At 44.3% G+C, this 57671-nt stretch carries 46 protein-coding genes, 2 pseudogenes and 1 riboswitch (1 of these 49 running past the window's edge); of the genes and pseudogenes, 37 read left to right on the top strand and 11 right to left on the bottom strand.

Annotated elements, in window-relative coordinates; all coding sequences use genetic code 11:
* The 15 genes from JGK36_RS13800 to JGK36_RS13730 form a co-directional block, all read left to right on the top strand.
* Window positions 1-413, top strand: the end of a protein-coding gene (locus tag JGK36_RS13800; protein ID WP_293197124.1) for a DEAD/DEAH box helicase. The gene continues 2329 nt to the left of window position 1, outside the view; only the last 413 of its 2742 coding nucleotides appear in the window; its start codon lies beyond the left edge, outside the window; the stop codon is at window positions 411-413.
* Between the two features lie 480 nt (window positions 414-893).
* Window positions 894-3659: a family 10 glycosylhydrolase gene (locus JGK36_RS13795; protein ID WP_293197125.1), complete on the top strand. Its 2766-nt coding sequence runs from the start codon at window positions 894-896 to the stop codon at window positions 3657-3659.
* Window positions 3660-4402: 743 nt separating this feature from the next.
* Window positions 4403-8344 carry a PAS domain S-box protein gene (locus JGK36_RS13790; protein ID WP_293197149.1) on the top strand — a complete coding sequence of 1314 codons (3942 nt, stop codon included), beginning with the start codon at window positions 4403-4405 and terminating at the stop codon, window positions 8342-8344.
* Window positions 8345-8353: 9 nt separating this feature from the next.
* On the top strand, window positions 8354-9778 hold the full coding sequence (locus JGK36_RS13785; protein ID WP_293181200.1) for a response regulator: 1425 nt from the start codon (window positions 8354-8356) through the stop codon (window positions 9776-9778).
* A 314-nt stretch (window positions 9779-10092) separates the two neighbouring features.
* On the top strand, window positions 10093-10488 hold the full coding sequence (locus JGK36_RS13780) for a response regulator (protein WP_293181203.1): 396 nt from the start codon (window positions 10093-10095) through the stop codon (window positions 10486-10488).
* Entirely contained in the window at window positions 10485-12971 is a 2487-nt protein-coding gene (locus JGK36_RS13775) for a response regulator (protein WP_293181206.1), read from the top strand. The genes JGK36_RS13780 and JGK36_RS13775 overlap by 4 nt, the downstream gene beginning before the upstream one ends.
* Before the next feature lie 209 nt (window positions 12972-13180).
* Window positions 13181-15820, top strand: coding sequence for a response regulator (locus JGK36_RS13770; RefSeq protein ID WP_293181209.1), 2640 nt, complete (start codon window positions 13181-13183; stop codon window positions 15818-15820).
* Window positions 15821-16375: 555 nt separating this feature from the next.
* Window positions 16376-19063 (top strand): response regulator, encoded by a 2688-nt coding sequence (locus JGK36_RS13765; protein WP_293181212.1) that lies wholly within the window; start codon window positions 16376-16378, stop codon window positions 19061-19063.
* Entirely contained in the window at window positions 19038-20696 is a 1659-nt protein-coding gene (locus JGK36_RS13760) for an adenylate/guanylate cyclase domain-containing protein (RefSeq protein WP_293181216.1), read from the top strand. Before JGK36_RS13765 ends, JGK36_RS13760 begins: the two co-directional genes overlap by 26 nt.
* A gap of 68 nt (window positions 20697-20764) precedes the next feature.
* Complete coding sequence (locus JGK36_RS13755) at window positions 20765-21280, top strand: DUF1499 domain-containing protein (protein ID WP_293197126.1); 516 nt, start codon at window positions 20765-20767, stop codon at window positions 21278-21280.
* A gap of 338 nt (window positions 21281-21618) precedes the next feature.
* Window positions 21619-22473, top strand: a complete 855-nt coding sequence (locus tag JGK36_RS13750; RefSeq protein ID WP_293181222.1) for a DUF2382 domain-containing protein — start codon at window positions 21619-21621, stop codon at window positions 22471-22473.
* A 493-nt stretch (window positions 22474-22966) separates the two neighbouring features.
* Window positions 22967-23860 (top strand): DUF2382 domain-containing protein, encoded by an 894-nt coding sequence (locus JGK36_RS13745; RefSeq protein ID WP_293181225.1) that lies wholly within the window; start codon window positions 22967-22969, stop codon window positions 23858-23860.
* A gap of 476 nt (window positions 23861-24336) precedes the next feature.
* Entirely contained in the window at window positions 24337-24822 is a 486-nt protein-coding gene (locus tag JGK36_RS13740) for a glutathione peroxidase (protein ID WP_293197127.1), read from the top strand.
* A gap of 336 nt (window positions 24823-25158) precedes the next feature.
* The gene (locus JGK36_RS13735) at window positions 25159-25302 is read left to right on the top strand and encodes a hypothetical protein (protein ID WP_293181231.1); all 144 of its coding nucleotides are present in this window, start codon (window positions 25159-25161) and stop codon (window positions 25300-25302) included.
* A gap of 338 nt (window positions 25303-25640) precedes the next feature.
* Complete coding sequence (locus JGK36_RS13730) at window positions 25641-26102, top strand: VOC family protein (protein ID WP_293181234.1); 462 nt, start codon at window positions 25641-25643, stop codon at window positions 26100-26102.
* Between the two features lie 74 nt (window positions 26103-26176).
* Here JGK36_RS13730 and JGK36_RS13725 read toward each other — a convergent pair whose 3' ends face one another.
* Window positions 26177-26599, bottom strand: coding sequence for a CHASE3 domain-containing protein (locus JGK36_RS13725; RefSeq protein ID WP_293192293.1), 423 nt, complete (start codon window positions 26597-26599; stop codon window positions 26177-26179).
* An 85-nt stretch (window positions 26600-26684) separates the two neighbouring features.
* Window positions 26685-27059, bottom strand: a complete 375-nt coding sequence (locus tag JGK36_RS13720; protein WP_293200970.1) for a hypothetical protein — start codon at window positions 27057-27059, stop codon at window positions 26685-26687.
* Between the two features lie 27 nt (window positions 27060-27086).
* On the opposite strand from JGK36_RS13720, the gene JGK36_RS13715 reads away from it, so the two are divergent.
* Window positions 27087-27692 carry a hypothetical protein gene (locus tag JGK36_RS13715; RefSeq protein WP_293181243.1) on the top strand — a complete coding sequence of 202 codons (606 nt, stop codon included), beginning with the start codon at window positions 27087-27089 and terminating at the stop codon, window positions 27690-27692.
* 229 nt (window positions 27693-27921) lie between these two features.
* Here the strand turns inward: JGK36_RS13715 and JGK36_RS13710 are convergent, their stop codons facing one another.
* Window positions 27922-30057, bottom strand: coding sequence for an ATP-binding protein (locus JGK36_RS13710; protein ID WP_293192290.1), 2136 nt, complete (start codon window positions 30055-30057; stop codon window positions 27922-27924).
* Between the two features lie 338 nt (window positions 30058-30395).
* Here JGK36_RS13710 and JGK36_RS13705 point away from each other — a divergent pair.
* Window positions 30396-31609, top strand: a pseudogene (locus JGK36_RS13705) (RNA-guided endonuclease InsQ/TnpB family protein).
* 32 nt (window positions 31610-31641) lie between these two features.
* Here the strand turns inward: JGK36_RS13705 and JGK36_RS13700 are convergent.
* Window positions 31642-31989, bottom strand: a complete 348-nt coding sequence (locus tag JGK36_RS13700) for a hypothetical protein (RefSeq protein ID WP_293181249.1) — start codon at window positions 31987-31989, stop codon at window positions 31642-31644.
* Window positions 31990-32212: 223 nt separating this feature from the next.
* Here JGK36_RS13700 and JGK36_RS13695 point away from each other — a divergent pair.
* Window positions 32213-33407 (top strand): annotated as a pseudogene (locus JGK36_RS13695) (RNA-guided endonuclease InsQ/TnpB family protein).
* Between the two features lie 339 nt (window positions 33408-33746).
* Here the strand turns inward: JGK36_RS13695 and JGK36_RS13690 are convergent.
* The gene (locus JGK36_RS13690; RefSeq protein WP_293200968.1) at window positions 33747-33986 is read right to left on the bottom strand and encodes a hypothetical protein; all 240 of its coding nucleotides are present in this window, start codon (window positions 33984-33986) and stop codon (window positions 33747-33749) included.
* Window positions 33987-34018: 32 nt separating this feature from the next.
* Between JGK36_RS13690 and cynS the strand changes: the two genes are divergently transcribed.
* From cynS to JGK36_RS13655, 7 genes are all read left to right on the top strand, one after another.
* Window positions 34019-34462 (top strand): cyanase, encoded by a 444-nt coding sequence (gene cynS, locus JGK36_RS13685; RefSeq protein ID WP_293181252.1) that lies wholly within the window; start codon window positions 34019-34021, stop codon window positions 34460-34462.
* Between the two features lie 120 nt (window positions 34463-34582).
* Window positions 34583-34705, top strand: coding sequence for a hypothetical protein (locus JGK36_RS13680; RefSeq protein ID WP_293192285.1), 123 nt, complete (start codon window positions 34583-34585; stop codon window positions 34703-34705).
* A gap of 15 nt (window positions 34706-34720) precedes the next feature.
* Window positions 34721-35953 carry a transposase gene (locus JGK36_RS13675; RefSeq protein ID WP_293181255.1) on the top strand — a complete coding sequence of 411 codons (1233 nt, stop codon included), beginning with the start codon at window positions 34721-34723 and terminating at the stop codon, window positions 35951-35953.
* 173 nt (window positions 35954-36126) lie between these two features.
* A complete protein-coding gene (clpX, locus tag JGK36_RS13670) occupies window positions 36127-37509 on the top strand; it encodes an ATP-dependent protease ATP-binding subunit ClpX (RefSeq protein WP_293181258.1) in 1383 nt (460 codons plus the stop codon).
* 94 nt (window positions 37510-37603) lie between these two features.
* Complete coding sequence (locus JGK36_RS13665; protein ID WP_293181261.1) at window positions 37604-38392, top strand: hypothetical protein; 789 nt, start codon at window positions 37604-37606, stop codon at window positions 38390-38392.
* A complete protein-coding gene (locus JGK36_RS13660) occupies window positions 38392-39894 on the top strand; it encodes a hypothetical protein (RefSeq protein ID WP_293181264.1) in 1503 nt (500 codons plus the stop codon). The genes JGK36_RS13665 and JGK36_RS13660 overlap by 1 nt, the downstream gene beginning before the upstream one ends.
* 259 nt (window positions 39895-40153) lie before the next feature.
* A riboswitch (cobalamin riboswitch) is annotated at window positions 40154-40318 on the top strand.
* A gap of 21 nt (window positions 40319-40339) precedes the next feature.
* Window positions 40340-40756, top strand: a complete 417-nt coding sequence (locus JGK36_RS13655) for a DUF1636 domain-containing protein (RefSeq protein WP_366516573.1) — start codon at window positions 40340-40342, stop codon at window positions 40754-40756.
* A gap of 188 nt (window positions 40757-40944) precedes the next feature.
* Here the strand turns inward: JGK36_RS13655 and JGK36_RS13650 are convergent, their stop codons facing one another.
* Window positions 40945-41520, bottom strand: a complete 576-nt coding sequence (locus tag JGK36_RS13650) for a Uma2 family endonuclease (protein ID WP_293181267.1) — start codon at window positions 41518-41520, stop codon at window positions 40945-40947.
* A gap of 78 nt (window positions 41521-41598) precedes the next feature.
* Window positions 41599-42579 (bottom strand): metallophosphoesterase, encoded by a 981-nt coding sequence (locus JGK36_RS13645; protein WP_293197128.1) that lies wholly within the window; start codon window positions 42577-42579, stop codon window positions 41599-41601.
* Between the two features lie 97 nt (window positions 42580-42676).
* Here JGK36_RS13645 and JGK36_RS13640 point away from each other — a divergent pair, with 97 nt between their 5' ends.
* On the top strand, window positions 42677-44020 hold the full coding sequence (locus tag JGK36_RS13640) for a CapA family protein (RefSeq protein WP_293200966.1): 1344 nt from the start codon (window positions 42677-42679) through the stop codon (window positions 44018-44020).
* Window positions 44021-44185: 165 nt separating this feature from the next.
* Here the strand turns inward: JGK36_RS13640 and JGK36_RS13635 are convergent, their stop codons facing one another.
* A complete protein-coding gene (locus tag JGK36_RS13635) occupies window positions 44186-44935 on the bottom strand; it encodes a cobalt-precorrin-6A reductase (RefSeq protein WP_293197130.1) in 750 nt (249 codons plus the stop codon).
* Between the two features lie 190 nt (window positions 44936-45125).
* Between JGK36_RS13635 and JGK36_RS13630 the strand changes: the two genes are divergently transcribed.
* A complete protein-coding gene (locus tag JGK36_RS13630; protein ID WP_293192275.1) occupies window positions 45126-45944 on the top strand; it encodes a tetratricopeptide repeat protein in 819 nt (272 codons plus the stop codon).
* Window positions 45945-46428: 484 nt separating this feature from the next.
* Here the strand turns inward: JGK36_RS13630 and JGK36_RS13625 are convergent, their stop codons facing one another.
* Window positions 46429-47217: a TIGR01548 family HAD-type hydrolase gene (locus JGK36_RS13625; RefSeq protein WP_293197131.1), complete on the bottom strand. Its 789-nt coding sequence runs from the start codon at window positions 47215-47217 to the stop codon at window positions 46429-46431.
* A 177-nt stretch (window positions 47218-47394) separates the two neighbouring features.
* Here JGK36_RS13625 and JGK36_RS13620 point away from each other — a divergent pair, with 177 nt between their 5' ends.
* The gene (locus JGK36_RS13620) at window positions 47395-47706 is read left to right on the top strand and encodes a 30S ribosomal protein PSRP-3 (RefSeq protein ID WP_293181450.1); all 312 of its coding nucleotides are present in this window, start codon (window positions 47395-47397) and stop codon (window positions 47704-47706) included.
* 2 nt (window positions 47707-47708) lie between these two features.
* Here JGK36_RS13620 and JGK36_RS13615 read toward each other — a convergent pair whose 3' ends face one another.
* The gene (locus tag JGK36_RS13615) at window positions 47709-47936 is read right to left on the bottom strand and encodes a hypothetical protein (protein WP_293200965.1); all 228 of its coding nucleotides are present in this window, start codon (window positions 47934-47936) and stop codon (window positions 47709-47711) included.
* Window positions 47937-48190: 254 nt separating this feature from the next.
* On the opposite strand from JGK36_RS13615, the gene JGK36_RS13610 reads away from it, so the two are divergent.
* The 3 genes from JGK36_RS13610 (at window position 48191) to obgE (ending at window position 52209) form a co-directional block, all read left to right on the top strand.
* On the top strand, window positions 48191-49264 hold the full coding sequence (locus JGK36_RS13610; RefSeq protein WP_293181286.1) for a bifunctional 2-polyprenyl-6-hydroxyphenol methylase/3-demethylubiquinol 3-O-methyltransferase UbiG: 1074 nt from the start codon (window positions 48191-48193) through the stop codon (window positions 49262-49264).
* 651 nt (window positions 49265-49915) lie between these two features.
* A complete protein-coding gene (locus JGK36_RS13605) occupies window positions 49916-50791 on the top strand; it encodes a Mo-dependent nitrogenase C-terminal domain-containing protein (RefSeq protein ID WP_293197132.1) in 876 nt (291 codons plus the stop codon).
* 377 nt (window positions 50792-51168) lie between these two features.
* Entirely contained in the window at window positions 51169-52209 is a 1041-nt protein-coding gene (gene obgE, locus JGK36_RS13600; RefSeq protein WP_293181292.1) for a GTPase ObgE, read from the top strand.
* Between the two features lie 268 nt (window positions 52210-52477).
* On the opposite strand, the gene JGK36_RS13595 is transcribed toward obgE, so the two are convergent.
* Window positions 52478-52855: a hypothetical protein gene (locus JGK36_RS13595; RefSeq protein ID WP_293181295.1), complete on the bottom strand. Its 378-nt coding sequence runs from the start codon at window positions 52853-52855 to the stop codon at window positions 52478-52480.
* Window positions 52856-53091: 236 nt separating this feature from the next.
* On the opposite strand from JGK36_RS13595, the gene JGK36_RS13590 reads away from it, so the two are divergent.
* From JGK36_RS13590 to JGK36_RS13565, 6 genes are all read left to right on the top strand, one after another.
* Entirely contained in the window at window positions 53092-53997 is a 906-nt protein-coding gene (locus tag JGK36_RS13590; protein ID WP_293197133.1) for a D-hexose-6-phosphate mutarotase, read from the top strand.
* A 219-nt stretch (window positions 53998-54216) separates the two neighbouring features.
* On the top strand, window positions 54217-54390 hold the full coding sequence (locus JGK36_RS13585) for a hypothetical protein (RefSeq protein ID WP_293181301.1): 174 nt from the start codon (window positions 54217-54219) through the stop codon (window positions 54388-54390).
* Between the two features lie 208 nt (window positions 54391-54598).
* The gene (locus JGK36_RS13580) at window positions 54599-55015 is read left to right on the top strand and encodes a XisH family protein (RefSeq protein ID WP_293181304.1); all 417 of its coding nucleotides are present in this window, start codon (window positions 54599-54601) and stop codon (window positions 55013-55015) included.
* Complete coding sequence (locus JGK36_RS13575; protein WP_293192269.1) at window positions 55003-55344, top strand: XisI protein; 342 nt, start codon at window positions 55003-55005, stop codon at window positions 55342-55344. The genes JGK36_RS13580 and JGK36_RS13575 overlap by 13 nt, the downstream gene beginning before the upstream one ends.
* Window positions 55345-55508: 164 nt before the next feature.
* Window positions 55509-57038 (top strand): phosphomannomutase/phosphoglucomutase, encoded by a 1530-nt coding sequence (locus tag JGK36_RS13570; RefSeq protein WP_293197134.1) that lies wholly within the window; start codon window positions 55509-55511, stop codon window positions 57036-57038.
* Between the two features lie 258 nt (window positions 57039-57296).
* Complete coding sequence (locus JGK36_RS13565; protein WP_293181313.1) at window positions 57297-57524, top strand: hypothetical protein; 228 nt, start codon at window positions 57297-57299, stop codon at window positions 57522-57524.
* Window positions 57525-57671 lie beyond the last annotated feature (147 nt).

The raw sequence follows: 57671 nt of genomic DNA, 5'->3' as shown, positions 1-57671 counted from the left end.
CCCACCACCTCGCTGCTGCTTGCGCGGCCTTGGTTACAGAAGTTTCTCGGCCTGACAGTTGGACTCATTACTCGCTGTCGCCGGAAGTTTTGGCACCTTTGGACAATCTGCAAAAAGGGCTGCGCCGCCGATTGTTTCAAGTACAGTACCGCCACGAAGCTGCGATCCCGATTTGGCTGGAACGGGATATCGTGACTTTGGTGGAACAGTGGGCTCTGGGCGTGGAATGGCTGGAACTGATTAGTCACACGAGTTTGGATGAAGGGGATGTGGTGCGGATTTTGCGCCGGACTTTGGATTTCTTGTCTCAGATTCCTCATGTTCCTCACGTGTCGGATTCTTTGCGGAAGAATGCTTGTCGGGCGATGCAGTTGATCGATCGATTCCCGGTAAATGAAGCGGCAACTCAGTAAGGATCGCGAATTAAATAATTTACACATATTTGTGGGATGGGCGTCCCGCCCGTCCCACAAGAACAATAAAAATTGTAAGTTATTTAATTCTCATTCCTAAGGTTCGATCGTTCGGGAGCATCTCAGTTTTGCATTTATTATAGTGCGAGCGTCCCCGCTCGCGTATTGTACAATACGCGAGCGGGGACGCTCGCACTCAAAGAAAAAATGCTTTTTACAAAAATGAGATGCTCCCGATCGTTCGGAATGCGAGTCCTTCATAAATGCGGACTAACGTCCTCACTACCAACCTTTTTTATGGCGATCGTTCGATCGCACCCGAGATCGGTTCGCTCGAATTCGATCCCATTGCAGGCGGGCGATCGCATATTTTCCTGATTTAGGTTGCAGAACGAGATAAAAAATTGTATGGTGCGGATTAATTGCTCGAAATTTTTATTTAAATTTTCCTAAGTGGTGTGGTGGGTAATTCTCGTGTCAATGCAACAAATCAAAAAGCCCAATCGAAATCAAAAAATTCGCTTTTTCACCTTCTTGCAAAGAGTCTTAATTGGAACTCTAGCGAGTACATTACTCAATCTCTCCATCCTATTTCCCTCTCCCAGTTTTGCGGAAGTAGTTCTGGGAGTTGTTCGCAGTTCCGAGAATTCCCCCGACTGGGTGAAGATTACCACGCGCCTCTGGGAAAGCGGCATTGCTTACAAACCAATCAATCTCGAAGATATTAAAAATTTGGCAGATTTAGCAGGCGTTAATGTGCTGTTTTTGCCCAATATTGAAACTTTGAGTCCGGCACAAATTAAAGTTTTAGAAGCTTGGACAAAACAGGGCGGCCGCTTGATTGCTTCGGGCCCAGTCGGCCGCAGTTCCCCAGCCTTGGTACGTCAATCTTTACGATCGCTCCTCGGGGCCTATTGGGCTTTTCCGTTGACTCAGCGGGGGGCGGTGCAACCGCGCACCCGCTGCCGCGATCTCGCTTGTACCAGTTCAAGCAACTGGGTTCCCCCAGAACAAAAAAATGCCTCTGTTCAAGGCGGCGTCTTGATTCCCGCCGACGCGAACAGTCAAACCATCGCTACCTGGAAAGATAGTTCCGGTTCCTCCGCTGCGATCGCCACCGATCGCGCTACCTATCTCGGCTGGCGCTGGGGTAGCGACGGTTCCCCAAATATAGACACGGCTTGGCTGCGGGCCTCGATCGCCCGCTGGGGAGGAACTGTGGGTAGGCCTGTCGAGCCGCCAACAGCAGCCGCACCACCGCTGCCAAATCCCCCCTCCAGGGTCACGAGAAATACCCCCAGTTCGCCGCGCAATACTCCGCTGAGCCGACTTTCTCCTTCTCCCCCCCTTCCAGATCCCGTACCTGCAACTTTTACAGACCCTTCGGATCAGTCGGCGCCGGCGGGTTTGGACGTGCAGATAAATTCCAATAAGCCGATCGTCAGCATTGAAGCCTACTTGATGCGCCAAGAACTCACCAACCTCCTCGGCAGGTTTGAAAGCGCCCTGACAGCAGCTAATTCAGGCAATACCGCCGTCAATCTCGATGCTGCTATCCCCCCTCAATTGGTGGCGTCAAGCAACAGTGTCGGTGGGCCGCAGGCGAGTCGCCCGTTGGTTTTACCAGCAGCAACCACAGGGGCGATCGCCAAGGCCCGTCAGGTTTTGCAAAATTTTGACCAACTCCTGCAAGAGCAAAAATACGCTGAGATCAGGCAGCAGTGGGTGCAAGCGCGCCAGTTGCTCTGGCAAAATTACCCCCAGGAAGGGCAGCGCATTGGGGCGGAAATTCGCGCCGTTTGGCTCGATCGCGGTACGATCGTCGCAGCGCGATCGGAACAGGGTTTGGCCGCTGTGTTCGATCGACTTGCCGCCGCCGGGATCAATACCGTTTTCTTTGAAACTTTAAATGCCGGATATCCGATTTATCCCAGTCAAGTTGCACCGCAACAAAACCCCCTCACAGTTGGCTGGGATCCTCTGGAATCTGCGGTTAAATTAGCCCACGAGCGAGGCATAGAACTGCACGCTTGGATTTGGACTTTTGCCACGGGCAATAAACGCCACAATACTTTAATTGGCAAACCTGGTTCTTATCCAGGTCCGGTACTTTCGGCCTATCCAAATTGGGCAAATATTGACAATAAAGGACGCACGCAAAACCCTAACGATGGTAAATTTTATCTCGATCCTGCAAACCCGGAAGCGCGGAATTATTTACTAAAAATTATCAGCGAAATTACCAGCAAATACAAAGTAGATGGTGTGCAATTAGACTACATTCGCTATCCTTTTCAAGATGACAATGCAGGTTTTGTCTACGGCTACGGTGCAGCAGCAAGGCAGCAATTTAAACAGTTAACTGGTACCGATCCGGTGAATATTTCGCCGAGTTCTGGCAATTTGTGGCGGCAGTGGGTTGAGTTTAAAACCAATCAAATTAATAGTTTTGTAGCTGAAGTATCTCAGCTTTTGCGGTCGAATTATCCTCGCACTATTCTGTCAGTTGCGGTGTTTCCCCACCCCGAAAGTCAGCGGATTTACAAAATTCAGCAAAATTGGGAAGTTTGGGCCCGTCAGGGGATTGTAGACTTGATTGTGCCGATGACTTATGCTTTGGATACGAACCGACTTCAACGCATTACCGAACCGCTAGCAAAGGAACAAATGCTCGGTTCAGCTTTAATTTCTCCCTCGGTTAAGTTGTTGACACTCCCGGAAGTTGTGGCGATCGACCAAATTCAAGCTTTGCGCGATTTGCCGACTGGGGGCTATGCTATTTTTGCGGTGGAAAGTATCAGCAGCGGGATGCAGAGCTTTTTTAACCGGACTCAAGGTGTCAGAGTGCGATCGTCTACGAGGGCTTCGCTAACGACTTCTGCTTCCGAACCAATTCCTTACCGCCAGCCCTTTGCAGCAGCAGCTTCGCGCTATACTGCTCTCAAGCAGGAATGGAGTTTTTTGTTGGCTAACAATCAGTTGCGGGTGTCGGAATCTGAATTGAAAGTTCTCAAAAGTCGATCGGAGGAATTGGGTGTTGCCTTGAGCAGATTGGCTGCAAGTCCTTCTGCCGAAAGCTTAACAACTGCTAAAAGATTGTTGGCGAGTTTTGAAGCTCAATTTCAATCTACGATGCGCTTGCATTCTGGGGAAAATAGCTATCAGGTGCAAACTTGGCAAAATCGTTTGGAAAGCTTGGATATGTTGTTGCGTTACGGCGAAAGGGTGGAGTTGAATCGCAGGTAAATACAGGTGTTTCGGGTGCCGGTGGCTGCGGATAGTGCGATCGTACTCAATCACCTGAATCAGTAGTTGCCCAAAAACTGTCTGCTGAAATACGCTATGGTAATTAAAATTAATACCTTAGACAGTTGTCAGTAAGGACAATCTCTGCACTGCACTTATAGCAATCTGCATTGCCTGCAATCAGTAAGTAAGTCATCGAAAAAAAAACCAGATTATCTTGTAAGGGCGGGTGCCGGTTAAAATTTTATGATAGAAGCGAGTAGAGTCGCCCTCTCACTCGCCCAACTCTTGTAATGTTTATTAGTAACCACCTACTGAGGCGGTGGAAATCCCTATTGCCTGTCCGAAGACAGGAAGGCCAGCAATCGCGATCGCCAACAGCCGGCATTGCTTCGCGCTCTCAAATCCGGTTAAAAAACTCTAATTAATACCAATCATGAAAAACATTGCTACTACGGAAATTAGAGGCTATCATCTGTTGTAGGGAAACGGCATTGCCGTATCCGGCATAGAGTTATGCAAATGAAAGATAATTTTTATATAATTAATCATTGTAGCAAGACTTTTTCAAATTGGTATAAGTTTGTAGTCACGAGGGAAGTCCTCAAAACTCTCAAAAGGCGATCGCCAACACTTTTATGATGAGTCAGGAACCGGATTTGAGACAACTCCCTCCTGTATCGCTCCAAGACTTTAAGATCTACTAATTTCCACGACCAATTTCAATTATTTTTAGGATGAATATGTTTCCTAAACCGCTGAATCGCTTTGCTACCAAAATTATCGGCAAAGCTCCATTACAAACTGTGCTCGTGCTTCCTTTTTTAGTGCAAATTGTTGGCACAGTAGGAGTTGTAGGTTGGCTGTCGTTCCAAAACGGTCAGCGGGCGGTTAACGATGTGGCCGCTCAGTTGCGGGGAGAAATTAGCGCTCGCATCAAAGACCGCATTGAAAATTATATGTCAATTCCCCACATTGTCAATCACCTGAACGTTCAAGGCGTAAAATTGGGGCAGTTGAACCTAGAAGACAAACAAAAACTCGAACTTCATTTCCTCGAACAAATTCAATATTTTGATTCAATCAGCATCATTTATACAGGCAAAGAAAATGGAGACCACTCAGGAGCAATCCGCACTAAAGATCGGATTCTGATATCTGCTGCTGACAGATCGACTGGCAATAAATTAGCTCGATATACTGCTGACCCTCAAGGAAAACGCGTTAAATTAATCGAAATTTCTCCCGAAAAATACGACCCGCGAGTTCGTCCTTGGTACATAGCAGCGGCGCTAGCCAAAAAGCCTGTTTGGACTCCAATTTATACAGACTTCTTGACCAGAGAACTGGCAATTACTGCTTCTTTGCCTATCTACGACAATGATGGTAAGCTGTTAGGAGTAGCTGGCAGCGATTTGCTGTTTTCCAAAATCAAAGAATTTCTCGTCAGCCTCAAAATTGGCAAGTCGGGACAAACTTTTGTGATGGAGCGATCGGGGATGTTAATTGCCACTTCAAAGCCGGGTAAAGAATTTGCAGTACAAGGTAAAGAAGCAAAACGCATCAAAGCTTCAGCCAGCGAAAATCCGGTAATTCGCCAAACTGCACAGCATTTAGATAAATTCTACCAAAGCTTAGCTAAAATCAATAATTCTCAACAGCTTACCTTTGATGTTGACGGTCAGCGAAATTTTATTCAGGTAACTCCTTTTCAAGACGATCGAGGGTTGGATTGGCTGATTGTGGTAGTTGTACCCGAGTCAGACTTTATGCAGCAAATTAATGCCAATACCCGCACCACTTTTTTGCTGTCCGTTGCAGCTTTGATTGGGGCGACCATTCTTGGGATTCTGACTGCTAAATGGGTGGTGCGGCCGATTTTAAAATTGAATGCGGCGGCGAAAGCTTTGGCACGCAATGAATGGGATACAAAGCTCGCTTTGAATCGCGAAGATGAACTCGGAGAACTTGCCGCTGCTTTCAACAGCATGGCAGAGCAATTGCAGCATTCATTTACTTCGCTCTCGGAAAGCGAAAACCGAGTCAAACAATTTCTCGATGCAGTACCGCTAGGCATTTTTATTGTCGAAAAAAATGGTAAACCTCACTACATTAATCCTATAGGAGAGCAACTTTTTGGTCAAGGAATCATAGCAGCAGATGCCGAAAATTTGCGCCAAGCTTACAAAGTTTATTTAGCTGGAACCCAGGAAATTTACCCGGCGGAACACGACCCTATTTTAAATGCTTTGCAGGGCAAAAGTGTCACTGTCGATGACATGGAAATCTGCTCCAGTGACAAAACTGTTCCCCTACAAGTTTGGGGAACTCCTATTTACGACGCCCAAGGACATATTATCTATGGGATGTGCGCCTTTCAAGATATTACGGAACGCAAACAAGCGGAGCAACTGTTAAAAGAATACAACCAAAACTTAGCAGTGCAAGTTGCAGAACGTACCGCCGCTCTTGCCAAGGCAAAAGAAAAGTTTTCTAAAGCTTTTCGTTCTAGTCCAAATGCAATTACGATCACGAGAATCAGTGACGGTCGCCACATAGAAGTTAATGACAGCTTTTGCCAGATGATTGGCTACACGCACGACCAGATTATTGGTAAAACAGCCGTAGATCTAAATTTTTGGGCGAGTCTAGGAGAGCGCGATCGCATGATTCAAATGTTAAGAAACCAGACAGCCCTTCACAATTACGAGCTGAGATTTCGCAAAAAAAACGGTACAGAAAGAACGGCCCTGCTGTCTATTGAAACCATCGATATTGAGGGAGAAGCTTGTTTTCTCTCGATTTCGAGCGATATTACCGATCGCCAAAAAGCAGAAACCGCCCTCCGCGAAGCAGAAGAAAAATATCGCAACATTTATGAAAATGCTTTGAATGGCATTTTTCAAACTGCTGCTGACGGGACATACCTCAGCGCCAACCCCGCTTTAGCTGAACTCTACGGTTACGAATCGCCCGCAGAATTAATCGCAGCACAGCCGAATTTCAAGAACCAGCTTTACGTGAAACCCAACCGCCGCAGCGAATTTGTAGCGCTGATCGACGAGTACGGGATACTGTCTAACTTTGAATCGGAAATTTACCGCAAAGATGGTAGCATCATCTGGATTTCCGAAAATTGTCGGGCCGTGTGCGATCCCGCAGGAAATCTACTTTATCACGAAGGTTTTATTAAAGATATTACGGATAGCAAAGAAGCACAAATCAAAATGGAGCAGGCGAAAGAAGCCGCCGAAGCAGCCAACAAAGCTAAAAGTACGTTTCTCGCCAATATGAGCCACGAATTGCGATCGCCCCTGAACGCAGTCATCGGCTTTGCTCAAGTCATGATCCGCAGTAAAAATTTGTCTCCCGAAAATCAAGAAGATGTCGGGATTATCCTGCGGAGCGGCGAGCATTTGCTGACGTTAATTAACCAAGTTTTAGACTTGTCAAAAATTGAAGCTGGACGCACTACCATTAATGAAAAAAGCTTCGATTTATATCGAATCCTCGATGATTTAGAAGATATGTTTGCTCTCAAAGCTGAGGAAAAAGGCTTGCAATTAATCTTCGATCGAGATGCAGAAGTTCCCCATTACATTTCCACCGATGAAGTGAAATTGCGCCAAGTATTAATTAATTTGCTCAACAATGCAATTAAATTTACTTCACAAGGTGGAGTGTCGGTGCAAGTGAAAGGAGGAAAGCGGAATTTACACAAAAACAGCGCTGATGAAATGCCCGGCCGCTACTCGCTCCATTTTGAAGTTCAAGATACTGGTGCAGGCATTGCCACCGAAGAAATCCATCAGTTGTTTGAAGCATTTGTGCAGACAACAACGGGTAAAGATTCTCAAGAAGGGACGGGTTTAGGTTTAGCGATCAGCCGCCAGTTCGTGCAATTGATGGGAGGTGAAATTACTGTTAGCAGCGAGGTGGGCAAGGGTGCGCTATTTCAATTTGATATCCAAGTTCATCTGGTGGAAGCTAGTGATATTGAAAGTAAAAAAGCTCTACGTCGAGTTGTTGCCCTCGAACCGAATCAGCCACCTTACCGCTTGCTAATTGTGGACGACAAACCTTTGAACCGCCAACTGTTAGTAAAACTTCTCAGTCCGTTGGGATTTCTGTTGAGAGAAGCGAATAACGGTCAAGAAGCGGTGGATATTTTTAGGGATTGGGAACCGCATCTAATTTGGATGGACATGAGAATGCCTGTAATGGACGGGTACGAGGCAACGAAACAGATTAAAACTACAACTGGCGGGCAAGCAACGGCGATTGTTGCCCTGACTGCTAGTGTTTTGGAGGAAGAACGGGCGGTGATTCTTTCGACGGGTTGCGATGATTTTATGCGGAAACCGTTCCGAGAGGAAGATATCTTTGCGGCCATGGGGAAACATTTAGGAGTACGCTATATTTATGAAGAGCCAACAGAGGTCAGTATGGGGGGTGCGGGGGAGTCTAGTCAGGATGTGCTGACACCAGAGGCGATCGCCTCTCTTTCTCCAGACTGGAGGGTTCAATTCAAGCAAAATATTTTGAGTGTAGACATGGAGGCGATCGCCAGTTCGATCGCACAAATCGGCACTATCAACCCCTCTCTGGCAGCCGCGCTTCAAGATTGCATTAATAATTTTGAATATGACAGAATTTTGACCACAATCGATCGCAGCGAACAATAGTAAATACCGATGACTTCAACTTTGCAGAACACCAATCGAGCTAATATTTTAGTAGTGGACGACACGCCACAAAACCTGCGGCTATTGGCAGAAATTTTGAGCAATCAAGGCTATCAAGTTCGCCCAGTTCCTAACGGCAAACTAGCACTATCTGCCGCTCAAAAAATGCCCCCAGATATAGTTCTGCTGGATATTATGATGCCGGATATGGATGGCTATGAAGTTTGTCAGCGACTCAAAGATTCTGAAGTAACAAAAGACATTCCGGTGATTTTCATCAGTGCGATTAACGATGTGATGGATAAAGTTAAAGCTTTTGCAGTTGGGGGAGTGGACTTTATTACCAAACCTTTTCAGGTTGAAGAAGTTTTAGCCCGGATTGAAACTCATTTAAAAATTTGTTCTTTGCAACAAAGTTTGCAAGAAAAAAATCAAGATTTAGCAACTGCTATCTATCAACTGCAAGCGACCCAAGAGCATTTAATTCAATCGGAAAAAATGGCGGCACTGGGACAACTGATTGCCGGCATTGCCCACGAAATCAATACTCCGCTAGGCATCATAGGTTCATCTATTGATAATATTTCTAATTTTTGGGACGAAAATTTAGAAAAAATGCCTCAATTTTTTCAACAACTTTCTGAAGAAAGCCAAGCTTGTTTTTTAGCTTTGCTGCACAGATCTACAAATCACGAAACGCTATTTACTAGCAGAGAAAAGCGCAAAATTAAGCAGCAGTTGCGTAACGAGTTGATGGCAGGAGGCATTGAAAATGCTGAAGAAATAGCGGATAGTTTAGTTGACATGGAGATTTACGATCGCATAGAAGAATTGTTGCCATTTTTTAAATTGCCGGATTGGGAAGTGGTTTTCAATACTGCTTACCAGTTTGCGAGCTTTAAGAAAAGTATTAGCCTGATCCAAAGAGCGACAGCCAAGTCGGGAAAAGTAGTATTTGCCTTAAAAAGCTACGCTCATTTCGATAGCAAGCAAGAAAAAGTGCAGGCGAACTTGCATGATGGCATTGAAATGGTGTTAACTCTTTATCAAAATCAACTGAAACACGGCATAGAAGTAGTCAAAAACTATGGAGATTTACCGAAAATCATGTGTTATCCGGATGACTTAAATCAAGTTTGGACAAATCTAATTCACAATGCCCTGCAAGCAATGGATTATAAAGGTATTTTGACGATTGAAACTAAGCAGCAAGAGACAAATCTTGTCCTCAAATTTACTGATGACGGCAAAGGTATTCCCCCAGAAGTTATTCCCAAAATTTTTCACCCATTTTTTACGACTAAATCTGCGGGGGAAGGTAGCGGTTTGGGATTGGACATCGTGAGAAAAATTGTTGACAAACATGAAGGTACAATTGCTGTAGAGTCGGTACCTGGACAGACAAGCTTTACAGTCTCCCTCCCAATCTATTAAACTAAACTTACACCTGTTAAAAAAAGAATGCCACTGTCAGCAAGCACCAAACCCCGATTGTCATCAGTGATACCCAATCGAACATCCCCAATCCTCCAATGCCAAAATGGTATTATCCGCAGGGGCTGATTCCCGATAGCGACAGGGGCTGTCTCGCTGACAAACATAAGATTTATTGCGATTGACCGGGTTTCTTTTGTGAAGTTCTATTAAAATAAAATAGGGGACATAGATAGTGCATCCTCGCCCGAAATCAATAACATAGAAGCAAGTCATGTCGGTAAACCCATTAAAATAATAGCAGAGAGCAAAAGATGAATAAGCCTGTAATTCTTTGCGTTGACGATGAACCCGATATCTTGAAGACTCTCAAGATGCAGCTCAAGAATGAATTTAAAGATGATTATTTTTACGAATTAGCTGAAAGTGGTGATGAAGCTTTAGATTTACTGGAGGAGTTTCCAGCAGAAGCTGAGGTGATTGTGGTTGTTTCTGATTGGCTGATGCCGGGAATCAAAGGTGATGAACTGTTAATTAGAGTTCACCAAAAATATCCTAAAATCGTTAAGGTGATGTTGACGGGGCAAGCGGATAAAGAGGCTCTTCAGCGGGCAGTAAAAGAAGCCGATTTATACTGCTGTTTGTACAAACCGTGGAAAAGTAAAGAGTTAATAGATACGATCAAATCTGGGCTGGCAAAGTTATTATGAAAAAACCTGTGATTGTTTGTATTGATGACGAACCGGATGTTTTGAACAGTTTAAAGATTGAACTGAAAAAGGCGATCGGGGATCGGTGTATTATTGAAACGGCTGAGGGCGGGGAAGATGCTTTAGAGTTACTGGAAGATTTGCAGGCGGATGAATACGAGATTGCGTTGGTGCTTTCCGATTATATTATGCCGGATATTAAAGGGGATGAACTGCTTAAAAAAATTCACGAACGATCGCCCGATACGCTGACTATTATGCTGACTGGGCAAGCTGATCTGGAAGCTCTGAGCAATGCTATAAAGTATGCTAAATTGTACCGTTACATCCCTAAACCTTGGCATAATGAAGATTTAAAATTAACGGTAGTAGAAGCAATTCACAGTTACTTGCAAGACCAAAAGTTAACAGATGAAATCCTGAAGCGGCAAGAAGTAAATGCGGCGCTGTCGGCGAGCGAAAGCCGCCTGAACCAATTTTTAGCAGCTCTGCCCGTGGGGGTATCTGTTTACAATCCCGACGGCTCGATCGCCTATTTCAACCAAGCAGCGCGGGATTTGCTGGGTGCAGACACTATCCCGGAAAGCACTGCGGAACAATTAGCTGCAACTTATCAACTTTATGTTGCCAATACTGATGAGCTTTACCCGCCGGACAATCTGCCAATTTTGCGCGCACTCAAAGGAGAATTTGTCAAGGTTGACGATGTAGAAATCCGTCAAGATGGCAAAATAATTGCGATCGAGATCAATACTACGCCAATTTTTGACGCTAGGGGAAATATTGTTTATGCGATCGCAGCTTTTCAAGATATTACCGATCGCAAACGAGCCGAAAGAATACTAGCAGATTACCAGCACACCTTAGAAACCAAAATAGACGAACGCACAGAACAACTGCAACAAGCCGCCTTAGCTGCTGAAGCTGCAAACAAAGCTAAAAGCACGTTTTTGGCCAATATGAGCCATGAATTGCGGACTCCTCTCAATTCCATACTGGGGTTTGCACAAATCATGGAAGGCAGCTCCAATTTTACTGTCGAAAACCACGAAAATCTGAGTATTATTCGTCGCAGTGGCGAACACTTGCTGGCCCTGATCAATGAAGTTTTAGACTTGTCAAAAATTGAAGCGGGGCGGATGATACTTGACCCTAAAGACTTCGACTTATACCGCTTGCTTGACGATTTACAAGATATGTTTCAAATGCGGGCAAAGAATCAAGAGGTTCAGTTGCTTTTTCAGCGAGAAAATGACGTTGCCCAGTATGTGCGAACCGATGATGTCAAACTGCGGCAAGTGCTGATAAATATTCTCAGCAATGCAATTAAGTTTACGGAACAAGGTTCAATCGTTTTAAGGGTTTCACAATTAGAAAAATCGAGAATAGTTGACTTATTGAACAGTCCAACAGCTTGCATTGATACTACAAAAAGTATTAGAGAGTTTGCCACCGATAGAAGTGATGTGGCAACTGTTGTGCCCAGAGATGAGCCTGATGATTTAACTGACGATCGGGTAATTTTCCTTCAGTTTGAAATAGAAGATACAGGCGTTGGCATTGCTTCGGAAGAATTGGGGAATATTTTCAAGGCATTTGTGCAAACATCTTCGGGTCAAAGAACTCAGAAAGGTACGGGTTTGGGATTGACGATTACCCGTCAATTTGTCCGGCTGATGGGAGGAGAAATCGTCGTAGAAAGTGAATTAGAACGCGGCACAAGTTTTAAATTTGAGATTCCAGTAGGTGTGGTTGATGTTGCTAATATTCCCGCCCCAGAAATTAACCGCGAAGTTACTGGGTTGGAACCAAATCAACCCTGGTATCGAATTTTAATTGTAGACGATCGCGAAGACAACCGCCAACTTTTAGTCAAAATTCTTTCTCCCTTGGGTTTTGGAGTGCGAGAGGCTAGCGATGGCTGCGAAGCAATAGAAATGTGGGAAAATTGGCAGCCGCATTTAATTTTGATGGATCTGCGAATGCCAGTGATGGACGGCTATGAAGCTACTAAAGAAATTAGGAACAGAATACAGCAGCAAGAGCGACAAGAAAAGGGCTCTGTGATTCCGAAGATTGTTGCTTTGACAGCTAGCACTATTGAAGAAAAACGATCGTCTGCTTTATCTATAGGCTGCGACGATTTTATTAGCAAACCTTTCCGCAAAACTGATATATTTGATACGCTCCACAAACATTTGGGAGTGAGGTACCTCTACTCTTACTCAACTGATTTTATCCCAACGGGCGATCGCCACAATCAATCTGACGCTCCATCTAATGCTGCGCTTGCTTATTTGCCTGCACTTCCCGCAGAATGGATAGAAAACATGAGGCAGGTAATACGTAGCGCTGATTTTGACTTAATTGCGAGGACGATCGAGGAATTAAGGTACGATCATCCTGAATTTACCGAAATCCTCCAGGATCATCTCAATAATTTTGACTACCAAAAAATTCTCACTTTAATTGCCGAGGCATAAAAATAGCATAGTAGAGGTGACAGTTGACAGTTGACAGTTGACAGTTGACAGTTGACAGCTACCCATAGCTGTCGATAGAAGAGGATTGAAGCAATGAATCATTCTACCGTTACCCAAAAAAGTTGGTAAAAAAATCGGTTGAAATCTGATTTTTTACCAAAATTGTAGCAGCAAAGAGAGAAGCAAAAAAAACTCCGGGAAGCAAAATCATGAAAAAACCTGTGATTGTTTGTATTGATGACGAAGCTGATGTTTTGAACAGTTTAAAGATTGAACTAAAAAAGGCGATCGGCGATCGGTGTATTATTGAAACAGCGCAAGGAGGAGAAGATGCTTTAGAGTTATTAACAGATTTACAGGCTGACGAACACGAAATAGCTTTAGTTGTTTCTGATTATATCATGCCGGATATCAAAGGAGACGAACTGCTCCAAATAATTCATGAACGATCGCCCAATACGCTGAAAATTATGCTGACCGGTCAAGCAGATTTGGAGGCAATCAGTCACGCTATCAAGTATGCCAAGCTGTACCGCTACATCCCCAAACCTTGGCAAAAGGAAGATTTGAAGTTAACAGTAGTCGAAGCAGTTCACAGCTATTTGCAAGACCAAAAGTTGGCTGATGAAGTTATTAAGGGGCGAGAAGCAAACAAGCAGTTGCAGATAGCCAACCAGGAATTGTCGGCAAGCGAAAGCCGATTGAATCAATTTTTAGCAGCTTTGCCTGTGGGGGTATCTGTTTACAATCCCGACGGCTCGATCGCCTATATCAATCATACCACCGAGCAGTTGCTGGATGCAGATACTGGGTTGGCAGACAGTATGCTAGGCAACAGTGTTGAACAATTAGTTGCAAGTTCTCAATTTTATGACGCCGAAAACGATCGGCTGTATTTCCCTGAAAATTTTCCGATCTTGCGGGCGCTGAGAGGGGAATATGTCAAGGTGAATGAAGTTGAAATCCTTCAATACGGGCTGACAATCACTCTAGAAATAAGTGCCAAACCTATTTTTGACAGCAACGGAAATATTGTTTTTGCGATCGCAGTTATTCAAGACATCAGCCAGCGCAAAGAATTAGAAAATTTCCTATCAAATTACCAGCGTACCTTAGAAGCTGAAATTGTAGAACGCACAGAACAATTGCAAAAAGCTGCCTTCGCCGCCGAAGCAGCAAACAGAGCGAAAAGTACCTTCCTTGCCAACATGAGTCACGAGTTGCGTACACCTCTCAATGCCATACTCGGCTTTACTCAAATCGTCGAACCCAGCCCGAATTTGACAGTAGACGACAGAGAAAATCTCAGAATTATTTATCGCAGCGGCGAACACTTGCTGACTTTAATTAATCAAGCTTTAGATTTGGCAAAAATCGAAGCGGGGCGGATGACACTTTTTCCGACTAACTTTGACCTTTACTGCTTGCTTGACGAATTGCAAGAAATGTTTGACCTGCGAGCAAAAAATCAAGATTTGCAGTTGATTTTCCAGCGCGATGCTGACATTCCGCAGTACGTGCGAACCGATGAAGTGAAGCTACGCCAGGTGCTAATCAATCTTCTGAGTAATGCGATGAAATTCACTCAAATCGGCGGGGTGTCAGTAAGAGTGCGCCGGAAGTTAGAAGGTATTTCAGCAGCGAATTCGATCGCAAATATAGCCAAAATAAGCGAGGAAGGGGAAATTGTCAGTCCCTTGAAAAATTCGACAGATTCAGATTTAGAAGCAAGCAATTATCCAGAAATTTCTATAATTTCCCGTCAGTCTGAAAGTAAAGTATTGGCAAAAACGGATAATTTAAATATTTCTAATTCTCTGTTTTTGGAGTTTGAAATAGAAGATACGGGAGTTGGTATTGCCCCAGAAGAAATGGGCAATCTTTTTCAAGCATTTGTGCAGACAGCATCTGGTCAAAAAGCTCAACAAGGTACTGGTTTGGGATTGACAATTAGCAACGAATTTGTACGGTTAATGGGTGGCGATCTAACTGTAGAAAGCCAGCTAGAACGGGGTACTATTTTTAGATTTGAGATTGAAGTTAGTGCAGTTGATTCCGCTGCAATTACTGTTCCAAAAAACATCCGTGAGGTGATTGGACTGGAACCAGATCAGCAATACTATCGAATTTTAGTTGTGGACGATCGCACAGACAACCGCAAACTGTTAGTCAAAATGCTTTCTGGCTTGGGTTTCGGAGTCGAAGAGGCTAGCAACGGCCGTGAAGCGGTAGAAATGTGGGAAAATTGGCAGCCGCACTTGATTTTGATGGATTTGCGAATGCCGGTGATGGACGGCTACGAAGCGACGATCGAAATTAGATCGAGGATACAGCGGAGAAAGGAAGAGGAACAAGGCGAGGGGAAGATGGATATTCCCAATCCTCAATTCCTGAACCCGAAGATTGTTGCTTTAACAGCTAGTACCCATGAAGATAAACGCTCTTTTTCTTTGTTGATGGGTTGTGATGACTTTATCAGAAAACCTTTCCGCAAAATGGATATATTTGATATGCTGAGCAAACATTTGGGGGTGAGTTATATTTATTCTGACTTGACAGGCTCTGATTCAATGGGCGATCGCAATAACCTATCAAATTCTTCTAATACTTTGTGTGCTTCTTTGCCCAACCTTCCCGCAGAATGGATAGATAATATGAGGCAGGTAATTCGCAGTGCTGATTTTGACTTAATTGGGATCACAATCGAGGAAATAAGGGCTGCTCATCCTGAATTTGCCGACATCCTTCAAGGTCATCTAGAGAATTTTGATTACCAAAAAATTCTCAACTTAATTCTCGAAGCAGAGAAATTCAATAGTACGGTTCATCAGTTGACAGTTGACAGTTGACAGTTGACAGCTACCTCTTCCGTCGATAGAAGAGGATTGGAACAATGAATCATTTTGTTTAATTTCCCCCTAAAAGGAAAGGCTTCAAACCCAATCTTTAGGCGTGAAGTTTGAAAAAAAAATATCTGGATGACTTATGGCTAAAAATAATAGATATAAGTGCTCGACTTTAGTGGTGGCAATATCAAAATTTTAGACTAGACTTGAATTGCAGTCATTCACAAACAATCTTGAAATCATCTGCATCGCTTACCAGTTTCTCTGTAAATCAAACCATGCAAAAGCTCTCAAATTTATCTGTGGTGTAAATCTCAAATCAACTTGCTGACCAAGAATTTCTTGATGGTACAAGCCCACGGATTTATCCGTGGAATTAATCCCAAATCGAAAATCTAAAATCCTCTCTTCCCCGGAATTTATCCGTGGGGTCAATCTAAAATCTAAAATCTAAAATCTAAAATCGATTGACTGGGGTGGTAAGGTAGTGAAACTGGCAAAAAAGCGAAACCAAACAACTATTTTTTGCCTTGGATAAGTAAATATTCAACAAAAAAAATGGCAAATAAATTTATGAAGAAACCTGTGATTGTTTGTATAGATGACGAGCCTGATGTTTTGGAAAGCTTAAAGATTGAGCTCAAAAAGGCGATCGGCGATCAGTGCATTATTGAAACGGCAGAAGGTGGAGAAGATGCTTTGGAATTGCTAGCAGATTTGCGGGCTGAGGAGCATGAAATAGCTTTGGTGCTTTCCGATTACATCATGCCGGATATTAAAGGGGACGAGCTGCTCAAACAAATTCACGAACAATCGCCCGATACCCTGACAATTATGCTGACGGGACAAGCCGATTTACAAGCTCTGAGCAACAGCATCAAGTATGCTAAGTTGTACAGATACATCCAGAAACCTTGGCAGGATGAAGATTTACAAATAACAGTGGTAGAAGCAGTACACAGTTATTTGCAAGACCAAAAATTAACAATTGAAACTATCAAGCGACAACAAGCCAACGAGGAGTTAAAGAGAGTCAATGCGGAGTTAGAGGTGGTAAACGCAGACTTGAAGCTAGCCAACGAGGAATTATCTGCGAGTGAAAGTCGGCTGAATCAATTTTTAGGAGCTTTGCCGGTGGGGGTATCTGTTTACAATCCCGATGGCTCGATCGCGTATTTGAATCATGCAGCGCAGGAATTGCTTGATTCACAAACTGTCCTCGCGAGGGCTGCCCAAACATGGCGTGGAATGGATCAATTTTATAACGGCGAGAGCGATCGCCTATATTTTCCTGAAAATTTTCCGATTTTACGGGCGCTGAGAGGGGAATCTGTCAAAGTTGATGATGTTGAAATCACTCAATACGGTTTGATAATTACTTTAGAGGTAACTGCTACGCCAATTTTTGACAGCAGCGGAAATGTTGTTTTTGCGATCGCAGCTATTCAAGACATCAGCGAGCGCAAAGAAGCAGAAAGAGTCCTAGCAAATTACCAGCGTACCTTAGAAGCTGAAATTGTGGAACGCACAGAACAACTGCAACAGGCTGCATTAGCTGCCCAAGCAGCAAACAGAGCGAAAAGTACGTTTCTCGCCAACATGAGCCACGAGTTGCGTACCCCCCTCAATGCCATACTCGGTTTTACTCAAATCGTCGAATCTAGCCCAAATCTAACAGCAGAAGACCGAGACAATATCAAAGTTATTCACCGCAGCGGCGAACACTTGCTGACTTTAATCAATCAAGCTTTAGACTTGGCAAAAATCGAAGCGGGCCGGATGATTGTTTTTCCGACAAACTTCAATCTCTACGACTTGCTTGACGAAATGGAAGATATGTTTCAACTACGAGCGAAAACTCAAGGTTTGCAGTTAGTTTTTCAGCGAAATACAGATGTTCCGCAGTACGTGCGAACTGATGAGGTAAAACTGCGCCAAGTGCTAATCAATCTCCTCAGTAATGCCATGAAATTTACCAGAGTTGGCGGGGTATCTGTAAGAGTGAGGCCTCTTAGGCAAGGCAGTTCGGCAGGGACAGATGTAGGGGATGTCATGGATGTAACAGATAGAAGTAATAGAGAAGAAGCAAGAGGACATGATTCAGAAGGCGAAATTGTCATTGCCGGTGAAAATCCTACAAATTTAGATGGTTCGACAAGTTACAGTCTGCCTGAGAGTGAAAAATTGACGGAGAATAATTTAGATTTGTCTGGTTCGTTGTTTCTGCAATTTGAAGTAGAAGATACAGGAAGTGGCATTTCTCCCGAAGAATTGGGCAAGGTTTTTCAAGCCTTCGTGCAAACAGAATCCGGTCAAAAAGCTCAAAAAGGGACGGGTTTAGGCTTGACGATCAGCAGCCAATTTGTACGGCTAATGGGCGGCAATATTACTGTGGAAAGCGAGCAAAATCGAGGTACGATTTTTAGATTTGAGATTGAAGTTGATGCAGTTGATGCCGCTTCGATTCCTACCCCGGAAATCAGCAGCCTGGTGATGGGAGTGGAACCAGATGGGCCATCCTACCGGATTTTAGTTGTGGACGATCGCAAAGACAACCGCCAACTTTTAGTTAAAATGCTTTCTCCCTTGGGTTTTGCAGTGAAACAGGCTAGCAACGGCCGTGAAGCGGTAGAAATCTGGGAAAACTGGCAGCCGCACTTAATCTTGATGGATTTGCAAATGCCGGTGATGGATGGCTGCGAAGCGACGATGGAAATTAGACTCAGGATACAGCAGAGACAGTCCAAGCAAGCAATGGGGGAGGAAATCAACGTCTCTGGTGTCGAACCTCTGATTCCGAAGATTATTGCTTTGACAGCTAGTACCATTGAAGGGAGGCGATCGTTTGCTTTATTCGTCGGCTGCGACGATTTTATTAACAAACCCTTCCGCAAAAATGATATCTTTGATACCCTTCACAAACATTTAGGGGTGAAGTATCTATACTCTAACTCAACGGATTTGATGTCAGCGGGCGATCGCCACAATCTATCTGACTCCCAGTCTAATGATGCGCTTGCTTATTTACCCATACTTCCCGCACAATGGATAGATCACATGAGGCAGGTAATCCGCAGTGCTGATTTTGACTTAATTGGGATAACAATCGAGGAAATAAGGGATGCTCATCCTGAATTTGCCGAAATCCTCCAGGGTCATCTCGGTAATTTTGATTACCAGAAAATTCTCAATTTAGTTGCCGAGGCGGAGGAATCTGATCGTGGAGATGAAGGCGGAACAAACTGAAAACTATCAAGCAGATATTTTAGTAGTTGACGATACGCCAGACAATCTGCGTTTGTTGATTAGAATCTTGCAAAAAAATGGCTATAAAGTTAGACCTGTTACTAATGGTTTTTCGGCTATAGATGCAATTCAGTCTAGCGTCCCAGATTTGATTTTGCTGGATATTATGATGCCGGATATTAACGGTTATGAATTATGTCAAAAACTAAAAGTACAACCGCAATTTAGCGAAATTCCCATCATTTTTATCAGCGCGTTAGAAGAAGGAATAGATAAGGCAAAAGCTTTTGAAGTAGGCGGAGCAGATTATATCACAAAACCTTTTCAGGTTAAAGAAGTATTGGCGCGAGTGAGCAATCAACTGACCGTGCGTTCTTTGCAAATGCAACTGCAAGAAAAAAATCAAAAATTGACCGATCAAAATGTCCAGTTGCACCAGGAAATTGCCGATCGCCGTCAGGTTGAAATGGAAACAAGATTGCTGCTGGAGGCAACTCAAGCTATTAGCAAATCTGACGATTTTGAGTCGGCTATAGATGTGATTTTAGGTTTAATTTGTCAAACTATTGAATGGAATCTGGGCGAAGCTTGGATTCCTAACAGTGACGGCGTTTTAAGATGTGCTAGAGGCAGGTACGTCAGCGATTTGAGTTTTGCCCAATTCAGACAGACAAGTTGGCAGCTAACTTTTGCTCCTGGTGCGGGACTCCCAGGGAGGATTTGGCAGTCGCAGCAGTCCGAATGGATCGAGGATGTTTCTACTGCACCGGAACAAGTGTTTCTGCGATCGGAAATTGCGGTAAATGTGGGATTGAGAGCGGCTTTTGGTTTGCCAATTTTGGCGGACAACCAAGTGTTAGCTATTTTGATTTTTTATCGCGAAAAAGTTCTGGAATCTCAGCCGCGTTTGCTGGAATTGGTGAGTGCGGTTGCTACGCAGCTCGGTTCGCTGATTCAGCGGAAACAAGCTGAAGCAGCGCTGAAATTGCAGCAAAAGCAAACAGAGAAATTGCTGCTGAATATTTTGCCTAAACCTATTGCTGAGCGCTTGCAAAAAGAGCAAAAGCTGATCGCGGATCATTTTGATGAGGTGACGGTATTGTTTGCTGATTTGGTTGGTTTTACAGAGTTTTCGGCTCACAAAAGTCCGACGCAGTTGGTAGAAATTTTGAACGGGATTTTCTCGGAGTTCGATCGGTTGTCTGAGTTGCACGGGTTGGAAAAGATTAAGACGATTGGGGATGCTTACATGGTGGTTGGGGGTTTGCCGACGGCGCGCCCGGATCACTCTGAGGCGATCGCACTTTTAGCTTTGGATATGCAGGTAGCTTTGAGAAAGTTTAATCTCAAAATTGGAGAAGGTTTTCAATTGCGGATCGGAATTCACAGCGGTTCGGTGGTGGCGGGCATTATTGGGATTAGCAAATTTAGCTATGATTTGTGGGGAGATACTGTGAATGTTGCTTCGCGGATGGAGTCGAACGGATTGCCGGGTAAAATTCAAGTGACGGCGAAGACTTACGAGCGTTTGAAAGAGCAGTTTATTTTTGAAGAACGGGGGCCTATCACGGTTAAAGGTAAAGGAACAATGCTGACTTACTGGTTGCTCGAAGAACAAACTCAATCTATTTAGGTTTGAGATGTCAATTTCAATTAATATTAAAATTAGATCTAAATCGCACTTTCTGGAGGACTCATCCTTTGCAAACAGTTGAAACAAAATCGCCGACAGCATTGAAAAGAGTCCTAGTTGTTTTAATATCGCTGGTAGCTGTAGCGGTACTGGCGATCGCAACTTTTACCCTAATTCCCGGAGAAAAAACCATGTTTGCTGGAAAAAGACCTACTAATATCGGCATTGTATCAGGAAAACTGGCAGCGTGTCCTGCTTCCCCCAACTGCGTCAGCAGCTTCAGTCAAGATGCCGAGCACCAAATTGAGCCTTTGGCTTACACTTCGTCGCCTGCTGAGGCTATGGCTAAGCTCAAAGGGGCGATCGAGTCCTCGGGCAAAACTAAAATTATCACCGCAACCGATAATTACCTGTATGCGGAGTTCACCAGTGCTTTGATGGGCTTTGTGGATGATGTGGAATTTTTGGTAGATGATGGGGCAAAGGTGATTCACGTGCGATCGGCTTCGCGTCTGGGACAGTCGGATTTAGGAGTCAACCGCAAACGCATAGAAACCATCAGAGATCAACTAAATCCACTCTAAACCTAAAATTTATAGCTTTCCTGAAGCCTCTCTCCTGCAACATTCTGAAACTACAGGTACGTTGTTGGGCTTTAGCCCTCTTTAGACTGATAGAGAAAGAGGGCTCAAGCCCAACTACGTACCTAATTTTTATTTCGTTCCTCGCAATCACACTAGCCCTAACTGAACCGTATTGTGACTCAATCAGGTATTGAATAGCTGAGCGCGCTAGCACCGACACCGCGCTGTATTCCTATAGTATTAAACGCCCTAAATTGAGCAGTTCAGACTTTAGGGAGAGGGAAGTTAAGCCATTAATTTCTACTATTAATTTAAGTAGAGCGACGAGGAAAAAACACATGGCACTTCAAAGAATTGCAGATTTTGAGCCTAATTATAAGGAAGAAATATTTGCTGGAGACGACATCAAGGGATTTGATGTTTATGCCGGCGACTCTGACGAAAAAGTAGGCACCGTTTATGACGCATTGGTTGATGAAACTGGCCGTTTTCGCTATCTGGTAGTTGATACCGGTATTTGGATTTTTGGTAAAAAAGTATTGCTGCCGATCGGTTCGGCCCGCTTCGACTACGGAGCCCATCGCGTCTACGCCACAGGCCTTCGCAGCAAAGCTCAAGCAGAACAATTGCCGGCTTACAATGAAATGGAACCCCTAGATTACGATCGCGAAGAACAAGTAAGAGGCGTCTACCGCAATCCAGGCACAGCAGCGACAAGCACTGCAACTCCTGCTAGCTACGATCGCAGCAGCTACAGCTACGATATCGATCGCCCCCTCTACGAAACCAACGAACAGAACCACCAAAATCTCAAGCTTTATGAAGAACGCTTGATTGCCAACAAAAACCGCGCCAAAACAGGTGAAGTAGCAGTTGGTAAGCGGGTGGAAACTGAAACAGCAAGAGCTTCAGTACCCATTGAAAAAGAACGAGTCGTAATCGAGCGAGTCACACCAGTCGAAGCTGGTAGAGTAGTTTCAGTCGGCGAGGCTGACTTCCAATCAGGGGAAGTTGCACGCATCGAAGTCTACGAAGAAACGGCCGACATTCACAAGGAAGCCTACGTGCGCGAAGAAGTCAACGTCAGAAAAGAAGTTGTTCGCAGCACGGTTGACGGGGAAGAAACCTTGCGCCGTGAAGAATTAGACATTCAGACTGACGGAACTCCGGTTGTAGATAATAAAACTATCTAAACCAACCGCAGGAAGTCTTGAATAGGAATTACGCATTAATCACATAATTCTCTCACCGCACAGGTTTGAATTTGGCGATCGCGCAATTCCTAGATGACGCAATACGCTTCAGTTAAGCCCGATTCCCCCTTAAGAAGGGGGGGAAAAGAGTATTCTTCAAGTCCCCCTTTTTAAGGGGGATTTAGGGGGATCTCCGAGGACTCAACAGTTTTAACCCAAGCGTATTCCTATATAACGGCGGGTGGAGTGCGAAACTTGCCGGTTTTGGCCAAAGTTTATGCACTTTCCCCGCCTTTACCAGAAAGAATTGGTTGAAAGCCCCAAGCTTTTTCGGGAGAAATTAAAATCAGACTATTCATTACTCCAATCCTCTGACTTCTAGGTAGAGGTCGGTTTCCTTCGGTCAACTGTCAACTGTCAACTGTCAACTGTCAACTGTTGAACAATTCGCCCCAATTCATAATAAAAATCCCTAAGCAGGAAAGTTTTAAAAATGAACGGTCAAGCATCAGCCGAAAAAGTAGCCACAGCCAAATCAAATACCCGTCTCAACCGGGTGCCGGAAAAAGTCAGGACTAAGCTAAAAAGTTTTACAGTAAAAGACAACCAAGGTCACTTGGTAGGCAAAATCAAAGATGTCTATTTCGATCCTAACGGTCAGCTAAACTTTGTGGTATCAGGGCTAGGTCGCGAAAACCCCCGCATTTTTTTAGTAAGTATCAAGCTGCTCAAAAAAGTAGATTATCATCAAAAGACTCTGTTTGTAAGTATTAAGTCCGATGCAGTCGATCTGCTGCCCGGAATTGGGGGAACGGCAGAGTATGAGTATTTAGGAAAATCCTCAGAACAGCTTGATGAAGTGAGCAATAGCGAGTCAACTAATCCCTCAACAGTTATGTCAAATCTAACAGATGCCGATCGCCAAAATGAACATTTAGAGACCGATGAGGATGACGAAAACTTGGATATTGTCGATCGAGAAGTAATTCGCCTGCTAGAAGAACGATTGGTAATCAATCGCAGCAAGCGCAAAGTCGGCGAAGTCATAGTCCGCAAAGAAATTGAGACTCGGATGGTACAAGTGCCGATCCAGTGGGAAAAGTTGATTGTCGAACAAGTCGGCGACGATCCGAAGGTTTTGGCAGAGATAGATTTGGGCGAGGGAAACATCACCGGTATAGATTTGGCAGAGATTAAGAGCGATCGCCAGGAACCGACAGTTAAGGCAGAATTTACGTCTGTGCAGAAAGCTAGCAAGATCTTAAATGCGATCGCCTCTCAACCCCGCCACGGTTGTGTCAAAGTCCGCCTAGAAATAGTTTTGGAAGACAAGCAACTTGAGGATACCTACCAAAAATGGATGACGGAAAGCCACTCAGATAAGTGAGGTACGTTGTTGGGCTTAAGCCCTCTTATACTTATCGTGTAGTAAACGGGGTCGCATCAAAAACTCCATTTACAGTCATACCTCATCTTTCGTTATAAATGTTATATATAAAGAGCGCTCAAGCGCAACTACGTACCTATTGTCTTAAGCAAACGGTATTGTCTTATATATAGCCTTTCTCAAAAAGATGAGGTATGACTGACAGCTTACATAACCCTTAAACGTATAGGGCTTTCTTCCCAACAACGTCCGCGAATCTTTCGCTTGATCCGCTATATATATGCAAGAGCGCTGAAGCGCAACTACGTACCTATTGAAAAATTTCATCGGGTTCACAAATATCTCTACTCTAATATCCGCCGGAACTCTGCAAACCCCCCTGGTCTGGATTTTTTAATTTTGAGCGATCGGCAAATCGACAAAATCTTACCAAATTGCGGTAAAATTGTGCTAGTCAAATTTAGAAATATTTGAAAATGCCCAGCACCATCTCCGACATTAATGTAAAAACGATCGCAGGCGCAGACAAGCAGCTAGGAGAGTACACTGGCCAGGTACTCTTGATAGTTAACGTAGCTTCCAAATGCGGCTATACACCTCAATACAAAGGACTCGAAGAATTGAGCCAGAAGTACGGCGCCGCCGGACTCCGCGTTTTAGGATTTCCCTGCAACGACTTCGGAGCTCAAGAACCCGGAAGCAACGCAGAAATCGTCAATTTCTGCACTACAAAATACGGTGTCAGCTTTGAATTATTTGACAAAGTAAGCGCTAAAGGCAGCCAGCAGCACCCCCTGTACGCTAAGCTTACGAATGCAGTCGATCCAAAAGGTGAGGTTTCCTGGAATTTTGAAAAATTCTTAGTTAGCAAACAGGGTGAAGTGGTTGCCAGATTCCGCAGCAGCGTGGGCCCAGATTCGCCGGAATTGATCGCTGCGATCGATCGAGAATTGGCAAAATAAGCAGTTCGCCAACGGATTTTTTAACCGATGTAACGGATGGATGTTTAGTTATTGTAGGGTGCGTCAGGGCTAAATGTTTTGCATACAGACTAACAATTTTCTCCCTGATACCAATTTTTTATGAGGCTGCTCCCGAATCTGATCCCCCCTAACCCCCCTTAATAAGGGGGGGACTGGAATCTTCTCAAAGTCCCCCTTCTTAAGGGGGATTTAGGGGGATCGGAATATGTGCAACTTCACATTAAATTGGTATGACGCACCCTACGGTTAGTTAGCTTGTTTTTTCTTCTCTTCCTCATTGTTGAGAAGCAATCAACAATTAACAAATACCGGTGATTGGATTTAATTGGAGAACGTTTTAATTTAATGGAAAATACATCGGGATTAGATTTAGCCGTAGGTTTACTGGCGTTCGCGATTCTGGGAGGCGGGCTGGCCATGCTATTTGTAGGTATGGCATCGTTCCCTAAAGAAAAGTAACAATAATTGAGATTAAGTCCTCACGATCAAACTTTAAATGGGTTCGTAGTGAGGACTTCAGTCCTTATAGAACCCATTTGACATCTTTGAGTTTTTGGGTTTGGTGACTAGAAATATAGACAGAAACCAGTTTCTGAGATTTACGCTAATGTCGAGAAACCGGGTTTCTACGAGTTTTTGGGTTGGGTGACGAGAAATATAGAGAGAAACCCGGTTTCTCAGATTTACGCAAAATAGATCTCAAATGGGTTCTATAGAAATCTGAGGACTGAAGTCCGAACGATCGAACTCTGAGGAAATTTAACATCATCCAATTTTAACAGTAGCAATTGACAACCATGCAAACTACCGAAAGCACCGTCAAAATTGCCTTGGCGCCGGGGAACTTGCGCCGGGTTCACCATATCGCTTTAAACGTGCGCGATATGAAAGCTTCCTGCCACTTCTACGGTACAATTCTCGGCTTACACGAACTCACAGGTGCAGAAATTCCCGCAAGTTTAACCGAAATGGTGGCTGCTGGTAAAGTCGCTAATTTCATCACTCCAGACGGGACTGTGATTGACTTATTTTGGCAGCCAGATTTGGAACCGCCAAACCCAGATCCCCAAAAGGCTTTTACTCGCGCTAACCACTTGGCCTTTGACATCGATCGCGATTTGTTCGATCGCGCTCTGGAAGTGCTAAAGTCTAATGAAATTGCGATCGACAGTGGCCCGGTCACGCGCGCTACAGGACGCGGCATTTACTTTTACGATCCCGACGGATTTATCATCGAAATCCGCTGCGATCCTGCTTAAATATTTGCCAGCAGGACGATCGGTGCGGATTGCTCAGAGCGCGAGCGAGAAGATCGATCGCACTCGGTACTTTTTTAAATTTGTGCAAATCCCTGATCTGGCAGTTGATTTTCTCCCACCGCAATTTCGAGTTGAGCCAGCAGCGGAGGCAAACTCTTCTTTGCTTCTAAATATGGTGCTAGAAAATCGCGGCGCTTCGTCAACCCGTAACCCCGAATGCCCGTTTCCGCATCCACCACAGTGGTTAACAAGCGGTTGGTTCCGTGAAGTATTTCCTTATGAGTATCTGCTCGCTTTCTTATCTGTATTGCACTATCCCGGAGTCCTGCAATTGCGATCAGCGAAGCAAACAGACAAATCACGGGGATAGCAACGATGACTGTTCCCCGCTGGCGAATTGGTCGGTCTGTCCATACAAAGTGGACGAAGCGATCGAGCAAATACTTCACGGATATTGTGAGGAGAAAGTTTGCTGCCAGTATATCGCTTTTTGGCAATTTATGCTATGGAACAGCTTGTTTTTTTTATGTTTGGCGATCGCCCGGGCGTAACCGTAGAAACTAGATTATGCCCCGGCGATGGCTAGCTACTGACAGTGACAGAAGATTTTTTAGCAAGGTTTTTAAGCCCAAGCAAGGAGAAGGAAAAGCGTTTTTTCGGCAGCGAGATAGCAGGCACAGCAGAAACACTTGTTTCTACTTTACTTTCCTGTTCGCTTTCGGCTTTGGGTTTCAAACTAGAGTCTGTTTCGCAAACATTCTGAACTGCTGGAACTACAGTCCATTTGCCTGTAGTGGGATCGCGATAAGAAGTGAAAGGATTTATTTTTAGCGGTTGACTGCAAGGTTTAATCATCTCGATGCACTCCTTTAATTTTGAGAACTTGTGCACTGCTGTCGGTGGCATTGCTATCTCGGCAGTAGAGGCCGCAGTTTGAAGGTTCAAGGGAGAAGGCAAAAAGCCGAATTGTGTTTCTGGGTTCTTATGCCTTTGATAATTCCTGATTTCCTGTTAACTTTTGCCTTCTACTGGTTAGCGACGATAGCATTACTTTTACCAAATTGCCTTTGTATAAGCAATACCCCCACCCCCCCCCTGTGGCAGGTTGAGGTGCGGATTTTAAATGCAGGAAGGCGCTATATTCTGGTTGTGGCACAAGTTTGGGATAATAAAAGTATTCTAGGCTGGGAAAAAATGCGACTGTGTGATCGGCAACAGAGGTCGATCGCGATCGGTATCACAATTAACAGGGAATTGGTTATTGGTTATTGGTTATTGGTTATTGGTTGTTGGTTATTGGTTGTTGGTTATTGGTTGTTGGTTATTGGTTATTGGTTATTGGTTGTTGGTTATTGGTTATTGGTTGTTGGTTATTGGTTGTTGGTTATTGGTTGTTGGTTATTGGTTGTTGGTTATTGGTTGTTAGTAATGGCGAATTATTGCATCTTTTACCCATCCGTTAAATCTGTTAAATCCCCATCGCATGGGGAGCATCTCAGTTTTGCAAGAAACATTTTTTATCTTTCGTGCTGTCCCCGCACAGCAAAGCTTATACACGCACGCGAGCGGGGACGCTCGCACTATAAATAATGCAAAACTGAGATGCTCTCCATCGCGTGCTCGTTGCCTTCTTCCTTCTCCCTTCTCCCTTCTCCCTTCTCCCTTCCTTCTTTCTTCTTTCTTCTTTCTTCTTCCTTATGACCAATGACAACTGTCAACTGTCAACTGTCAACTGTCAACTGTCAACTGTCAACTGTCAACTGTCAACTGTCAACTGTCAACTGTCAACTGACAACTGTCAACTGTCAACTGTCAACTGTCAACTGTCAACTTTGACCTTTAATTGAACAATAAAAGTAGAGCCAACACCTAACTGACTCTCAAGAGTGATATCGCCGCCCATCATCTGGCAAAACAAGCGGCTAATCGCCAATCCCAAACCAGTGCCTCCGTACTTGCGAGTAGTCGAAGCATCCCCTTGCATAAAAGGTTGAAACAAACCCTGCTGCTGTTGTTCAGACATTCCAATCCCCGTATCAGATACCTGCAAATAAACCCAATCGCTATCGCCTGCTGGCTCGCGAGTGGCGCCCAGCAGCACCGTTCCACCTTCGGTAAACTTGAGGGCATTTGAGAGCAAATTAAACAAAATTTGCCTGACTTTAGTTAAATCTGCATACATTACTCCCAAATTTGGAGAGCAAGAAACTTCTAATTGATTGTGATTTTTTTCAACTAAAGGGTGCAAAGTTGCAACAACTTCTTCTATTAAATTGCCGAGGTCAAATTCTTCTAAGTAAACCTCCATCCGACCGGCTTCTATCTTAGAAAGGTCGAGAATATCGTTAATTAAAGTCAGCAAGTGTTTGCCGGCGTTACGAATTTTTTGGGTATCGGGGATGAAGTCATCGAGTCCGGAGTCCAGTGCTTCTTCTTCTAGCATTTCGCTGTAACCGATAATGGCGTTGAGCGGCGTTCGCAGTTCGTGGCTCATATTGGCTAAAAAAGTGCTTTTAGCTCTGGAAGCTGCTTCTGCTTTGTGTAAGGCTTCTTGCAAGGCGATTTCGGCTCTTTTACGATCGGCAATTTCGCTGCGGAGCAGTTGATTGGTGGCGGTGATTTGAGCGGTGCGCTGATCGACGGTCATTTCTAGCTGCGCTTTGGCTTTGGAGAGTGCTTCCTGAGCTCGCTGGCGTTCAAATCCTTCGATCGCCAGCGCGACTAAATTTGCTAAAGAATCGGCGAAGGTGCGCTCCTCCAGAGCCCACTGGCGGGGCGCGCCGATATGTTCTAGAGAGAGGATGCCCACGATCTGGCCGCCGAGCCTAATTGCTACATTTAAGATCGATGAATTTGGCTTGCTCTTATTCGGCAGCACACCGGAATGTTCGGCGATCGATGATAAGTGGCACAAGTTTGTTTCGATCGAGTTTTGAGTGTGCGGCGCCGGTTCTAAACCATTGTCTTCAGCTAGATTTTCGCCCGGCGCGTCGTTTTCTATATCTAAAATTGAAAATTTTAAATCGCTTGCTGATATGCACTGGCGGCTCAAATGATGCTCGTGAGTGCGATCGTACAAGTCGAGACAAACTAATTTGAGGTTGGGGATTTTAAATTGAGAATGATTGACTGACTCGTTATCGTTTCGGGGGGCCGCCTCTGTATCGAGAGATTCTTTTTGGTTGCGGGCGATCGCTCTGTGGGTAAAATTTAGCTGAGGATCGATCGGGTAGCCAGTTCCCAATCTGTCGTGGTTGTAAAGCCAGACGCTGACTTTTTCCACCTCCAAAGTGCGCGCAGCAGCCTCAGTAATTTCGCGAATTCCCACAGTCAGCGCACCGCTGTTGAGAGTCCTCTGCCGCCCTAGCTGCAACAGGGCCAGACTCTGCCGCCGGAGCCGCTTTTCGCTCTCTTGGAGAATGTTTTCTGCTTGCTTGCGCTGAGTGAGATCGTACAAGGCGCACAATGCCGTCGGCTGACTCTTAAACTGGAGGGACTGAACCGAGAGAATTGCCCAGAAAGGGGTTCCGTCTGATTTTTTGCAGTGGAGTTCGTAGTTTTGCAGGTATCCGTCTTGGGCGAGGGCTTCGAGTACCTTTGGGCGATCGGCGGGGTTGAGGTAAAAGTCTGGGGTACAGCAGCCGATCAATTCTTCTAGGGGTATGTTTAGCAGAGAAGCCAATTGAGCGTTTGCATACAAAATTAAGCCGTCCGAGAGACGAGAAACCAATACCGGAACGGGAGTTGCCGAGGCGATCGCCCGAAACTGCTGTTCGCTTTCGCGCACGGCCAACTGAGCTTGAGAGAGCAAGTGAGCTTCCATCGTATCCGAATGTTGGGTGGTAGTCTCCAGCAAGATTTCTAGATCGGACTTTTCGCGTTTCAAGTTTTCTAGTTCCGCACTCAGTCGCTGAACGTCCAAAAGTAGCTGTTCTCTCGATGGTTCTTCCTGCATAGCAATTGAAAATTGGTAATTTTTAGTCTGAGAGGGAAGTTTTTTACAGTTTGGTGCTAACTTAACTATGACTTATTCGCATTAACTTCAGGTGCTCTCATCCTGGTTCCCCAAGGCGGGATAGGTGAACACCTTTACCTTGTGCGATTTACCGAAAATCTGGGTTTAAAGCCCCGTCATAAGCTTGACGGCTTTACAAAGTACCAACGGTAGAATGCGGGTTCTGGGTTCCAGTATCTGTGAAATATTAACGGTAGAATGAGGCTTTGGGTCGCTGCTCAAAAAACAGTCCGGGGTATTGATATAGGCAAGTGTAATATAAGATAGGAGGTAAGACAATGCTAGTTTTTGAGTTCAAAACATATGGGAAATCCAGTCAGTTCGCGGCAGTAGATGAAGCAATTCGTACTGCCAAATTCATTCGCAATAGTTGTATACGCTATTGGATGGATAATCAAAAGGTTGGTCAGAACGATCTACAAAAATACTGCGCTGTACTGGCTAAAGAATTCCCATTTGCTTCAGAACTCAACTCAATGGCTAGACAAGCTAGCGCAGAGAGAGCATGGTCTTCTATCTCCCGATTCTACGATAACTGTAAACGGAAAGTTACGGGTAAAAAAGGGTTTCCACAATTTCAGAAAGATTGTCGTTCTGTTGAATACAAGACATCTGGTTGGCAACTTGCTTCGGACAGAAAATCCATAACTTTTAGTGACAAAAAAGGAATTGGAAGGTTAAAACTGAAAGGGACGCGGGATCTAAACTTCTATCAAATTAGCCAGATTAAACGGGTGAGATTGGTAAAAAGGGCGGATGGTATATACGTTCAGTTCTGTATTGATTTTAACCGAACGGAGAATACAAAACCAACCGGAAATACCATAGGTCTAGACGTTGGTTTAAAGGAATACTACACCGACTCTAACGGATTGATGGTTGGAAATCCTAAGTTCCTCCTCCGGAGTGAAAAAGTTCTTAAACGTTCAGGGCGACGTGTCTCTAGAAAGGCAAAAAATTCAAAAAATAGAGGCAAGGCTAGACAGATTCTAGGTAAGCGACACCTCAAAATAAGTAGGCAACGTAAAGACCACGCTGTAAAGTTAGCGCGGTGCGTAGTTCAGTCCAACGACTTGATAGCTTACGTAGGCGCTTCGCCGTGCCGAAGGCAGATTTGAGAATCAAAAACATGGTGAAGAATCACTGTCTGGCTAAGTCTATTAACGACGCATCTTGGTATCAATTTCGTGTCTGGCTTGAATACTTTGGCAAAGTATTTGAGAGGGTAACGGTGGCGGTAAGTCCGCAATATACCAGCCAAGAATGCTCCCTTTGCGGTGTAATTGTGAAGAAAACGCTATCTACTAGGACGCACGTCTGTAAGTGCGGTTGTGTAATGGATAGAGACGAAAACGCAGCTAGAATCATCCTGAGTCGAGGATTAGGTACGGTAGGGCATACCGGAACCTTTGCACTTGATGCAAGCAACGCTTTAGGAGATGAAGCCTCTACTCTTGTTGGAGAAATCCTGCTCGAGCAAGCTACATCGTAGATTAAAGAATCCCGCGGTACGGCCGGGGAGTGTCAATAATCCAATTCTAAGTGTAAGGAAGGCATCAGCCGCTGCAAGTTCTTGAGCGATTTTCCCTGCCATGGTATCTGTTTTGAGCCTTGTATGCTGATTTGAATATTTTTTAGCTGGCGCACTTTGATCACAAATTTTGATATAATGTTAATTCCTGAACTATTTAAAAATTCTAGTTTTCGCAAGTCTAGAGTAATCATATTAGGCGAGGAGTCCGTCACTTCGTTGAGCAGATCGACGATCGGCGCGTATTCTTCCATCTGGCTGATGCGAAACGAGCCGCAGCAGGTAACTGTTTGGGTAGCGCGATCGTACTCAATGCTGTAATCTTTGGTCTCAATATCCATACTTTTGTCACTTGTCGGTTATGAACGGTAAAGGGGCTTTGGCTGCGGGAGCGAGGATGGAGAGTCAGTCTATGTTAGATTTAAAAATTGAAGAATGAGAGATTTACCAAAAGATTGGGTCTAAAGCCCCGTCCTTATAGGACGGCTTTAATTGCGGGTGTAAAGATTCATAAATCAGTTTATTTATACTCACAATAGTTTATAAACATGATAAAATAGTTCCATGATTGTACTAGAGTTTAGGTTGAAAGGCAACCCACAGCAATACCGAGTCATCGACGAGATGATCCGCACAGCTCAGTTTGTCCGAAACAAAGCTCTTAGATATTGGATCGACAATCAGGGAGTCAAACTACTTGACCTCTACAAACAATGCGCCATCATGGCGAAAGAGTTTGAATGGGCAGGAAAACTTAACTCAATGGCGCGTCAAGCGATGGCCCAACGTGCCATTTTTGCTATTCAACGTTTCTTCTCTAATTGTAAAGCTAAGAAGCCAGGAAAAAAGGGATATCCGCAATTCAAAAAGCACACTCGTTCCGTAGAGTATAAGACATCAGGTTGGAAGCTTTCTACCGATAAAAGATGTCTGACTTTTACGGACGGTTTTGCTGCGGGAACATTCAGGTTGCTCGGTAGTCGAGACTTGCATTTCTACTCACCCAAGGAAATCAAACGAGTTAGGGTAATTCGTCGTGCCGATGGTTACTACACTCAGTTTTGTATAAATGTAGAGCGGACAGAATCAGTGATTCCGACTGGTAAAGCTATTGGGATAGATGTGGGATTAAACCATTTCTATACCGATAGTAGTGGGGAGACCATGACAAATCCTCGGCATCTTCGTAAAAGTGAAAAAGCTTTAAAGCGGTTGCAGAAACGAGTTTCACGGAAAAAGAAAGGTTCTGGTAATCGAAAGAAAGCAATCAATAAGCTAGGTAGAAAACACTTGAAAGTTAGTAGGCAGCGCAAAGACTTCGCCATTAAGACGGCGTTGTACGTGGTGAAATCTAGCGATTTCGTAGCTTACGAAGACCTTCAGGTGAGAAATATGGTGAAAAACCATAAACTTGCGTTGGGAATTAGCGATGCAGCGTGGTCACAGACTTGATCATTATTTGCAATACTTTGGAAAAGTGTATGGTAAAACAGTAGTTGCTGTAGCACCTGGGTACACTTCCCAAGATTGCTCAAGTTGTGGAAATCGTGTCCAGAAGTCGCTATCCGTCAGAACTCATATTTGCCTGTGTGGCACGGTGTTAGACCGCGACCATAATGCAGCTTTGAATATCCTAGCGAAGGGATTAAAGCAATCAGGAATTATTTTAAATACGGTGGGGCACACCGGAATTAACGCTTGGGGACAGACCGACCTCTACTCGTTGGTGGTGGCATCAACGAGCAAGTTGACTGATTGATCCAAGAATCCCCGTGCGTTCACGCCGGGGAGTGTCAATACTCCACAGATGAATCTGGGAGCAGAGGAACCTGATTCTAAAATTTGGGGCGACTGGCGACTCCTGTCGGGGAATTCTATCCGTGTTTGGGCGGGGGGCACGCTGGCACGATCCAAACTGGGCCGTTTGCCTTTGTTTGTGTAACTTGCACTGGATATACTGCCAACTGTATCATTGTCAGAGGGCAGTTAGGAGTGTTTTTGGGGATTGATCTGTTGCGAGGCAATTTGAAATAAATCATCCAACTGTAGACCAGCTCTAAACCCTGGTAGTCATCAATTATTCCCAATCTCAAATCTTCTATACTACTATGCAAAACTTGTATAAGTTGTCAATCGATAAATTCGGGGGAAGAGAGGATTTTCGATTTTCGATTTGGGATTGATTCCACGGATAAATCACGTGGCGGGTACCACAGGTCGAAATTCGCTTGTCAAGGTTGATGAGACCTGGTTTTGCTGAAGCTCTGCGATCGATCGCTTCTGTTTTTTCGATCGAGTTGCCATTGACAAAATCACCAAAATGTGAGAGATATTTCATATCTGGTACAGCAGTGAGTTGGAGAATATTTAATGGCAACTTCAGAAATTACAGAAAAGCTTTTGGCTGCTAAAAAAGCTAAGGGAATTAGTTTTGCCGAGTTGGAAAAAGTTTTGGGTCGCGACGAAGTTTGGATTGCGGCGGTTTTTTACCGTCAAGCTACCGCATCGTTGGATGAAGCCGAAAAAATTGTCTCGGCTTTGGGATTGGATGGCGAGACGGCTGCGGTGCTCTGCGAACCTCCGTTAAAAGGTTCTTTGGATGCAGCAGTTCCGGTTGACCCGTTGATTTATCGCTTCTATGAAATTATGCAGGTGTACGGGATGCCGCTCAAAGCAGTGATCCACGAAAAATTTGGTGACGGGATTATGAGCGCGATCGACTTTAGTTTGGATGTCGAGAAAGAAATAGACCCAAAAGGCGATCGAGTGAAAATAATTATGTCGGGAAAATTTTTGGAATACAAAAAATGGTAAGCCAGTTTGGTTTCGGCAGAAGGCTTGCTTTCGGGACTTATGTAGAAGGCCTTGCCTTCGTCAGAATTTTTTATTATTCCCAAGGACTAAGGTAATATAGGGGTATGAAGCGGTCGGACTATGCCAAGAAAGCAGGAGTTTCCTATAATACTGCTCGCAGATGGTGGAAATCTGGTCAGAGCGAGGGCGATCGGCAAGGAAAACCGAGAAGTGAATTTTAGAGTTGCAGTCGAGTTCAGCTAGCAAAGGAGAAGAAGAATGAGATTGGTAGAGCGTCACATTATTGATAAAAGTCACAGTTTCTCTAAGGAGTGCGACGATTTAGCATGGCGTTCCAAAAATCTCTACAACTATTGTAATTACTTAGTGAGGCAGTCTTTTGTTTTAGAGAATACTTATCTTGATAATTGCCAAATCTATCATGAAGTTAAATCTCATGAATCCTACAAGGCGCTTCCTGCCAAAGTCAGCAATCAAGTCCTGATTAGTCTGCATCGAAACTGGAAGTCATTTTTTGAGGCTATGAAGGAATGGAAACAAAATCCAGGCAAGTTTTTGGGCAAACCTAAATTGCCGAAGTACAAAGATAAGCTCAAAGGACGTTTCTGCGTTGTCTATGAGAAAGGAGCGATTAGCAAGCCTGCATTAGTCAAGGGATTAGTAAAGCTTTCCAAGACAAGCATTGAATTTCCCACTAAATGTCAAAATGTTCAACAGATTAGAATCATCCCGCAATCAGGTCAGTATGTCATCGAGGTAGTCTATGAAATAGCATCAAAGCTTAACCAGTTAAACTTCCAGCATATTGCAGCAATTGATATTGGAGTCAGTAACTTAGCGGCAGTAACTTCAAATCAGAAAGGGTTTAATCCTTTATTGATTAACGGCAAGCCACTCAAAGCACTCAACCAGCACTACAACAAGCAGAAAGCTAAGCTGCAATCTCTGCTCAAAGGTAAAGCTCAAACATCAAAGCGAATTCAGCAATTATCCGCTAAGAGAAACAATCAAGTTGATGGTTACTTGCATAAGGCTTCTCGCTTAATCATTAATTATCTGCTCCCGAATGAAATAGGAACGCTGGTTATCGGTAAGAATGATTTATGGAAGCAGGAGTCGAGTCTGGGAAGAAGAAACAATCAACAATTTGTTTCTATTCCTCATGCAAAGTTTGTGGAGATGCTGACTTACAAAGCTGAGTTAGTTGGAATTAAAGTAATTCTCACCGAAGAAAGCTACACTAGCAAATCAAGTTTCTTAGATAATGACCCAATCCCAACTTATGGAAAGAAGGACTCAGCACTCAAGTTCAGTGGACGTAGGATAAAGAGAGGACTCTACAAGTCAGCAGACGGAACAATAATCAATGCTGACGTAAATGGTTCTTATAACATACTCAGGAAAGTATTCCCAACAGCACTTGTGTATAGGGATAGTGGGTGTGCAGTTCGCCCGATTCGGATAACACCGAATGAATTTAAAAAAGCATGACAGGATATTTGTCCATGTTTTTGCTAACTGTTAACTTAGAAATAGAGTCCGCGAAGCTTGACTGGTTTTGGTGTCAGATCGGGAAACCTTTCTAGGGCTGAGTACTCGATCGAGCCCGCTGCAACTTCCCCAGTCAAAACAAACAACCGCAACCGTAAAGTAAGAGGCTAAATATGTCAAAATATGACTCCCATCTCAGATGCTCCTTTTGCGGTAAGTCGCAGGAGTACGTCCGCAAGTTAATAGCTGGGCCCGGCGTCTACATTTGCGATGAATGCGTGGAATTGTGCAATGAAATTTTAGAGGAGGAGTTCTTTGACTCTAGCAAAACAATTGGTCAACAGATTCCCCAGTCAGAGGTGCGAGAGTCTCAGGGACAAGGATCGAAACGCCAGAGTCGATCGAGCAAATCGAAAATTGTTCTAGCTCAAATTCCCAAACCCACAGAAATTAAACAGCATTTAGACAACCACGTCATCGGCCAGCACTCAGCCAAAAAAGTCCTTTCTGTAGCAGTTTACAATCATTACAAGCGCTTGAGCGTAGACCAAGCCAAAGACAGCGGCAAGTCTTCCCCCGACAGCGATGTCGAACTGCAAAAATCCAACATCATGCTAGTCGGGCCGACAGGTTGCGGCAAAACCTTGTTAGCGCAAAGTTTGGCACAAATGCTCGAAGTTCCCTTTGCGGTAGCTGACGCGACGACGCTGACAGAAGCTGGATATGTCGGCGACGATGTAGAAAATATTTTGCTGCGGCTGTTGCAAATGTCAGATTTTGATGTGGAATCTGCACAGCGCGGGATTATTTATATTGATGAAATTGACAAGATTGCTCGCAAAAGCGAAAACACTTCGATCACGCGGGATGTATCGGGAGAAGGAGTGCAGCAAGCGCTACTAAAAATGTTGGAAGGAACGGTGGTTAATGTGCCTCCGCAAGGCGGTCGCAAACATCCTTACCAAGATTTTATTCAAGTTGACACGAGCAAGATTCTATTTATTTGTGGCGGTGCTTTTGTCGGTTTAGAAAAAATAGTAGAACAGCGTTTGGGTAAAAAATCTTTGGGCTTTATTCAGCCAACAGAAAGCGACAGCAACTCGACTTTGCCGGCAAAGGATAAGCGGGCGGCTGATATTTTGCAGCAGGTACAGCCGGATGATTTGGTTAAGTTTGGTTTGATTCCTGAGTTTGTCGGGCGGATTCCGGTGGTGACGGTGATTTCGCCGCTGGATGAGGCGGCTTTGATGCAGATTTTGACTGAGCCCCGGAATGCGCTGGTGAAGCAGTATCAGAAGCTGTTGAAGATGGATAGCGTGGAGTTGGAATTTGAGCCGGATGCGCTGCGGGCGATCGCCCAGGAAGCCTACCGACGCAAAACCGGCGCGAGAGCTCTCCGCAGCATTTTGGAGGAGTTAATGCTCGATGTGATGTACGAATTGCCTTCCCGCAAGGATGTGGCTCAGTGTACGATTACGAAGGAAATGGTCGAGAAGCGATCGACTGCCGAGTTGCTGTGGCATCCCGCATGGCGGCAACAGCACGAAACAGCTTAATTTGTAGTATGTAAGGTGCGCACCCTACAAGCCGTAAGGTGCGCATTGCGTGTGAAAATTTTGGGAGCTGTCGATCGGGTTACAGTAAAATAAAATGAGTTCTAATGAATCAGGTGTCGATGAGTCAGTAACTAATCAGTCAGCATTAGCCAAACTACTCTGTGGAAATGTCGTTCCTGATGGAGGTGAAATTGATGAGGTGCTAAGTCATTTATCCGCGTCAATTGATAATGTTGTTAAAGAGCTAGTAAGACTAGAATCCCTCAGTGATAACCAAATTTCATTATTTGCCCCATTTTTAGGTAGAAGTATACTGGAATTGGGATGTACCGCACTGATTGCGAGGCTCGATCCTTTTAGAGTCCTCCTACTTAGGGAATATCAAAGGCACTCCCATTATCAAATAGATAAGCCTAATAAGTCGTCTATACATTGGCAAGGTGATGTTTTAGCCAAAAAGGTCAATAATCTTTGGGAGGATAAGTCACTGGAAAACCCTACTAGAGCTTTGCTTGGAGATTATTATAAGACACTAATATGGTCTGCTAACTTTGATAAGCTGTTGGATGCAATCAGAGATGTCAGCGGGGATGAATGGATAGTCAATCTTAGAACAAAATCTTTTGAAAGATTCTATAATGAAACTTTAAATGATTTTTCAAGTCTCTACTCTGAACTTTCAAAAGGAATACATCACGAACTGGTGATTCCTTTAAGTTCAGCCTTGGATCGAGACACAACTCAACAACTGATAGAGAAAACAGTTCGTAATATCGCTACCCTTGGGTTATTTGTTTCTGTAGTCAGTCATGCAGTGAATAAACTCGATATTCAAGTAGCGATCACCGCTTATAAAGAAATTCAAGAAATGGGAGTTTTCTAATGGTTAATGCTATTTCTGAAAATTCATCACTGATCTTAGCCGCAGAAGATTGTTCGCCTGAAGAGTTTGAGAAACTGCATTATTTCTCAAAACAAGAGCAGCGCTTTATTTCAAATTTGATTGCTCATGGCCCAGTGTTATTAAAAGGGGCGCGTGGTAGTGGAAAAAGTGCGCTTATGATAGAAGCATCAAGAAGAATGTATCCTGAAAATAATTTAAGCTCTACATTTGGCATATACATCAGTCTTCGTCATCTTGAATTACTCAGAAGTGACGGTAAGAAGTATGAAATAATGTTATGTCAGCTAATAATTGATGCCGTAAATAAGACAGTTATTAAAGCAGGTAATCTCTTTGACTTTGAAGCTTTGCCAAACATCACATCACTTCAGAGAGAATTATCTAGTTTATCGAGTGCATCTGGGAAAAGGATAGTTATTTTATTTGATGACGCGGCTCACATTGGTCGGGAAGCTCCGCTGCATGAATTTTTCGATATATTTCGGACTTTATCGAGCAGTACAATATCATGTAAAGCTGCTATTTACCCGGGAGTTACTAATTTTGGAACAAGGTTTGATGTATATAATGATGCTACGGTGATCGATGTTTCAAGGAATGATGAACTAAAAGACTATAATACTAACTTTGCCGAGATAATTAGAAAAAGGTTTTATCAGCAGCTTCCTGAAGAGTCTTTCTCTGGTCAATTTGGTTTAGAAAATGTTGCGGGGTTTATGGGACGGGCTGTACTTGGAAACATGAGGGGATTTATATTTGCATGGAATAGTCTGTCGGAAAACTGTGGAGAACACAAGATTAGTTTAGCCCATATAACCAAGACACTGATAGACCTTGCAAGTAATTACTATTGGCCCTTGATTGAAGAGCTTAAGCCCAAACTTGGCATATATGCACCAATGCTCGATCCTGCAAGGGAGATTGCAGAATCAATATTTCAGCAGGCTGGTGAGCAAAATAAGCAGAATGTACTTATTTTAAGAGAAATTGCACAACGTCTATCAAAGCCGTTAGAACTACTTGAATATACTGGATTTATTTCAATTCGAGATGTTTCACGGGCAATGAAATCCAGGGGACGAGGAACAAGATATAGCTTGAATCTATGCACATTGTTGGAAAAAACTACGGGAGCTCGGGTCACTAATGAAATTTATACTAGGTGGTTAAATGAGCAAAATGAGAGAAATGAACCCTTAGAATTACACAAAACAAGTAAATTGTTTAAAATTCAATTGCCTGAATTACCTGAGCATGGTGAAATGCTAATATTAAATGAAGATATTAGCAAATTAAAAAAATCTCACGCATATCCTTATGGACTCACAGAGCGCAAAATTGATATATTGAAAGCTGCTGGATACCTCACGGTGTCTGAATTGGTAGAAGCCAGCGACGAGTCTTTGTTAAATCTTAAAGAGATAGGTATGGAAAACTTAAAGCGAATCCGCAGTACAGTTGCTCAAGCAATCTGGATGTAACTAAAAGCTAATACCAGTTCCCAAAAAATAGGTAACGCGGCCGCCCAAACTGTTGTATCCGAGTTCGCGGATTACTTGATAGCCATGGGTGGAAAAGTCGGGAAAAGCTTTGTTCATAAGGTTTGTAGTGAGGACTTCAGTCCGCAGAAATATCAGAGGACTAAAGTCCTTACTACGAACGGGGTTAATTTATGTGGTTAGATATTAAAACTTGCTGTTACCAAGATAACTTTTTTGGGAAAGGGCGGCAAGTGTGATAGGATTTGAATTCGCGATCGGTTCTAGCGGGGAGCAGCCGCCAGAGGAAACGGGGAAAGTTCGGTGCAAGTCCGGCGCTGTCCCGCAACTGTAATGAGGTTTGTAGTAAGGACTTCAGTCCTTTACCTCTCAAGTCAGAATGCCCGCCGATATCTAACTCACTTTTGAACGCATCTGCGAGGTACGGATGATGAATGGAACTAAACGAAACACGGTTGTACGCACAAAACACTGTCTTTTGGTTTGCACTGCTTGCGCTAGTGTTTGGAAAGATGGCAAGCGCGAAGGTAAAAGTGGTGGCCAACAATTTATGGAAGATTTATCTAAACTCGCTAAAGATTGGGAGTTGTCTGATGAGTTTGAGATTCAAGAAGTTGAGTGCATGAGTGCTTGCAGTCACTCTTGTGCGGTCTCTTTTGCTGCTGCTGGAAAGTATACTTATCTGTTTGGTGATTTGCCTCCAAATGAACCGGAAAGTGTCGAAGCTGTACTCGAATGCGCGGGTCAATACTATGCTAAACCGGATGGTTTGTTGCCTTGGTCTGAGCGTCCTCAAGCTCTGAAAAAAGGTGTGTTGGCTAAGATTCCACCACTGGGAAATTAGAGATAAGGAGCGAAAAATTGGCGTTGCTGAACTTGAGTATGAATTCACATTTTTTACCCTTGAGTAAAACATAGACTTTTTGGGTATAACTCAATTCATACTGTCAATCAGCAATGCGATTGTGTGCTTAGGTAAAGGTTCGTAGTGAGGACTTGAGTCCTCTGTTTTGATGAGGACTCAAGTCCTCACTACGAACCTGTCGTTGATGCTTGCATTCTCAACCAGCTAAATACTTGTTCGGCGGTGATATTCAAGGGAATGATTTCGGGTACGGGAACGACATCGCTACCTTCGCAGAATTGCGGTTGTTGATTGGGTAAAAATGCTAAAATCGATCGATCGCCTGGATCGACTAGCCATCCCAACTGACAGCCATGTTCGAGACAGTGAATAATTTTTTTAGTTACGCGGTTTGAGCTTTGTTCTGGCGATAGAATTTCGATCGCCCAATACGGTGCAATTAGCACATTGTCTACTAATTCGCCACTCTCATCAAATTGAATTTGTTCCCACAATAGTACAGAAATATCGGGAACAATCGAGCGCCCGCCAAACGTACACCGCAACTCTGGAAAAGCGTAAGCTATCTTGGGTTCCTCTACCACTTCATTAATGGTACGCAGGAATCGCCCCTGGAGACGAGAATGCTTTGTTTTAGGCATAGGTTTTTGGATGATTTCGCCCTCAATGTATTCGCTGGCTGGTTTAGTTTCTGGCAGTTTCAGAAATTCTTCAAGGGTAATGCGCTCAGTTGCGATCGTCATAAATAAATTCCTCCATGCTAGCGATCTTCAGTATAAGCGAAACAATATTTATCTGGGATACAACTGGTGTTAATTTGCCTAATTTTTGGGAACAATCTGCTGTTTAAATTCAAACACGTTAGGATTTTTGGGGTCATAAAAAGCCCGCAACCAATGCACGTTTGGAGAACCAAAAGTTTCAACTCTGGTAAAGTTTAGCAGTCTGGGGAGTTGAGTGTCATCGTCAAAACGAGGTAAAGGTTTGTCGATGCGGAAATAGTGAGTATCGCCATGCACGAATACGACTTGTCCGGGAAAATTGCGGGTTTCTGTTTCCAGAGTTGCGATAAAATCGTTGTAGCCGGTTATTCTTTTGTCGGTTCGATCGAGTTCAAAGCCCGGATTTGCTTGTGCAACTAATATGATTCCTTTGCTGTTGCTGCGTTTTGCTGAAGCAAAAGATTCTTTAATCCAGGCTAAATTAGCGAAATTGCGATCGGCATATTCTTTATCCTGTTCGGGAGTCCGGCCAAAATTGTTGTTGCTTCCCGGCATATTTATCGCCAAAAATGTTATCCCGTTATAAATCCAGCGGACATTTTCACGATATTTAGCAAACTGCGAATTTTCGCTTTGGCGGGTGAGAGTTAAGGTACGTTTCCCCAAACTTTGAGTGCCTTTGCTGAAGATTTCCCGCAGTTTAGCAAGTCTTTCTATGGGATTGTTGTAACTGGCGTTATTTGAACGGTGACAGTCAGTCCATTCGTTATCACCATAGGCGAGAATGAAGGGCATTTCAAATTTATTAAATAACTGCTGGCGGCTGACAAAAGTTGCATCATCGCAGACAGATCCACCGCTTTTGATATCGCCGTCGTGAATGACAAAGGCTGCGGGCGATCGATTGATATCTGCAATCAAATTCGGAAATTTTGCTTCTTGTTCTGCGCTGTAAGGCAAATCGCCAATTAAGGCAAATTCAAAAGGTCGATCGCTCGAACTCTGAGCGTAACTCAAAATACCAAAACCCGTAATTGAGAAGAAAACAATAAAGGCAATAATGAGATATTTTTTTGTCATTTATTTGGGTGTAACTAATCGAGTCATTATAAATTGCGTAATCCGAACAAAGAACCCGGGCTTTTTAAGGAAGATTGAGAGTTTTTAGCCAATATTTTTGTTGAAAAACTTAGTTTCCAGCCAACGGTGTGCAAGGCATAATGATGATATCATAGATGCCGATAAATCACTCTTAAAAGTTATGACTTTTCGTCGGTTGCTTTCGGTAATTGCCGTGTTTTCGATCGCAAGCTGCGACATCCAAACGCCAAAAACCAACACACAGCGTACAGAAAGCCGTAGCTTGCGGGGCGGGACGCCATCGCCAATTGCAACACCTGCACCGGCTAAACCCAAGTCTGAGATTAAAGAAGCGCAACTAATTGCTGTCGGCGATATCATGATGCACATTACTCAAACAATCTCGGGCTACGATGCAAAAAAGCAAACATACAATTTTGACAGCTTCTTCGCACCAGTTAAAAGTATCCTGTCAAAGGGCGATTGGGTAACGGGAAACCTGGAAACACCTTTAGCGGGCGAAGATGCGGGCGGATATACGGGATATCCGCTATTTAACGCACCAGTGCAATTACTGGATGCTGCGAAAAAAGCTGGATTTAATATCTTGACAACCGCGAATAATCATGCTTTGGATCGGGGAGAAATAGGGGTAATTAGGACGATCGCAAATTTGGGCGATCGCAAAATTGCATCAACAGGGACAGCCAAGTCTAAAGCAGCGGGCGATAGGATTTTGATCGTCACCAAAAACAACATATCGCTAGCCATGCTAGCCTACAGCTACGGCACAAACGGCATCCCGATACCCAAAGGCAAAGATTACCTAGTTTCGCTAATCGACGAAAAACAGATAATCAAAGACATCGCCAAAGCCCGAAAAAAAGGAGCAGATGCGATCGCAATTTCCCTGCATTTTGGCGACGAATATCAGCGACAGCCAAACACCCAACAAAAACAATTAGTTGAAAACATTTTAAAAGCTGGTGCAGACATCATTCTCGGCAGTCATCCCCACGTCGTCCAGCCTTACAAAATATTTAAATTCAAAGGAAAGAATGGGAAAACCAGAAAGGCCGTAGCAATTTATTCAATGGGAAACTTCATCTCGGGGCAGACCCAAGATTATACAGACTTAGGCGTAATTGTGCAAATAAATATCCGCAAGAAATTTCCCGAAAAAACCACAGAAATTATCAGCATTAAAACAATTCCGACTTGGGTACACCGCTATACTTTAAACAATAAAACTAACTATCGCGTTTTGCCGTTAGAAACAACTGTTACCCAGAAAAAAGATGCGCTGCTAGCAACTTCGCAGTATCCAGTTTTAAAAGGATATTTACAAGAGATGAACAATCATCTTAACTCATTGAATAAAAAAGATAAGACGGCGGTTAAAACCGCGCCTACACAAACAAATTCCGCCTCCGCGGAATGAAGAAAATAACGCGACAATATTTCGTTGTTACCCGCAGATTCAGAAAAACCTGGTTTCTTGATTGCGGTAGCCGAGAAACCGGGTTTTTTTCGACAATATTTCGTTGTCACCCGCAAATTTATAAAAAACCCGGTTTCTTTAGTCGGAGTGCGTAAGTTGTGATTTTCACTTCAACTGCTGAATTAGCCAATCAATCGCCCCCGACACATCAGCAACCCGCTCAACATTGGGAATCGGAGTCCGCTGCACCATTACAACAGGAATATTCAACTCCCTAGCGGCGATAATTTTCGGATATGTCGCAGCACCACCGCTGTTTTTACTAACAATTGTATCAATCTGATATTGCAAGAGCAATTGCCGCTCGTCTCCCAATGAAAAAGGCCCCCTTGCTAATAATAATTCACCATGAGGAACAAGAGTATTTTGTGCCGGAGGATCGATCGCCCGCATCAAACACCAAACATCCTCCAAACCCGCAAACTCCGCCAATTCCTGCCTCCCAATGGTGAGAAACACCCGCCGAGAATGCCCTGACAAAGCCCTTGCAGCCTCCGAGTGGCTGGCGACTTCAATCCAGCGATCGCCCTCCACGGCCTCCCACGCAGGGCGCACCAGCATCAAATGAGGGACATGACACTCAGCCGCAGCCACCGCAGCATTGGCTGAAATCTGCGCTGCAAACGGATGAGTCGCATCAATTAAAAAGTCGATCGGGCTACAACGCAAAAACTCAGCCAGCCCAGCCGCCCCACCAAACCCCCCAATCCGCACCGTACCCGTTTTTGGGGTCAAAGGCTGTTTAGTCCGCCCTGCAAGCGAAGATATCACCTCGATATCAGCAATTTGAGCAGCTCTGGCAGCTACTTCAATAGCATCACCCGTTCCGCCCAAAATTAATAAGCGTTTTTTCATAAAATTACTTTTAACTGATAAGATTTAACCAACGACCGCAATTTAGGTTAATAATATATTTAAGCTGTTCTGTATTTAAATTGTTCTGTGTCAAAAACAAATCAAAGTCTTGTGGGATGGGCTTCTAGCCCGTCCCAAATACTCAATTTAAATACGCAACAGCTTAGTAAAGTTTCAACTGCCACCAAAGATGATTCGCTCACTTTTCACATTTTTTACAGTATTAATTGTAACCGGGTTAGTTTGGTTGGGAAATATCGCGCCCGCCGCCGCACAACTACAAGCAACAGAGCTCACCCCTCAGCAGCAGGAATTAGGAGAACTTGTTCAGAAAGCTTTTGAGGCTACAAACGAAGGCAAATTTCCCGCCGCAGAAACTTTGTGGACAGAAATTATTGACAAATTTCCCTCACAAGCCGCCGCTTGGAGTAACCGAGGCAATTCGAGAGTCAGCCAAAACAAACTACAATTAGCAATTGCTGACTACGAAAAGGCGATCGAACTAGCTCCGAATGCTCCCGATCCCTACCTAAATCGCGGCACAGCCTTAGAAGGTTTAGGACGCTGGGAAGAAGCGATCGCCGACTACAATCATGTGCTAGAATTAGACCCGAAAGATCCAGCCGCCTACAACAACCGAGGTAACGCCGAAGCAGGTTTAGGACAATGGGAAATAGCAATTAAAGACTACAGCAAAGCTTTTGAATTGGCGCCCGAATACGCCTTTGCTCGTGCCAATCACGCCCTCGCACTTTATCAAAACGGGCAAACCAAAGAAGCAATTCGCAACATGAAAAACATTGTCCGCAGATATCCCCAATTTGCGGATATGAGAGCAGCCCTCAGCGCCTGTCTTTGGGAGGCTGGACAGCGCGGTGAAGCTGAGAGCAATTGGGTGGCCGCAGTCGGTCTCGATTCCCGCTACAAAGACCTCGATTGGGTGGCAAAAACCCGCCGCTGGCCGCCAGTTGTAGTTAGCGCTTTAGACAAATTCTTGAACTTGAAATAAGATTAGACGGCGGTTCATTAGACGGCGGTTGATTAGACGGCGGTTGATTAGACGGCGGTTGAAACCGCGTCTACACAAACCAAACCCGCCTCCGCGGGTTGAAGATTATACGGCGGTTGAAACCGCGTCTACATAAACCAAACCTGCCGACGCAGGTTGAAGATAAAACGGCGGTTGAAACCGCGTCTACACAAACCAAACCCGCCTCCGCGGGTTGAAGATTAAACGGCGGTTGAAACCGCGTCTACACAAACCAAACCTGCCTCCGCAGGTTGAAGATAAAACGGTTAAAATTATGTTATTTTCTTGAGTCCGCGGAGGCGGACATCGTTTGTGTAGACGCGGTTTCAACCGCCGTCTGAGCGGACATCGTTGGTGTAGACGCGGTTTCAACCGCCCTCTTTCTTAAGTCTGCGGAGGCAGACATTGTTGGTGTAGACGCGGTTTCAACCGCCGTCTAATTCTCCAATGTACCGACGCGGTTTCAACCGCCGTATAATTCTCCAATTCGTGCAGCATTCAACTCCTCGATATTCCTAAAAATCTCCGCAGCACCAGCTTTTTTCAGCCCCGCAGCATACGCTTCACAGCGAACAGAATCATCCAAAACGTGAGGTGGCAAAATTCCTGCACCCAGCCAAATCCGATTCGGTTGCAATTCCCGCGCCTTCACCACGGTGTAAATATCGGCAACTGTATCTCCCGCATAAATCACGGGCAAATTGCTTTCTAAACCGTGCCGATTTTCCAACTGTTCAATTGTCGAGAAAAGTCCAGTCGGATCTGGTTTTCCCGGTGCATCTTCCATCGCGACTAACACGGGGGAATTTAAGCCGAGTTTCCCTTCCAAAACATAAGCTGCTTCATCGTGCATCGCGCCACTAAAAAATCCCCAAGCAACGCCTCCAATTGTTAGATTTTCCAGGTAAGCTGGATTTAACAGCAGCGGTTCGTCACAAATGTAACCAGTCCAATTTTTATCGTCATTCCCGCGATAGCGACTTTGGAAAAAAGCGACTAATTCGTCATATTTGAAATCGAGTTGATTTCGCGATCGCCCAATTCCATCAAAATAACGGCAAACTAACTCCAAAGACGCTTCCCAGTCATTATTCCACACACCCTCAGACTTCAGAGAGTCGATATCGATCGAATTCGGGCGAAAAGCACCAGCCGTGAAATGTTCTACCGCATCTGCGATCGCCCTTCGGTAGGAACCGGACACATCCCGCACCACACCATCAATGTCAAAAACTAAAATAAATCTGCTCATAACTTAATTATCCCTGTAGCTGGGGCGAGTGAGTGGACAAATTTTATTGGTTTCGGGCCCCTAAGCAGCGGGAAACCCAGCCCTTCGACAAAACTTTTAATCGCCGATGAGCCATTATTGAACAGAATGTGCTACGCTTAGCGATTGTAGAAATTTTTAATAAGTTCGATCGGAACCCTGGAGGTTTGCTTGTCCAAGTTCATCTTAAAAGTTCTCTGGCTAGAAGAGAATGTTGCCCTCGCCGTTGACCAAGTTGTCGGTAAAGGAACTAGCCCGCTGACAGCTTATTTTTTCTGGCCGCGCAAGGATGCGTGGGAAGAACTCAAAAACGAACTCGAAGCCAAACACTGGATTGCTGACAACGATCGCGTCGAAGTCCTCAACCAAGCTACAGAAGTAATCAACTACTGGCAAGAAGAAGGCAGACGGCGCCCGATGACTGAAGCTCAGTCAAAGTTCCCTGAAGTGACTTTTACCGGCAGCAACTAAGCCTAGCTTTCAGTTGCTACCCAGATAAATTGCCTGTGATGGCTAACAGGAGAACGAGAGAGGGGGAGAAGGCGAGAGGATTTGCTTTTTCCACCTCGTCCTGAAAAATACACTTTAAATGCGCTACAGCCGATCGAGGTATTGCCCTTTTCAAGGGCGGTGAGGTATGTCAGGTAATGGGTAATGGGTAATGGGTAATTGGTAATGGGTAATTGGTAATTAGTAATCACTTGAGTGCACTAACTTAAGAAGCGCTATATTAACTCGAATTTTCAGACATAATCGGGTTCTGAGCCTGGTAGATTTGAGATGAGAGATTTAAGATTTATCTAAAACAAAGCTCTAAGTAGATAAGGGCAAAAACATCGTATCTACAAGATACTATTGTTTTTTACTAACAACTGACAACTAACAACTGACAACTGGCAACTGTCAACTGTCAACTGTCAACTGTCAACTGTCAACTGACTTCTTCCCGGAACTTATGGGCGCCGAAAGCACGATCGACCAAACCGAACAAATGCCGCTGGTAGTCAATCCCGACATTCTCCAGCAAGCCATCCTCTACAAAATTAACACTCGCGTCACCGCACGCGGAGAATTAGTTTTCCCCTGCGTACCGGGAATGGTAAACCACTATCTCAAGTCAATCGAAAAGCTATTTAGCACCCTCGACAGACCCCTCCCAGAAGACCGTAAAGAGGAACTCAGAAAGCTTTTAGCGACTAAATTAGAACAGGGCTACCGCACTTCAACAGCATCGATGATGATTCTGCAATACGAATCAGTGCAGCCGCCACAAACCGGTTTAGCTTGCAAAGTAATTGTCACTACTTCAACAGTAGGAGAACAATATAAAAGCTGGGTTGACACCAGAGAACCGCCTCTATTTGGTTCCCATCCCGATGCAAAATTGATGGCAACGGCTGCTAAATTGGGAAATCCCGATCGCATCCGCATCTTAGACGTGGGGGCCGGTACCGGGCGCAATACCTTACCGCTGGCGAGATTGGGCTATTCTGTAGATGCGATCGAGCTAACCCCAGCTTTTGCAGAACAATTGCAAACAGCCGCCACGGCCGAAAACCTTCCCGTCACAGTAACAGAAGGCGACGTGCTCGATCCCTTAATGCGGATGAAACCAGCCCGCTACCAACTTGCAGTTGCCGCCGAAGTCATCTCACATTTTCGAGACATCGATCAAGTACGGCTTTTCCTTGCCAAAATGTGCGATTTCCTCTGTCCCGGAGGCGTGTTGCTCTTCAGCACATTCTTAACCGTCGGCGACTACCAGCCAGACGCCCTCGTGCGACAAGTTGCACAACTTTCCTGGTCTACTTTATTCACGCCCCAAGAGCTCGCCGCCGCCATGGAAGGCTTACCCTTAGTCCAAATATCCGACGAATTGGTGTGGGAATACGAACGCCACCACCTGCCAAAAGAAGCCTGGCCGCCAACGCCTTGGTTCCCGAGTTGGGCCACAGGTAGAGATGTCTTCCCGATGGCAAATGGACGGCCGCCCATGGAATTGCGCTGGATTTTGTGCCGCCGCAGCTAATACCATTTTCGATCTGAGGTACGTTGTTGCGCTTGAGCGCTCTTTATAATCTTAGGAAAGAGCGCTTTCATTGCAACAACGTACCTTGATTTAATGGTATTTCTTCTGTAAAACCTAGATCCACCCGGAGCGCTGAAGCGCAACTACATACCTTCGGAGCGCTGAAGCGCAACTACGTACCTTCGGAGCGCTGAAGCGCAACTACGTACCTTTTTTTATTGTGATTGTTCCGTCTTGGACTGATTTATAAGCTGCCCCAGCAATCAAAACCTTTGAGATAGGCTGATAGTTCCATCAAGTCTTTTTATTTTCACAGCATAAAGCCGACTTATTGTCAAATGTTACGGAGCCGACACACAAAAATTTACAAATATATATATTAAAATGTAAACATAGCGAAGTAAAATCGCCCGTGGGTGAGAAACCCGGTTGCTGATTAGATCCTATCTTGGCAAACCTGTGATTGCTTGCGATAAATTGGGTCGATCTGGCGTTGAAATTACGTAAAATTCGATACGCTATCTAAAATCGGTGCAACTATACTTAACAATGAATCAACAAAACCTATTCCTCCAGATAGACGACGCTTTAGGGGAAGAGGATTAAACCATAGATTAGCTCGCTAATTGGCGAAGCTCCTGAGACACAAATATGCTTTTAACACGTCCACTACAAGCGTTTGGAGCAATCTTCGGGCACAAACCTTTCACAAAAAGATCGATCGAGCAAAAAAACAGTAAAAATTATTTAGAGGGGAATAGTTATCCCGCTCCAAACCAACAACTAGACTGGTATATCATCCAACTGGAAACGCTGATGAGTAACGCAAAATCTAACTGCACCGATGGAGAGATTGCCGCTTGGCTGCGGGGATTGCTGACAATTGCTTGGGCTGACGGCAACTTTGACGAAAACGAGCAAAAAATGATTGCTAGCCTGACTCAGGATGAACTAAATCCGGTATCTTTTGAGACCGGTTTTGAACCGATTACCGCAGAGGAACTAGCTGCTGTATTCGGGACAGGTACCGCCAACGGGGAGAATTTTTTGAGAACAGCAGTCATGGTAGCCTTAGCAGACGGTACTTACTCTCTGAGCGAAGACGAGGTACTTTACAAGTTTTGCACAGCTTTGGGTCATAACGTGGAGGCGATCGAATCTCTGCGACACACGATCGAAGACAGCAGCGCGCAGCCGCAGGAATCAAGCAGCCAAACAGCCGTTGATTATGCAGCAACACCGCTTTCTGGGCGGCCTCAACCTCAGCAGAAAAATGTCCTGACACCCGTGAAAGACTGGCTTGACGGCTGGGAAGTTCACGATCCGAGAGTGGCACGTTTTGTCTGCAAAATGATTCCACCGCAGTGTCCGTTTGAGCGAGATGTCGTATTATTCGGCCGCAAAATCGTCCACATTCCACCGATGTGCAAGCTTAACCCGCTGTACGAACAATTGGTGGGGATGCGCTTTCGAGCTCTCTGCTATTTGGCAGATGATTGCAAGGAAGATGTATCGTCATATTGTTAGGGGAATTGGGCATTGGGCATTGGGAATGGGGAATGGGGAATGGGGAATTGGTAATTGGTCAATTTTGTGAGATTTTCGATTAATGACTGTATGCTATGAACCAATGACTCCTAATTAGTTGAGTAGGATGGTGAATTTCTGTTTTGTAAAAAGCATTTTTTCTTTGAGTGCTGTCCCTGCTCGCGTGATTATATAAGCACTAGAACGGGGACAGCACTACATACAAAAGTAAAACACATCCTACTCCCTACTCGGGAGTAGGATGTGTAATTCACACCAAAAGATAAACATTTTACTTGGATCTGGTATCATAACTAATGACTACTGACTAATGACTACTGACTACTGACTATTGACCAATAATTATTGATTAAATTATGCAATTTATCGATCGCGCAGATGTTCAAGTCGCAGCCGGCAAAGGCGGCGACGGTATGGTAGCTTTTCGCAGAGAAAAGTATATACCGGCGGGCGGGCCAAGCGGCGGCACCGGCGGGCGGGGCGGTTCTGTGTTTATGGTGGCGGTGGAAAGCCTGCAAACGCTGCTGGATTTCCAGTACAACCGGATTTTTAAAGGCGAAAACGGGAAGAAGGGCGCGCCGAAGAATATGACTGGTGCTTCAGGAGCCGATCGCACGATCGAAGTTCCCTGCGGTACAGTAGTTTACGATGCGGAAACTCAGGCAATTTTAGCAGATTTGGTGACGCCCGGACAGACTTTTTGTGTTGCCAAAGGTGGTAAAGGCGGTTTAGGAAATAAGTGTTTTCTGACAAATTCTAACCGCGCTCCAGATTATGCGCTACCGGGAAAAGAAGGAGAACACAAGTTTTTGCGCTTGGAATTGAAGCTGTTAGCTGAAGTTGGAATTATTGGTTTGCCGAATGCTGGCAAATCGACACTAATTTCTGCTTTGTCGGCGGCGCGTCCAAAGATTGCAGATTATCCGTTTACAACTTTAATTCCGAATTTGGGCGTAGTCAAAAAACCAACCGGCGACGGTACTGTTTTTGCTGATATTCCAGGATTAATTGCCGGGGCTCACGAGGGCGCGGGTTTGGGTTATGAGTTTTTGCGGCACATTGAACGGACTCGGTTGTTGCTGCATTTGGTGGATATTACTGATGAAGATCCGATCGCAGATTACGTCACAATTCAAGAAGAATTGAAAGCTTACGGGCGAGGTTTGGGCGATCGGCCGCAGATTTTGGCTTTTAATAAGGTAGATGCGATCGATCTTGAGGATGAGGAAATTGGAAATGCGATCGCGCGATTGCAGGAAATCAGCGGTGCTCCGGTGTTGATGATTTCGGCTGTGAGTCGAGTTGGGTTGGATGAGTTGATGCACCAAGTTTGGCTGAAACTCGATGAGATGAATGAGGTTGAAGCGGAGGCGCTGTCAGCAGTCGGAGTCTTGTAGCCCTTATTTCCTGACATAGGGATTGAAACCGTTATCTGTGAAGATTGACACAATCAAAAACAGCAAAAAAACCAAAATTCCCGATCGGGGATTTTGCATTATTTTTGGCAATTGATATCAGAAACCAGTTGTATTAATCTTTGCATAATTCCCAGAAACCGGGTTTCTTCCGAAATCTCTGGCCACCAACCTAGGTTATCTGAGAAACCCGGTTTCTTAATCTTTGCATAATTCCCAGAAACCGGGTTTCTTAACTAAATGAACGCGATTATGGCTTGACAACAATAATTCCCTTACCTGGGCCCGAGAAAATTTCAACGTGAGCGACTCGCCCAGTCCCAGAATAAAATCTGACTTCGGCTTTCGCTTCAGAAGGCATTGATTTCCAACCACCATTAGAGGCAACTAGAATAGTTTTTAATCCATCATTCCAGTCAATTATAATTTGGTTGGGACTCTGCTTGATCGAACAGCCTATTGTTTGAGCCTGCGTTTGATTCTGTCCGTAAAAACTGCATTTGGAGCTATAATTTTCACCAGAATTTCTCGTCTGGGCTTGAGTATTGGTACTGAAAGCTATTGTCGAACCTAGTAGCAAATTAGCCACTAAAAATGTTTTATAAAATAAAGATAACTTAAGTTTCATAGTTGGGCGCTCCAGATACAAAAATGCGGTATTCGTTCAAAATTCAGACAGTGAAATTGCAACCAGGATAAAAATTCAACAAACCTTGTTAACTCTCAAATCTTCTTAATGTCCTCCCAACACCAGAATACAACCAACATTAGCCGATCGCACATTCCACTCAAACTCAACAATACAAACAATCGCAGCAACCATAATATCGGATAATTGGGAAGCAATTAACCTCCGCCACCAGCATGAGTATTGACCAACTAAACACAGACTACAGCATCGCCGGCCACCTCACCTTCGCCAGCGGAAACGGCGGTTTCCCGATGATTCACATCGACAACGGCCAAGCCAAAGCCTTGATATCTGTGTATTCCGGCCAAGTGCTCTCCTTCCAACCAGCCACCGAAACCGCAGATTTGATGTTCCTCAGCGACAAAGCCTACTACGCCGAAGGGAAAGCCATCAAAGGCGGTGTACCCATCTGTTGGCCTTGGTTTGGCCCAGATCCCGAAGGCTTGGGCCGCCCAGCCCACGGGTTTGTCCGCAATCGCCTGTGGAATGTCGTCAACACCGGTACAACTCCAGACGGCGCAACTACAGTCACCCTAGGCCTCAAGGATACCGAGGAAACTAGAGCAATTTGGCCCCAAGCTTTTGAACTGGCGATCGCAATTACCGTCGGCACCACTCTCACAGTAGAATTAATCACCCGCAATCTCGGCGACAAAGCATTTCCCCTCACCCAAGCCTTCCACACCTATTTCCTAGTCGGCGACATCAACCGCGTGCAGGTGTTGGGTTTAGAAAACAGCCAATATCTTGATAAAGTTGACGGTGGAGTCGAAAAAACTCAAGTAGGTGCAGTCGTAGCTGTCGGTGAGGTCGATCGAATTTATCTCGATGTCACCAACGAATTCGTCATAGACGATACCGCCCTCAATCGTCGGATTCGGATTAAATCATCTGGCAGTAAATCCGCCGTTGTGTGGAATCCCTGGGTGACAATTTCTAAAAACATGGCCGACCTTGATGATAGCGATTATCAGCGCTTAATCTGCGTAGAAACGACCAATGCGGCGACGGATATTGTCGAAGTCCCCGCGAAAGGCGAGTTCCGATTGGCGGCAGTTTATAGTGTTGAGCGCGATTAAGAAATGAGAGATTAATCTCAGCGGTGATAGGGCTATAATTTTCATGATTGGATTGAAAAACTCTGTCACCGTAATGCCTAAGTCTTACCCTCAGAGATATTGCTATAATGAGATATCAAGATAAGTTATGGAAAAATCAACAGCTAATATCGTTTAAGCTTGGATCGGAATGATTTAACCGCAGAGAGCGCAGAGAACACAGAGTCAGAAAAGAGAGAGATGAATAATTCTAATACCAATGAATTTGATATAATATCCGAATATACTGAGTGGCAAAGTACCGAGTGGCAAGACTATTCATTAACGCAACTTTTCTACGAAGATGATGAAATTGAATATTCCTTGGAAGATGCTCAAGAAATCTATCAAATTAATCAATTTAAATCTACATAATGGATACAAATAAAAGACCATTCTTTGTCGTAAAATAAACCTCAAAGAACAAAAAAGTGATTTTTCTTATTGGCAAACTCAATCTTATCAAGCCAGACTTAAGGCATTAGAAGAAATTCGTCATAGTTATCACCAATGGAAATACAAAAATACTGAATCAAGACTTCAAAGAGTTTATACAATTTCTCAACGATAATCATTAATTACTATGGCAAAAGACATATTTCATAACACCGTCAAAATCGCTCTTCAAAAAGAAGGTTGGCAAATCACCCACGATCCTTATCAACTGCGCTATGGTATAGCTGATATCTACATTGACTTAGCTGCCGAATCAGCGATCGCAGCCGAAAAAGAAGGCAGTCAAATCGCAGTAGAAGTAAAAAGCTTTATTAGTGGCTCTAACATTTCAGCATTTCACACGGCTCTTGGTCAATTTCTAAACTACCGAATTGCCATAGAAGTTTCTGATGAACCAGGGCGTATTTTGTATCTAGCAGTACCTAGAGATGCTTATCAAACCTTTTTACGTTTTGAACCAGCAAAAACAGTCATTCAGCGATATCAGGTTCGGTTAATTGTTTATAATCCAAATAGTGAGGCTATTGAACAATGGATAGAATAAATGAGTATCGCCAAATTGTTTGTCAATTTCTCGAAGACTTCGCCAAAGACGACACCCAAGCTCAGTTAATTTTTGACCATTCACGCGATCGCTATTTGGTGATACATCATAGTTGGCGCGATGAATATCGCATATATGGTTGCGCCATGCACTTAGATATCATCGAGGGCCAAGTTTGGATTCAGCAAAATAGCACCGAAGTCTTCATCGATCAAGAGCTAATTCAGCGCGGTGTCTGTAACAAAGATATCATTTTGGGATTTCGCTCACCCACAATCCGCAAACATCTTGCAGCTATCCTAGACAGTCAAGAAAGTGATACAGTTTGACAAGGCTTTTAACAATGGGCAATTGATAATTGGATCGAAAGCGGGTTTAACTCCCTCACCTATAATATGGATTGTTTGAGGGTAGGGTTTGAATCTCCATCAAAAAAATTCACTGTCAACTGTCAACTGTCAACTGTCAACTGCTATACTTACCATCAATGATTATGCAAAACTATAACTGGAAAAAACTCCAAAATGGCTCAGATATTCGCGGTATCGCCCTCGAAGGGGTTCCCGATGAAAAAGTTAACCTCACTCCCGAAATTGCGACAATTTTAGGTCAATCCTTTGTCAGTTGGCTGGTGCAAAAAGTCAATAAACCTGCGGAAAAGTTGATAATTGCGATCGGGCGTGACAGTCGCCTATCCGGGCCAACTTTAATGCAAGCAGTCATGGATGGTATCGCCTCAGTTGGTTGTACAGTATATGATTTTGAAATGGCATCAACTCCCGCCATGTTTATGAGTACAATCACTCCAGGTTTTGAGTGCGACGGCGCGATTATGCTGACTGCTAGCCATTTACCTTTTAATCGCAACGGCTTAAAGTTTTTCACCGCTAAGGGTGGATTACAAAAAAAAGATATTACCGATATCTTAACATTTGCCGAAACCAATGAGTTTAAAAAAGCTGCCGTTTTCGGTACTATTACCAAGCATGATTTTATCTCAGTTTATGGCAACCAATTTGTCGAAAAGATTAGGGAATCAGTCAATCATCCCGATAATTTTGAGCAGCCGCTGACAGGCTTGAAAATTGTTGTGGATGCGGGGAATGGTGCGGGCGGATTTTATGTGGATAAAGTCTTAAAGCCTTTAGGTGCAGACACTACCGGCAGTCAATTTTTAGAACCGGATGGTACATTCCCAAATCACGTGCCGAATCCCGAAGATAAACAGGCAATGCAGTCAATTTGTCAAGCGGTAATTGCCAATCAAGCTGATTTTGGGATTATTTTTGATACGGATGTCGATCGCAGTGCGGCTGTGGATCAATTTGGCAAGGAACTGAATCGCAATCGGTTAATCGCGTTGATTTCGGCGATCGTCCTACAAGAGCACCCAGGCTCTACCGTCGTTACGGATTCTATCACATCCGATGGTTTAACGCAATTCATCGAACAGGATTTAAAAGGAATTCACCATCGCTTTAAACGCGGTTACAAAAATGTGATTGACGAGTCGATTCGCCTCAATGCAGCGGGACAGGAATCATGGCTGGCGATTGAAACTTCTGGACATGGCGCTTTGAAGGAAAATTACTTTCTGGATGATGGCGCTTACTTGGTGAGCAAATTATTGATAGAGTTGGCTAAATCCAAATTAGCTAATCAATCTTTGCCGGATTTAATTGCGAATTTACAAGAACCTGAAGAAAGTGCAGAGTTTCGGATTAAAATTGGTGTGGATGATTTCAAAGCTCAGGGAAATTTGGTAATTGAGCAACTGCAAGAATTTGTCTCAACCCAAGCCGACTGGGGAATTGTACCCAATAATTACGAAGGTTTGCGAGTTTCCTGCACGTCAGCTAGCGAATCGGGCTGGTTTCTGCTACGCTTGTCACTGCACGATCCGGTGATGCCTTTGAATGTTGAGTCGAATGTTAAGGGTGGTGTTGCTCAAATAGTCGATCGCCTTTTAGCTTTTTTCCAAACAACAGAATCTCTTGATTTGTCGGCACTATCGAGTAGATAAAGAAGACGGCGGTTGAAACCGCCAGAAAGATAAAGAAGACGGCGGTTGAAACCGCCAGAAAGATAAAGAAGACGGCGGTTGAAACCGCGTCTACACAAGCAAAGTCCGCCTCCGCGGACTGAAGAAAATAACTGAAGAAAATAACGCAATTTTCACCGTCAATTCTTCAACCTGCGGAGGCACGTGCAAGTTTGTATAGACGCGGTTTCAACCGCCGAGTTTTCTATTAATAAACCAAACCCAAGGAGGGATTTTATCATGTGGCTTTTAATCATTAAATGTTCTGCGGAAAGCTGGACTCTCAATTCCAAAGCTTTCAAAGTCATTGCTGACAAATATCCGGCTACGCCTCTTTCTTCCAAAAAGATGAAAGGCGACGGTGAACGCATCATGGAATATAAACTGGAAAATGTCAATGATGTAGAGGATTTTATGGAAGAATGCTTGACTTTAGAGGGTTTTACCGCCACTTTTGAATCTCTGTAAATCTCAAATCAAAAAGGTACGTAGTTGCGCTTCAGCGCTCTTTCATAGATTAGGATGAAAGAGCGCTAAAGCGCAACAACATACCTCAAATCAAAAAGGTACGTAGTTGCGCTTCAGCGCTCTTTCTTATATTAGGATGAAAGAGCG

Origin of the sequence: Microcoleus sp. PH2017_35_SFW_U_B (genome assembly GCF_020737865.1) — a bacterium.
Classification (GTDB): Bacteria; Cyanobacteriota; Cyanobacteriia; order Cyanobacteriales; family Microcoleaceae; genus Microcoleus.
This window is presented reverse-complemented; position numbering and strand designations above follow the sequence as displayed.

What these genes read in the sequence shown, in the direction of transcription:
- JGK36_RS13765 (WP_293181212.1), top strand. Translation starts at nt 16,376, where the DNA reads ATGGCAAATAAATTTATGAAGAAACCTGTGATTGTTTGTATAGATGAC.
- JGK36_RS13595 (WP_293181295.1), bottom strand. Translation starts at nt 52,855, where the DNA reads ATGAAACTTAAGTTATCTTTATTTTATAAAACATTTTTAGTGGCTAAT.
- obgE (WP_293181292.1), top strand. Translation starts at nt 51,169, where the DNA reads ATGCAATTTATCGATCGCGCAGATGTTCAAGTCGCAGCCGGCAAAGGC.
- JGK36_RS13660 (WP_293181264.1), top strand. Translation starts at nt 38,392, where the DNA reads ATGGTTAATGCTATTTCTGAAAATTCATCACTGATCTTAGCCGCAGAA.
- JGK36_RS13645 (WP_293197128.1), bottom strand. Translation starts at nt 42,579, where the DNA reads ATGACAAAAAAATATCTCATTATTGCCTTTATTGTTTTCTTCTCAATT.
- JGK36_RS13675 (WP_293181255.1), top strand. Translation starts at nt 34,721, where the DNA reads ATGAGATTGGTAGAGCGTCACATTATTGATAAAAGTCACAGTTTCTCT.
- JGK36_RS13580 (WP_293181304.1), top strand. Translation starts at nt 54,599, where the DNA reads ATGGCAAAAGACATATTTCATAACACCGTCAAAATCGCTCTTCAAAAA.
- JGK36_RS13655 (WP_366516573.1), top strand. Translation starts at nt 40,340, where the DNA reads ATGATGAATGGAACTAAACGAAACACGGTTGTACGCACAAAACACTGT.
- JGK36_RS13630 (WP_293192275.1), top strand. Translation starts at nt 45,126, where the DNA reads ATGATTCGCTCACTTTTCACATTTTTTACAGTATTAATTGTAACCGGG.
- JGK36_RS13715 (WP_293181243.1), top strand. Translation starts at nt 27,087, where the DNA reads ATGCCTTTGATAATTCCTGATTTCCTGTTAACTTTTGCCTTCTACTGG.
- JGK36_RS13690 (WP_293200968.1), bottom strand. Translation starts at nt 33,986, where the DNA reads ATGAAATATCTCTCACATTTTGGTGATTTTGTCAATGGCAACTCGATC.
- JGK36_RS13575 (WP_293192269.1), top strand. Translation starts at nt 55,003, where the DNA reads ATGGATAGAATAAATGAGTATCGCCAAATTGTTTGTCAATTTCTCGAA.
- JGK36_RS13780 (WP_293181203.1), top strand. Translation starts at nt 10,093, where the DNA reads ATGAATAAGCCTGTAATTCTTTGCGTTGACGATGAACCCGATATCTTG.
- cynS (WP_293181252.1), top strand. Translation starts at nt 34,019, where the DNA reads ATGGCAACTTCAGAAATTACAGAAAAGCTTTTGGCTGCTAAAAAAGCT.
- JGK36_RS13635 (WP_293197130.1), bottom strand. Translation starts at nt 44,935, where the DNA reads ATGAAAAAACGCTTATTAATTTTGGGCGGAACGGGTGATGCTATTGAA.
- JGK36_RS13750 (WP_293181222.1), top strand. Translation starts at nt 21,619, where the DNA reads ATGGCACTTCAAAGAATTGCAGATTTTGAGCCTAATTATAAGGAAGAA.
- JGK36_RS13745 (WP_293181225.1), top strand. Translation starts at nt 22,967, where the DNA reads ATGAACGGTCAAGCATCAGCCGAAAAAGTAGCCACAGCCAAATCAAAT.
- JGK36_RS13740 (WP_293197127.1), top strand. Translation starts at nt 24,337, where the DNA reads ATGCCCAGCACCATCTCCGACATTAATGTAAAAACGATCGCAGGCGCA.
- JGK36_RS13710 (WP_293192290.1), bottom strand. Translation starts at nt 30,057, where the DNA reads ATGCAGGAAGAACCATCGAGAGAACAGCTACTTTTGGACGTTCAGCGA.
- JGK36_RS13785 (WP_293181200.1), top strand. Translation starts at nt 8,354, where the DNA reads ATGACTTCAACTTTGCAGAACACCAATCGAGCTAATATTTTAGTAGTG.
- JGK36_RS13680 (WP_293192285.1), top strand. Translation starts at nt 34,583, where the DNA reads ATGCCAAGAAAGCAGGAGTTTCCTATAATACTGCTCGCAGATGGTGGA.
- JGK36_RS13565 (WP_293181313.1), top strand. Translation starts at nt 57,297, where the DNA reads ATGTGGCTTTTAATCATTAAATGTTCTGCGGAAAGCTGGACTCTCAAT.
- JGK36_RS13700 (WP_293181249.1), bottom strand. Translation starts at nt 31,989, where the DNA reads ATGGATATTGAGACCAAAGATTACAGCATTGAGTACGATCGCGCTACC.
- JGK36_RS13650 (WP_293181267.1), bottom strand. Translation starts at nt 41,520, where the DNA reads ATGACGATCGCAACTGAGCGCATTACCCTTGAAGAATTTCTGAAACTG.
- JGK36_RS13775 (WP_293181206.1), top strand. Translation starts at nt 10,485, where the DNA reads ATGAAAAAACCTGTGATTGTTTGTATTGATGACGAACCGGATGTTTTG.
- JGK36_RS13605 (WP_293197132.1), top strand. Translation starts at nt 49,916, where the DNA reads ATGCTTTTAACACGTCCACTACAAGCGTTTGGAGCAATCTTCGGGCAC.
- JGK36_RS13795 (WP_293197125.1), top strand. Translation starts at nt 894, where the DNA reads ATGCAACAAATCAAAAAGCCCAATCGAAATCAAAAAATTCGCTTTTTC.
- JGK36_RS13590 (WP_293197133.1), top strand. Translation starts at nt 53,092, where the DNA reads ATGAGTATTGACCAACTAAACACAGACTACAGCATCGCCGGCCACCTC.
- JGK36_RS13625 (WP_293197131.1), bottom strand. Translation starts at nt 47,217, where the DNA reads ATGAGCAGATTTATTTTAGTTTTTGACATTGATGGTGTGGTGCGGGAT.
- JGK36_RS13790 (WP_293197149.1), top strand. Translation starts at nt 4,403, where the DNA reads ATGTTTCCTAAACCGCTGAATCGCTTTGCTACCAAAATTATCGGCAAA.
- JGK36_RS13570 (WP_293197134.1), top strand. Translation starts at nt 55,509, where the DNA reads ATGCAAAACTATAACTGGAAAAAACTCCAAAATGGCTCAGATATTCGC.
- JGK36_RS13610 (WP_293181286.1), top strand. Translation starts at nt 48,191, where the DNA reads ATGGGCGCCGAAAGCACGATCGACCAAACCGAACAAATGCCGCTGGTA.
- JGK36_RS13770 (WP_293181209.1), top strand. Translation starts at nt 13,181, where the DNA reads ATGAAAAAACCTGTGATTGTTTGTATTGATGACGAAGCTGATGTTTTG.
- clpX (WP_293181258.1), top strand. Translation starts at nt 36,127, where the DNA reads ATGTCAAAATATGACTCCCATCTCAGATGCTCCTTTTGCGGTAAGTCG.
- JGK36_RS13585 (WP_293181301.1), top strand. Translation starts at nt 54,217, where the DNA reads ATGAATAATTCTAATACCAATGAATTTGATATAATATCCGAATATACT.
- JGK36_RS13730 (WP_293181234.1), top strand. Translation starts at nt 25,641, where the DNA reads ATGCAAACTACCGAAAGCACCGTCAAAATTGCCTTGGCGCCGGGGAAC.
- JGK36_RS13665 (WP_293181261.1), top strand. Translation starts at nt 37,604, where the DNA reads ATGAGTTCTAATGAATCAGGTGTCGATGAGTCAGTAACTAATCAGTCA.